The organism is Acinetobacter sp. Tol 5 (genome assembly GCF_019702905.1).
Lineage (GTDB): Bacteria > Pseudomonadota > Gammaproteobacteria > Pseudomonadales > Moraxellaceae > Acinetobacter > Acinetobacter bereziniae.
Genome location: NZ_AP024708.1, coordinates 1,326,445 through 1,383,922 on the forward strand (window position 1 = coordinate 1,326,445; position 57,478 = coordinate 1,383,922).

Sequence of the window (57,478 nt, forward strand, 5' to 3'; positions counted from 1 at the left end):
TTAATATGAGTTCAATCAAAAATACTGAACATCCAATGTTTGGTAGAATTTACATTTTCATCGTCTGCCTTTTTGCTTTAGTAATCGGTCTGCCGCTATTTTTTAAGATGCAACATTCGATGTGGATGCAAGGTTTACTGGCATATGGGTTTCTGTTGATCTTAATTGGATTTGTTCTCTATCATTTAGCATTTATTTATCGTGCCGATGATGCTGATGTGCAAATGTGGATGGATCAATATGTTTTAAATGAGCCGACTTATTTACATCATGTGATTTTTCATTTTGTATTTTTTATGAGTTTATTGGTCATTACACATTTTGTTTTTGTATTTTATAAATTATTTAGAACTACAGATTAACAAAAAAATGTTATAAATCAGGTCAAATTTTACCTCAATTTATTTGAAAATGCTTTGAAATAGACATGCATACTCGATGATTTTCGCTGTTATTGATTTGATCTTAATACAGCAAATCTAAGTTGGATAAGTGATTTAAATATCGACGTGTTGATCAGTTTGAGTTTTGTTGTTCTACTGCTAATTTTACAGGCATTTTTAATCTCAAAAAAATCTTAAATTTGCTTAAAAATACTACAAAAAATCATGATTATAGTGGGGATGGATTGGCACAAAAGCAATAGAATTTATGCTATACTGTATGACTGAATTTTACATTTTGGCTCAACTTTTTTTGAGCTAAATTTTGACTAGCTAGATGATATAAATGAACAGCCGCAACGAGTGCTGTTTGTAATAAGGAGTATGCATGAGCGTATCGGAAACTAGACCGATTGCCATTGAGGATGAACTAAAAAGCTCATATCTCGATTATGCCATGAGTGTTATTGTATCTCGTGCATTACCAGACGTGAGAGATGGCTTAAAGCCCGTTCATCGTCGTGTGCTATTCGCTATGCACGAGTTAGGCAATGATTATAACAAAGCTTATAAAAAATCGGCACGTGTTGTTGGTGACGTAATCGGTAAATATCACCCACATGGTGACTCAGCTGTTTATGAAACCATTGTTCGTATGGCGCAAGACTTTAGCTTACGTTATCAATTGGTTGATGGTCAGGGAAACTTTGGTTCTGTCGATGGTGACAGTGCCGCAGCGATGCGTTATACCGAAGTTCGTATGCGCAAATTGACCCACGAAATACTGGCTGACCTAGAGAAAGATACAGTCGAATGGGAAGATAACTATGATGGATCTGAGCGTATCCCTCAAGTTATGCCAACACGTATTCCCAACTTATTGATCAATGGTGTAACGGGTATTGCTGTGGGTATGGCGACCAATATGGCGCCGCATAACCTGACAGAAGTGATCAATGCTTGTTTAGCGTATGCAAATAATCCGAATATCTCTGTTGAAGGATTGATGGAACATGTGACTGGTCCAGACTTCCCTACAGGTGGTATTATTTATGGTAAATCAGGAATTGTAGATGCTTACCGTACAGGTAAAGGTCGTTTGCACATTCGTGGTAAATATCATTTTGAAGAAGACCAGAAAACAGGTCGCACGACAATCGTATTTACAGAAATTCCATATCAAGTCAATAAAGCAAAAACCATTGAGCGAATTGCTGAATTGGTTAAAGAAAAGAAACTTGAAGGTATTTCAGAGCTACGTGATGAATCTGATAAAGATGGGATGCGCATTGCGATTGACTTAAAGCGTGGAGAAAATGCTGAAGTTATCGTCAATAATTTATTCCTCAATACCCAATTAGAAAACTCTTTCAGCATTAATATGGTCTGTCTTGATAATGGTCAGCCTAAATTAATGAATTTAAAAGATATTGTTGCGGCATTTATTCGTCATCGTCAAGAAGTTGTGACTCGCCGCACCATGTTCGAATTACGTAAAGCGCGTGAACGTGGACATATCTTGGAAGGTTTGACTGTTGCTTTAGCCAATATTGATGAAATTATTGAGACCATCAAAACCTCGGCAAATCCAACAGAAGCGCGTGAACGTCTACTTGCGGGTGAATGGGCAGGTGGCAATGTTGTTGCATTGCTCGAAAAAGCAGGTGCAATTTCAGTTCGCCCAGATGAGATCGAAGGTGAAGATCCAAATCGTCCATTTGGTTTAGATGGTATGGTTTACCGTTTGTCTCCAGCGCAAGTCGGCGCAATTTTAGAATTACGTTTGCATCGTTTAACAGGTCTTGAACAAGACAAGTTACAAGCAGAATATTCTGAAATTTTGGCTCAAATTGCTGAACTCACTGCAATTTTAAATGATTTTAATTTGTTGATGGGCGTGATCAAAGATGAGTTAGCGTTGATTCTTCAGCAATATGGTGATGGTCGTCGTACCGAGATTGTTGAATCTCGTATTGACTTCTCACGTGAAGATTTAATCCCTGAAGAGCAAGTGGTATTGACCGTTTCTAAGTCAGGTTATGCCAAAACTCAGCCATTGTCAGACTACGCTGCTCAACGCCGTGGTGGACGTGGTAAGTCGGCTACGACGATGAAAGAAGACGATTATATTCAGCACTTAATTGTGACTTCAAACCATGCAACAGTGTTGTGCTTTACCAATGTGGGTAAAGTATATCGCTTAAAAGTATTTGAAGTACCACAAGCATCTCGTGGCGCAAAAGGACGCCCAATGGTGAACTTGTTGCCATTAGATGCGGATGAAACAATTACAGCGATTCTTCCTGTGATTGATGCACCGAAGAAATTCACAGAACGTTTAACTGAGTTTAGAAGTTTTGTGCGTACAAATGTCGCAAAACTTCGTGAAAATGCCATTATCGATTCGCACTATGAAGCATTAAAAGCTGCATTTGCTGAATTAGGCGAAAACCCAGATGATTTATCAGATGCTTTACGTAAGCAGTTGAAAGAAATTGGATTGGAATTATCTGCTTCAGATCTTGATGATGAATTGATTGCAGAATTTGCAGAACGTGTAGAAAGTGTTCGCAAAAACTTCTATGTATTTATGGCAACAGCATCAGGTACTGTTAAACGTGTTGAATTAGAACAATTCAGTAATGTACGTTCAAATGGTTTACGTGCGATTGAGTTAAAAGAAGAAGATACGCTGATTGGTGTGGCAATTACCGATGGTGAACAGCAAATCATGTTGTTCTCAAATGAAGGTAAGGCAATCCGCTTCTCTGAAACTGACGCGCGTGTGATGGGACGTACAGCGAAAGGTGTTCGTGGTATGCGTGTGAGCTTGGCTGCTGCTCAAGCTGAAGAAGACTCAGAAACCGATGTAGATTCAGATGATGAAGATTCTTCAGATTTGAATATCGTGAGTCGTATTGTCTCATTGGTTGTTGTGCCTGAAACTGGAGAGGTACTTTGTGCATCTGCAAATGGTTATGGTAAACGTACACCTGTAGATGATTTCCCAACCAAGAAACGTGGCGGTAAGGGTGTGATTGCAATCAAAACATCTGAACGTAATGGTGAATTGGTCGGCGCGGTTGCAATTGATGCGTCCAAAGAGTTAATGCTGATTTCTGACGGTGGTACTTTAGTTCGTACCCGAGCTTCGGAAGTTGCAAGAACGGGTCGTAATGCTCAAGGTGTTCGTTTGATTCGCTTAGGTAATGAAGAAGTCTTGGTCGGTGTGGTTGCGGTTGAAGCAGTTGAAGAAGAATTAGCTGCACTTGTTGATGAAGATCATGCTGATAGTTCAGAGCAGTTGATTGATGCTGAAAAATTAGTAGATGAGGAAACTATCATGGACGAGGGTAAAACTGAGTCTGATGAAGGTGCCTCAGAAGAATAATTCTATTCGGCATAGAAGGACGCTTAGGCGTCCTTTTTATCATTTAAAAATCAATAAAAAAGATCGTTGAGTCAATTAAACAATGAAAAAATTATATAAACTTTCTTTGATAAGTAGTGCTTTTATATTGGGTGCTTGTGATCAGGTGAAAAATTTTAGTGATCAAAAAAAGCAAGAACTCGTCGCAAAGCTTGAGCAGAAAATGAATGAAAAAATGCGAGAATTGACTGAGCAAGAGGAGCAAAATGCAGAGGCACTCTATATTGCGATTCGAGACAAAGATGTTGCAACCATAGAAAAATTACTCGAACCTAAAGCTTATCAAGAGATGCAGGATGATGAAACAGCGCTTTTAGAGTTATCCAGTTATATTCCTTACTATGATCCTTTATTGAAAAAAGAGCGAATTTCATTTGGCAATCAATATTATGTCGGAGAAGGGCATTTTGTTATAGCCACTTATCTTTATGATTATGGTAAATCACAAAATCGTTATACGGTTACGTTTCGAGCAGATCAGACTCATAAAAATATTGCAGGTATCAATATACATAGGACTATTTACTGATCGCAAATGAAATTCAACTGACTATTTTTAATTATATTTTTTTATCAAACTTCTAGAAATTTAACAATAAAGGTAACACGTTTGGAAAACTTAACGATGCGATGTGTCGAAGGTACGATAGCAACAACGTCATATGATAAAAATACTGAACAATTTCGCTTAGTGATTGATCAAATTAATTATACATTCCCATTAAAAAGTGATTTCTATTTTAAGGTGGGTGATCGCGTCAAAATTATTTTCCATGGAAAACATGATGAAATAGACGCAGTGTTTAAACTAGATGATGGATTGCTATATTTGAATGATGCAATCTATCAGGTGAACGCTAAAAAACTATCTAATCAATTATATAAAACATGGTTTTCTACATTTTGGATCATTTTAATTTTAGTTTTAGAATTGGTGATTTATCAATTGGTCATGGACAGCACGGTTTATTATTTTGATATTGTTCAATACGTTTTCGGTATTTTATGTTTATCTGTACTGTTGACTTGCTTTTTTTTAGTTCATCGTCTGATCAACCCTCAATATCAATATGCAGATCAAGTATTTAAATTACTGCAACTACCTAGTTTAGAACAACAGCAACTCCAATATTTAAGGATGACAAACTCGTATTTTGAAGTCATTCCAGATCTTTATTTTATGGAGCATGTACTGAATATTTCTAAAAAGCATAATTTGATTCAATCTCAAGCATTGGTTGAAAGAATGTGCAATCAGCGGAACAGAGAAAATTTAACTGAGTTTCAAGAGCTTAAATTTAAGCTGCAAGCACAAAAAGGCGAAATTAACAATATTCGATTGCAAAAGATTCCCTTGTCAGCAAAAGACACAGACCCTTTTTTTGAGGTTACAGCAACATTAAATGGCTTACCGATTTATGGTTATTTTGATGAGTTTTATGTCAAGAATGGACGAAATGTTGATGTTGTTTTAACAGAATTTCCAGATGAGAAGGGCTACTATATTTGGTATTTATACGACCGAGAGCGGTATTTATACTTAGATGAAGATCAACCCACCACCCTGAGTCAACATCATGGATGGGCTGAATGTGTAATCATGATCATTGTGATGGCTGCAATCTTATTTTTTATTTGGTTGTTTTTTGCTTTGGTTGCTGACTTTGTATTTTTTACCTATCTATATTTTGCAATCATGTTAATGGTCATCTTGTATCAAGTGGCTTTAGTTTTTTACAAACGCAAATTTGATACTGAAGCTAAAATGGGGTTTTATATTTATAATCAGATCACAGCACTGATCAAACTTCCAAGAAGTATTTATTTATCAGACTTAATTTTATATAAGATCGATCGAGATGAGGCATTTGAAACCAAAAGTAGAACTGGATATGACCTTAAACTTAAACCGTAGTCTCATGGTCGTTTAAAGATAAGCGAATTGGTTTTGATATGGAGTGTGTCTATGCTTAAACTTATTTATTATGTTCCTGAATCCCATTTGGAAATCACTAAGCAAGCCATTTTTGATGCGGGTGCTGGAGGAATTGGGGACTACGAGCATTGTGCATGGCAAGTTTTAGGTATGGGACAATTTAAACCGATAAAAGGAGCGAAGCCTTTTATAGGGGAGTTAGGTCATTTAGAACAACTGCCTGAATGGCGTGTAGAAACCATTGTTCCAGAGCCAAAAGCAAGGTCTGTGGCAAAAGCTTTAAAAGCAAGTCATCCTTATGAAGAACCAGCTTTTGAATTTATTCAAATGATTGATATCAACATATAGCTAAAATATACCCGCCCTTTAGAGAGCGGGTTAGCTTGTGCTTTAAAATTAAACTTTTTGAATGAATAATTTACGATCAAAGCGATATTGTGGGAAAAACACACCGTCCTCAGCACGCTCACCAGCACTGATGACCATGATTGGAAATTCTTTATGACCTAAGTTGAGAATTTTACGGACTAAAGGCTCATCAAAACCTTCCATCATACAACTATCAAAACCATAAGCACGTAAAGCAAGAACCAGATTTTCACAAGCCAAAGCTGTGGTTTTACTTGCCCAAAGTTGAGCATCCGCAGGATTAAATGCAGTAACAGGAAGCTGTTTATCTAAAGTTCGTGCAACTTTAAAAGCCACTTTTTTAAAGTTACCGAGAGCATTGAGATAACCTGTCTTATAGTTATAGGCGATAAACTTATAATATTGCTTGACCGCTCTTGGTGCTTCTGGAAATGGAAAATCACTTAGATTCATTTTTGCCATTTCATCAATACGGTCTATTCGAGCTACACAGACGATTAATTCTGCCGCAGTTTTGGCTGATAATTGATTGAGACACGCTTTAATCAGTTGTTTCTTTTTAGATTCAGATTGAACTACATAGAACGTCCACGGTTGTAAATTAGATGAGTTAGGTGCAAGCAATGCCAAATCTAAACATGCATCTAACACTTCCGCAGGAATTTGTTTTTCAGTGAATTTACGAACCGAACGACGGCTTTCAATGACTTTTCGAAAATTTTCAATATCGATATCTTGCGGAGCCGGTTCGTAATAACGTTTTTTAGTGCTTGATGAATCTTGAGACATAATATTTGTACTGAATGTTGAATCGTTCAATTTTAGAGAATCAGAAATAAAAAAAACCACTGAATATTTGTAATACAGTGGTTTTTCGGATGAAATGAATTAATTAAACTGTGAAAAGTTTGGCTTGCGCTTTTGCATAAATGCGGCGACGGCTTCTGCCATTTCTGGTGATTTTACTCGTTGCATAAAGATGACTGCTTCATCATCTACACATTGAATAATTTCTTCGAGATTGTGCTTCATTAATGCTTTGGTTTGTTTGATTGATGCCAATGGAAGCGCGGCAAGCGTTTGAGCTTTATGAAGTGCATGACCATAAACATCGTCTTCAATACTATTAATTAGCCCAGCATTTAAAGCTTTTTCACTGTTAAATTTTTGTGCTGTTAACAACAGTTCAGCTGCTTTGTGATAGCCTGCCTGTTGAATTAGAAGTTTGCTTGAAGCGCCTTCAGGTGATAATCCTAAGCTTACAAATGGAATCTGGAACAGTGCAGTATTGTCTGCATAAACCAAATCCGCATGTAAAAGAATCGTTACACCGATCCCGATTGCAACGCCACGTACTGCGCATATTAAAGGTTTAGATAAACGTGCAGCAGCTTTGAGTAAGACAAAAGGAGGACCGTCTCCTTCCTTGCCTTCAAGCGGTTGTTGAATGAAAGCCATAAAGTCTTTCATATCATTTCCCGCACTAAAATCAGCTTCGGCACCACGTAAAATGACCACACGTACATCATTGTCTTGATCCGCTTCGTCTAACGCTTTTGCAATCCAAAGATAGAGTTCTCCGTACAGTGCATTTTTAGCTTCTGGTCGATTAATTGCTAAAGTCAGTACACCATTTTCTAAATTTGCGTTTAAATGTTGATGAGGTTGTTGAATACAACTGAGTGTCATCGTACTATCCTTGCTTTAAAATTTAATTGGATTTTATGCCCTCATTATGTCGCATATTTGAATTTATGTTGCAACTGATGAGTTCATAAAAAATTTGCTTTATGACTTATAAATTTGATTATCTGGTTTATATTGGACGTTTCCAGCCTTTTCATTTAGCGCACATGCAAACCATCAAAATTGCATTACAACAGAGTCACTTCGTGATTTTGGCGTTAGGGTCGGCACAGAATGAGCGGAATACCAAAAATCCTTTTCTGGCTTCAGAAAGGGAACAGATGATTTTATCAAATTTCTCAGCAGCAGATCAAAAGCGAATTAAATTTGTTCATGTGATTGATGTTTATAATGATGCCAAATGGGTTGAATTGGTTAAATCATTGGTCAATGGAGTTGTATTAGACCATGATAAAATTGGTTTAATTGGACATTTTAAAGATGATTCTTCTTATTATTTAAAGCTTTTTCCAGAATGGGAAATGGTTGAGCTGGACAGCTTGGTAGGTTCTATTTCTGCTACGCCGTTACGTGAGGCGTATTATCGTGGTGAAATTTATCAAGCTGAATTTCCACTAGGCACAGCAGAGTTTTTAGCGAAATTTCAAAAAACTGAAATTTACCAACAATTAAAATATAAATACCAAACTGAAGACAAATCAAATCTTTAGGGGTTGTGGGCATTTCATAAATGGCTTGCGTTGTAGGTTAAAATTGAGCAGGCAAGGCATGAAATGAAGAGAATAGCGAGACTATTTTTAAGTTTCATAACGTAGCCTGAGATAATTTTAGCCACAACCCTTCGGGACTAGCGTGTTTTTTGTCGCTTCGTCGTTACGAACTACTTATTTAGAATGACTAAATTTCGTATTTCGCGCCTAGAATCGCCTAAAAAACACACCTAGTCGCAAACATAGACGAATTGTCCACAGACCCTAATCTATTTTGATGCTGATGCAATACACTGTAGAGCAGGACAAAAAATAGCAAAACAAGATTTGGAGCGGTCTATGAATTTTAAATCAGTTGCAACAAAGAGTATTGCTCTATGTAGTTGTTCGATTTTCGCACTTTCCACTTATGCAGCAACTTGGTCTTTGACAGCAAATAGTCAGGTAGGTTTTCACATTGACTCATTGGGAGTCAATATTGTTAAAGGGCAGTTTCAAAAGGTTCAGTCGCAACTAGATTTTGATATAAACATTCCTCAATCTGCATCGACTCAATTTGTGATGGATGTAAATAGCCTAAGTATCAGTAAATCATCATTAAAAAATATGATTATGGGGCAAGATTTGTTCTATGCAGAAAAATATCCAACTGCAAGTTTTAAAAGCACTTCTTTTAAACCATTAGCCAATCATCAATATTTAATTTTAGGTCAGTTAACGTTACGAAATGTAGTTAAACCGGTAACATTTAAGGCGACGATTAAACCTCATTCCAATGATCCAAAATTATTGGATTTTACCTCGTCAACAACCATTAAACGTAGTGATTTTGGCATGAAAAAGGCAATAGGTGGCGTCGGGGAGAAAGTCAATATTCAGGTTTCTGGGCAATGGAAAGCAAAATAAAAATGCCAAGTTGGGCACTAATGTAATTGAGTATCCGTATTCGATTTAATCTAGACTGAAGTGCTTAAATGTTCGATCAGAAAATCAATAAACAAACGGATATGTCGTTGTTCATATTTAATTTTAGGATATAACAACGAAAAAGGTCGCTGCGCCCCAGCATATTGTTGTAGGACTTCAATCAGCCGTCCCTGCTTTAAATCATCTTCAATCGCAAATCGACATGTTTGCAATAGACCAGCCCCATACCGAGCAAGCGTAATGGTCGCTAAAATATCCTCATTACAACTTAAATACCCTTGTGTTTGAATATCGATGATTTCTTGATTGAGTAAAATAGACCAAGGCAGTGCTTTTCCCGTACTCGGTAATAAGTATTGAATACATTGATGATGCTGTAAGTCAGTAATATTCGAGGGAATGCCATTTTTCTTTAAGTATTCTGGTGATGCGACTATAAGTAGATCAGCATTTTCTAAACGACGAGCAATGAGATTTGAGTCAGGAATATTTCGACCGCGAATGGCAAGATCAAATCCTTCTGTAATAAAGTCAACATTTTTATTGGTGAGTTGTATTTCAAATTTAATTTCAGGATAAAGCCTTTGGAATTTAGGTAAAAGTGGAAGTACTCTAAAATGCCCAAACGGTGTAGGTAAACTTATCCGAATAATTCCTGATAGTTGTGCTGAATCATTCTTTAATCTCTGTTCAACTGCAATAATCTGTTTCAGTACCTGTTTACATTCAAAAAAATATTCTTCACCTGCTTGAGTTAAGCGCACTTTACGAGTGGTTCTGCTAAATAGTTGCAGACCTAGCCGTTGTTCCAGCCGAGCAATGGATCTACTCACGGCTGCTGGTGTCAAACCTGCTTGATGAGCAGCATTGGAAAAACTTTGTTGTTCAGCAACTAAACAGAATATTTCAATATTGCTGAACATTGTTCGATTTAATGCTGTATCCATTATATACACCATGTAATAAGTGAATTGATATTATGCGTATTTATTGTTCATGATGTTAAGGATAGCATGAGCTTAAATCAATTCAGGGAACTAATCGATGAGACTTTTTTATACTGCAGGTGCATGTTCACTTGCCCCGCATATTGTGCTACAAGAAATTGGAAAAGATTTTAAATTAGTCAATGTTTCATTTAAAAACCACCAAACGGAAGATGGACAAGATTTTTTGAAAATCAATCCGAAAGGACAGGTCCCATTTTTGATCACAGATGAGGGATTGCATCTCAGTGAGGGGGCAATTATCAGTCAGTATTTGGCTGAAATAATGCAAAATACTGATTTATTACCAGCATTTGGCGATTTGAAGCGCTATAAGGTATTAGAATGGATGAATTATATAAGTTCAGAATTGCATAAATCCTATGCACCTTTTTTCCAAAAAGGTTTTGATGAGGCGAGTAAAGATATTTTCAGAGAAAAATTATTAAAGCAATATGCATGGGTAGATCAGCAATTTGCTGATTCAGAAAATGTATTGGGGCAGGGTTTTACAATTGCAGATATTTATCTATTTGTGGTTACTCGTTGGGCATCGTTTATCAATTTGGATCTTAGTCATCTCAAGGCATTACAAAGATTTATGCATCGTATGCAACAACATCCCTCGGTACAAAAAGCAATGAAGAATGAAGGAATTATCTAACTCAAATAATCTTCAAAAGCTATACTTTTAATGATTTGTACAGCTTTATAAATTGTGTAAATCTTAAAGCTTTCAATGTCATGCTTTAATTCTAAAGTTGCAATAGATTTGCTTAGGCGATGCTTTACTTAGCAAGAATTATCATATCTGCTCATCAATAAGCCGACTTGTTTCTAAATCGGCTTTTGGGCGTTTTTTAGGGTGTTGATAAGATATTAAAAAGGTTTTTATTTTTATAGAATTATTCCAATGTGTCATTTGGCTCCAAGGATACCAAAAGCATAAGAAACTTAAAGTACTTAAAATTTTAGCTAGAGTAAAAGTTTCGAACAACTCTATTAAACTTATTCCAACAGAAATTGCACCCACAGAAAATCCAAACCAAGATTTAATCAAGGGTCTGTTGAAAGAACTTATTGATAAATTATTCATAGTATTATCAAAGATAATAAATTAAGTGTTCTTAAAATTAACATAATTCATTAAGGTCTTTATTTCTTAACTTTAAAATAATGTATCTTTGCCAAAAAAGTAGCATATCTGCAAAAACACATATTTAAGTTTTATTCTCAATAGAAAGAGCGACTCCTATAAAAAATTAGAGCAAATAAAAAAGAGAAGATTAAATTAGCCTTCTGACTTAATGACGAACCAATTGCTAATTCAAGGCTAATGAGTTTATCTAATATTTTTATCAAATAACTATAAGTAATAATAATTAGCAATAATATGTATTTAAGCTTTCCTAAAATTGACATAATGACCGTTATACGAATAAGAAAATGGGAGCCTATCGCTCCCACCTTTAGTTTTGCTCATGTTCTTTGTAGTACTGATGTGATCTTTTAGAATTATGCTTCCAACTTTTAGCCACTTTGTAGATATAAGTTGGAAACTCATCCCATACATGAGGTAAACCAGCACCACGTGCTACTCGAATTTTAAGAGAATAGTCTTTATATTCAATATAATGAAGAAAATAAAAGCTTCTCTCTTGTTTATTACTAAAATGTTTAAAATAAAAGCTTTTGATATTTGGATAACGTTTCCAAAAATAGAAGCAATCATTACCATTTTCTTCTATAGTTTGATGATACTGATATTTCAGTTTTTTCATTTTTCCTCCTAGGTAACATTACCTAGAAGGGATCCTCTGCGAAGTAGTACATTTCCTTAACCCTATAAGATTATTAATGATTTTTTAAATCTTTTAACATAGCTTCACGCAGAATTTTATTTATGCGTGTCTGATAGCCTTTACCTTGTTCTTTTAACCATGCAAGTACATCAGCATCAAGGCGAACAGAAGTCTGTTGCTTCACTGGGCGATAGAATTGCCCATGACGAACAGCATGACTCCACTCAGTAATTTCAGGAATATCCGATAAGTCTAATTGCTCATCAGGAGTTGATCCTTTCTCAAGCAAGCGTTTAATTTCAGCATCTTGCTTGTCACTGAAATTATCATTCAGTTCTTTGCGTGTATATCTAACCATGCTCATATTTATCCCGCTCTGCTTTGGTTACTTGTCTTGCACTAATGATTCGTATGATTTCACAGTCATCTTCATCAAAGATGGTGTGAGCAACTAAAAGCATTAGTACGCCTTTAACCATACCAATGGATTGCCAACGTTCTTCGCCATCAGTATGTCTATCTTGGATTGATATCCGTAATGGATCTTCAAAAATGAGGCTTGCTGTTTCAAAAGAGACATCATGTTTTTTCTGATTCTTTTGGTTCTTTTCCTCATCCCATTCGAAATACAGTTCCATAAAAAACATTCAATTTTGTATATACAATAATATATCACATATTTATCTTATATAAGATAAAAAGAATAATTTTTGATCAAATTTATTGGCTAAAGATATGGTAATACTCCATTTTTAAATGATTTTTGACTTTTGATATTAGATTAAAATCGCTTGCGTATGTGAAATCAAAGTTGAAGTTAACTGATCCAATTGTTTTGATTGCTGTTTCCAATGATGCCAATAGAGATGTAAATCTGTTCTAGCTTTAGGTAAAATTTCTACCAATTGCCCTGTAGATAATTCTTTCTGAATTTGCATTTCAGGCACCATGCCATAGCCAAGATCAAGCAAAATAGCATCGACAAATGAATTGGTGGAGGGAATAAAGTGGCAAGGATAGCTGTTTGGCATTAAGCCAAAAAGCTGTTGTAAAACCTCGCCATGAACATGATCTTTGTCATTAAAAATCACAGCTGGCGTATGTCTAAGCACTTCCCGATGTAGACCTTGAGCTAAATACTTTTGCACAAATGATGGGGTTGCCACCATTTGATAATTCATTTTGCCTAAATGAATGGCTTCACAACCTTTCATCGCTTGCGCCTCGGTAGATATACAGGCATTGACCAGTCCCGCCTCAAGCAAATGATGGGTTTGGGTTTGATCATCAATCTTAAAATCAATCACAATTTTTTCTTTGATTAAGGTTTGTTGAAAAAGGGGAAGCAGCCAAGTGGTAAGTGAGTCGGCATTTGAGGCAATATTTAATTTAAAAAATTGGGATTGTGCAGATTGTCCTTGTAGACTCTGAATTAAATTTTGCTCCATTAAGCGATGATGCTGTAGAAAAAGTAAAACGTCTTGTCCTGCTTGTGTAACTTTGCAAGGTCTTTCTCGAATAATCAGCACTTGTCCAAGTTGCTTCTCTAAAGTTTGTACTCGAAGTGTGACAGCTGAAGCAGTGATATTTAGTCGTATTGCAGCTTGTTCAAAACTTCCAGTCTCCGCAACAGCCAGAAAAGCTTCACTGTGTTTGCTTTGTAGCATGATTATCCTATTAATTCGTAGCTGTTATTTTGCAGTGTTATATCGTCGTTCAATTATAACGATAAACATAAAATAAGAAAAATTTAGTTAAGTTGAAATTTATTTAGAAATACTCATTTTATCAACTAAATTTGGATAATAGCACCATTTATTAATATGTTAAAAGTGTAGTTTGAGATGTTGCAAAGCTATATGCAGGGTTTGGCAGTTGGATTTAGTTTGATTATTGCAATTGGCGCACAAAATGCATTTGTACTTAAACAAGGTTTAAAAAAACAAAATGTATTTTGGATTTGCGTGGTTTGCGCTGCATCAGATTCGATTTTGATTTTATTGGGCGTGTTAGGCTTTGCAAAAATTATCCAAACTCATCCTGAATTTGTCGATTGGGCAAAATATTTTGGTGCGATTTTTTTATTGGTCTATGGGGTACAACATTTTATTCAAGCTTTTAGAGCGTCCAGCGGTCTGGCTCCAAGTGAAAACAATGAGTCTCAGCTGTTTAAAATGGTCATGATTTGTCTTGCCTTAACTTGGCTTAATCCACATGTATATCTGGATACTGTGGTGTTGATTGGTTCGATCTCAACCAAGTTTGAATCTACTGCTGTGTATTTTGCAATGGGTGCGGTGACTGCATCGTGGTTATTCTTTTTTAGCTTGGGTTTTGGCGCACGTTTTTTATTGCCAATTTTTCAAAATCAAAGATCATGGCAAATTTTAGATTTCATTATTGCGTTAGTGATGTGGGCAATTGCTTTATCGCTGGTGCTTTGATCCATATGCGCTAACAGATTCAGAATGAATTTGGATTGAAAACACTCATGATTGTTGAGTATTTAAAATATCCATGCTTGAGAATATTTTAAATCCCCCTGCAAGCCTAAAAATATTTCAACTTTAGCGCGAGTAGGGGGATAACCATCATTAAGCTTTTTGCAAGGTTTTTAAATCTTCTAAAACTTGTTCAGCGTGTCCCGCAGCTTTTACTTTGCGATATTCTTTGACCAACTTGCCTTGATGATAAATAAATGTTGAGCGTTCTATTCCCATCACTATTTTACCATACATATTTTTTTCTTTGATCACGTCAAAGTGTTTGCATAACGTTTCATCTTTGTCGCTGATGAGATTAATGGTCAATGATTGCTTGTCAGTGAAGTTCTGATGTGCTTTGACTGAATCACGAGAAACACCAATAATCGTTGTGTTCAATGCGTCAAATTGATCTTTGATGCATGAAAAACCAACCGCTTGAGTTGTACAACCCGGTGTGGAGTCCTTCGGATAAAAATATAGAACCAACCAATCTGTACTGAGTTCAGAAAGGTTAATTTCACCAGTTGTTGTTGGAAACTTTTGATTTGGAAGTTTGATTTGTTCAGTCATAGGTTATCCTTCAAGATGATTTTGTTTAAGTTGTAGTGTTAAAAAAGCATAATTTTCATGATAGAGAATATCACCTTTATCAAGCAAAAGTGGTGCTTTAAAAATAGGACCATCAATAAGGGTCGTATGAAATTCACCCGCCTCACCACAAGGATCAATTCCACGCTCAATCAATTCTTTTACAAACTCAACGGTTAGTGTTTGACCAAGATCTTCAACTCGCATACCTAGATTTAAGTTGATCGTGACAATTATGCTGACAAAACCTAATTCAATAAATTCGCTAACAATATCAAGCCGCGGTTTCTGCCATAAAGGCATGACCAAATTTAATTGGCTTTGATCACACATGGATTGATTCCATTGTGCATGTTGAATCAGATCAATATCTCCAGTTACAAGCGTTTCAGCACCTAATCGTTTGGCTTGCTTTAGCAGGCTTAAAAACTGTTGTTCGTAGTCATTCCAAGTTGCTGATGCTTTTAATATCGGTAAACCAATCAACTCAGCCTGTGCATCTATAATATCAAGTGGCATTGCGTGAGAACGAGATTTAAGTCCTTGTTCTTCAAGCATGACAATCAGAACAATAGCTTCTCCCGTTTGCAATGCGTGATATAAGGCGAGACTACTATCTTTACCACCACTATAGGATGCAACAAACTTTTGCTGTTGTATTACAGTTCTGTTCCATGAAGTATGCATCGTATTTATACCATTTACATATAAAAAGAGCCTGCATAGGCAGGCTCTTGAACACAACAAGAATTATTTCTTCGCTTGTGCAGCTTTCATTGCTTCTTCAGTTAAGGTTTTTAATTTACCTGTTAACTGAGGACCAAAACACGTTTGAAGGTCTTGGTTATTTTTTTGAACGAAAGCTAAAGTTGCTGGGCTTTTCTTTTGGTTAATGGCACTTTGAATTTGCCATTTTTGATCATTGGTCAATTTACCGTCAGATTCAACAGCACATGTACAGTATTTGCTAACTTCAGCGGCAGTGAGTTTCCCACCTTTCGCAGTTTCTGTTTTACAAACACCAATCAGTGCAGATTTAACATTGGCACTTTTATAGGCTTGTTGAATTGCATTTGACTCAGCAGCGAAAGCCGTAGATCCCATTAAAGCCGAAGCTGAAAATAAAGCAGAAAGAATAAGACTTGATTTTAAATTTTTCATAAACAGTACCTTGTTATTGCGGTATATAACGTGTTGGGTCTGCAACACCTGCATCTTTAAAGCCTTCTTTACGAAGTCGGCAGCTATCACATTTGCCACAAGCACGTCCTTGGTCATCTGCTTGGTAGCATGAAACCGTTTGACTATAGTCTACGCCATGTTCGATCCCTAAGCGTATTATATTCGCTTTGGATAAATGTAACAGAGGTGTTTCAAATTTAAGAGGTTTTCCTTCTACTCCAACTTTAGTGGCAAGTCGAGCCATATTGGCGAAAGCTTCGATAAATTCAGGACGACAGTCAGGATATCCTGAATAATCAACAGCATTGATGCCGATAACAATGGCTTGGGCATCAAAAACTTCCGCTGCTGCGAGTGCATAAGACAAGAAAATAGTGTTACGTGCTGGAACATAAGTTACAGGAATACCATCAGTTTCATGATCAGGCACATCAATGTTATGGTCTGTAAGTGCAGAACCACCTAAATTACCCAAGTCAATATTGATGACACGATGTTCTACACCAGCATTTTTGGTTAAAGCACGTGCCGCATCAAGTTCCGTGGTTGAGCGTTGACCATACATAAAACTTAATGCGATACAGTCATAATTGGCTTGAGCCCATGCTAAGCAAGTTGTTGAGTCTAAGCCACCAGATAGCAAAACTATGGCACGAGGGCGCATATCCAATTCTCCAAATATTAATAAATAACGGTAGATTAACGACCAGTTTCATCATTCCAAAGCAATTTATGTAACTGCAATTGGAAACGAACAGGGAGATGGTCTTCTAAAATCCATTGGGCTAAATCACGTGCCAGTTGTGGTAAACGTGTTGCACCTTTTTCAACAGCAAAAGCAGGTGAGAACCATACAGTGCTGACTTTTTGATTTAAAGCATAGTGTTCTACTTGCTGTTTTGACCATTCATAGTCTTCACGATTACAAATCACAAATTTGATTTGGTCGTGTGGGGTCAAATGTTCAAAGTTAGTGATTAAATTTCGAGTTACTTCACCTGAAGTAGGTGTTTTTAAATCTAAAACTTTGGAAACACGAGAGTCAACTTTGGAAACATCCAGTGCACCACTGGTTTCTAAAGAAACCTCACAGCCCAAATCAGCAAGACGTTGCATTAATGGCAGTGCATTAGGTTGAGCAAGTGGCTCTCCACCTGTAACACAAATATAGGGAGTTTTATAATCTAAAGCAGTTTGAATAATTTGATCAAGTGATTGACGTTCGCCACCTTCAAAAGAATAAGTGGTATCACAATAGGTGCAACGTAGTGGGCAACCTGTTAATCGAATAAAAACAGTAGGTAAACCTAAAGTATTGGCTTCACCTTGTAATGAATAGAAAATCTCCGTGATACGCAACCCCGCAGATGGATCAGAAACAGGAATAGTTGAAGAACGAAGAGAACTCATGAGATTTACCACAGATTACAAAATGAAAAATCTCTACGATCATTGTTGACCGTAGAGATGGGAGTATTGATGACTCCGCTTGGTGCTTTAGATCGATAATAAATCTAAAATGCAACCAAGAATGAATAAAGCTTAGTCTTCGCGAAGTAATTCGTTCAAGCTAGTTTTTGCACGAGTTTTCGCATCTACTTTCTTGACAATAATTGCTGCATATAAGCTATATGTACCACATTTAGATGGTAGGCTGCCTGAAACAACAACAGAACCTGCTGGTACACGTCCATAATGGATTTCACCAGTTTCACGATCATAAATCTTGGTTGATTGACCGATGAAAACGCCCATTGAAATCACAGAACCTTCTTCAACAATCACACCTTCAACGATTTCAGAACGTGCACCGATAAAGCAATTGTCTTCAATGATTGTTGGGTTCGCTTGAAGTGGCTCAAGTACACCACCAATACCTACACCACCTGAAAGGTGAACATTTTTACCAATTTGAGCACATGAACCTACAGTCGCCCAAGTGTCAACCATCGTACCTTCATCTACATAAGCACCAATGTTGACATATGATGGCATCAATACAACATTTTTAGCTTGGAATGAACCTTTACGCGCTACAGCAGGAGGTACAACACGTACACCTGAAGCTTTAAATTGCTCTTCTGTCCAACCTTTAAACTTAGTATCTACTTTGTCATAGAAACGAAGGTCACAAGATTCGATTGGTTTGTTATCATTTAATTTAAAAGATAATAAAACAGCTTTTTTCAACCATTGGTGAACCACCCATTCACCGTCAATTTTTTCAGCTACGCGAAGTGTGCCGTTATCTAAACCAGCAATAGCTTCTTCAACAGCTTGACGTACTTCAGCAGGGCAATCTACTGCTGTAAAGTTGGCACGGTTTTCAAACGCTTGTTCAATGATCGTTGAAAGCTGAGACATAATCATCCTTCCCAAAAAAATTTTAAAGATTCTACACCAAATTGGACTCAAATTAGAGATAAAATCTAGTTTCAATCGAAAAAACTCATCCCATAATTTAAAATAAAACAATCAAATAAGTGAATTATTAAGTTTTAATTTAATTTATTTCTTTTAAAAACAACAATTAATATCTAATTGTATCAAAAAATAACAAAAAGTAATCAATTTCTCTATTAATTGTGTAGATCGAATCACATATTATCATTTCGAACCAAACACATTAATGATTAAAGAACAAACTCTATTTTTTGAGGAGACATAAATGAAAGTGTTAAAACTATTAGCGGTAACAGCTGCATTATCTGCTTCTGGTCTAGCAATGGCTGATGGGTCTGTTGTTGATCAAGGTTATGCTTTTGAAGCTAATCAATTAATCCCGACAGGTGCTCGTCTTGAAGTAGGTACAACTGGTTACGGCGGTGCTTTACTTTGGACTGCTAACCCATATGTTGGTTTAGCATTGGGTTATAATGGTGGTGATATTTCTTGGTCTGATGATTTGTCTATTGATGGCACTAAATATGACATGGATTTAGACAACAACCTGACTTACTTAAATGCTGAAATTCGTCCTTGGGGTGCAAGTGAAAATGCATTGGCTCAAGGTCTTTATGTAGCAGCTGGTGTGGGGTATGTTGACAGTAAATATGATTTGAAGAAATCATTACATAACTCAAATGATACTTTGAAAATTGATGGTAAAAACTATTATGCGCCAACAGGTAATGGTAGTATCAATGGTAAAGTAGATTATGATAACCAAATTGCACCATACATCGGCTTTGGTTGGGCTCCAAAAATCACCAAAAATATTGGTGTATTTGGTGAAGTTGGTGCTTATTACACAGGTAATCCATCAGCTAACTTAAAAGCTGTTGGTTTACAAGAGGTGGGTAGTTTAGATCCAACTTCTGGCGCAGATGCAGCTGATCGTTTAGAAAATAAAATCCGTAACGATGACAAATATCAATGGCTTCCAGTAGGTAAAGTAGGTGTAAGCTACCACTGGTAATTCATTCGGGATTTGTATAGAAAAAACGAGCTTCGGCTCGTTTTTTTATGTATAGAATAAATGATCAAACTAAGCTAAAAACGGTACCCAATACGAATTCCATGTGCAAATGCAGTATTTCGACCTACTTCGGATAAAGTAGAATTTTGAGTGATTGGGCTATTGGCATCCAAATCTGCAATTTTTGCTTTATTAAATCGAAAATACTTGATGCCATAGGAAATAAAACTGCTTTTATTGATGTTATATAAGCTACCTAAGCCTAATGCATAAAAGCCGTCAGAAGGATTGAGCGTTCCAGCAGGATTATCACTGCCCGAATCCCATGATATATCAGCTGTGGTAAGCCATTGATCTGAAAGCATATGGGCAATACCGAGTTTTGCAGACCATTGATTGTTTTTATAGTCAATCAGATTGAATGGTTTGATTAATTCAGGATATTGTTGAACTGCATAATCAACCACAGCACCAAATTGTCTAGGCTGAATTTCAAAGTCTTTCCAATTGACCCAACGAAGCTGACTATAGACAATATTGTTTTCTGTTAAACCAGACTGAATTTCTAAATTGACAGATTGTGGTGTAGAAATTCGCGTTTTTTCAAACGGAATTACTGTTAAATTTTGCCCAGAAATATACTCTGTCACTGCTGATTGATGATTGATTTTAGATCGATAAGTCAGTGAGCTTTTTAAGGCATATTCTGGAATTTGATAACTTAAACCTGCTAACCATCCATGACCAGCACTTTGCTTAAATTTTGCCTGATAGCCACTCAGTGCTGAATAGTTTGCACCAAAAATATTTAATTCGCCTTCAAATTGTTGATAAACCGCTCCAGTATAGATATTCCAATGAGTAGTAGGTTGATAACCCACCAACATGGTGAGATTTTGACTATCAAAATTAAATTGACCAGACTCTAAAAGTTGTTTTTCATGATTAGTCTGAGGGCGGTATTGATAAGCAATGTCAACACCATAAGGTTGGTCGTAGATTAAACCAAATGACCACTGTGGTGCGATTTGTAATTTTGCTGCTGCATTGACGAAATGATAAGTATTGACCAAGTTGCCTGTAGAAAAATCATCAATACCTTGTTGTTTTAATTGTTCGTGTTGAGGTAATTGTCCAGATACATCAGCATAAAGCTCAGCATAAGATAGTTCTAGGTAATGATTCGGTTCAAGAAAAGTGCGGACGGATTGATCAGATTTTTCCATACCTGCGGCATGACTAAATAGAGGAATAACGCCCCCGATGGCTAAACCCCAGATCTGATAATTCATCCTTGTCCCCAAAATGACAATATTAAAATATGATTTAGACTAAATTTTATACTAAAAAGATTCTCTTTTGATAAATAATAAATAAAATCAATAGTTTTAGTTTTTCTTAAGAATATGCGTTGTGCTTTTGGATATTTTAATTTAATGAAGAGAGAGCGCAAAAATGCGCTCTTTCTTATCTGTTTGGCTGATTAAGTTTCTTGTATAAACTTAATCTTCAGGGTAGGCGATTTTCTTTAAGGCTTTAATATCCGCCTCTGGTGAGCAGAGTGAAATAAACTCATAACCATAACCACGCAGTAAATGACCTTTACGTACTGCAATCCAAGTGGTATTTAAACCAAAAATATCAGTATCAATTTGTTTTAAACGATGATCACGTTCTGTATCGTAAGCCACATCATTGACAATACCAACACCCATGCCAAGCTCAACATAGGTTTTTATCACATCGGCATCCAGTGCAGACATCACGATATCAACATCAAGATTGGCATCTTCAAAGGCTTTATCAATTTTTGAACGACCTGTGAAACCACCGTGATAAGTAATGATTGGATATTCAGCCAATTTTTCTAAAGTAATGTCTTTAGGATTAAGTTTAGTCAGTGGATGGTCTTGAGGGGTAATAATGCTGTGTTTCCAATTATAGAATGACACGCTTCCCAAGTTTTCTTCGGTTGTCAGTGATTCAGTCGCAATACCAATATCTGCCAAACCTAAAAGTAACATTTCTGAAATTTCAACAGGACTGGCTTGTTGTAAAATCAAATGCACTTTCGGAAATGCTTTTTTAAATAAATTCACGATTGGGGGTAACACATAACGTGCTTGGGTATGTGTTGTTGCAATCGTCAATGTCCCTTCATCGACTTTATTAAAGTCATCTGCAAGACGTTTAATGTTGTCAGCATCAATCAACATACGTTCAACAATACTGAGCAAGGCTTGTCCTGGTTCTGTTAAGCCTAATAGGCGTTTGCCTTTACGAACAAACAGTTGCACACCTAATTCATCTTCTAAATCTTTGATGTGTTTACTGACACCTGATTGAGATGTGTAAAGTGCAGCTGAAGCTTCAGTTAAATTGTAGTTTTGACGAACCGTTTCTCGGATAATTCGTAATTGTTGAAAGTTCATGATGTTCCATACCTCAAATGTGGATGAGTAGGTGGGGAGTACTCATCCTGTCGACGATTACGCGACTTGATTTTCAAATAGGTGAAGTGTAGATGCACTTACCCAAACTGTTTGATTTGGTCTGTATTGATGTAATTTTGCTTCTTCTGGATTTAAAGCAATTTCAATCAGTTGTCCTTGGCGATCTTGTAACTCTGCCATGACTTTACCGGCAATCCATAATTCACGTAAGAAGGTTGCTTGAATTGCATTTTCAGTCGGTTGTGCGTGAATTCTCAATTCATTTGGTCGAGCAAAAGCAATCACTTTACCATCAGCCGTATTTTGCGTTGAAGGCAGTTGGATTCGATCATCACCAATTTGAATAATACCTTGATGGTTCTCACCTTCAAATCGATTCGCTTGACCTAAAAAGTCAAAGACAAATGGTGTTGCTGGTTTCTCATAAACTTCTCGTGGCGAGCCAATCTGTTCGATATCACCTTTATTCATCACCACGATTTGATCGGCGACTTCCAATGCTTCTTCTTGGTCATGGGTCACAAAAATAGAGGTGATATGCAATTCATCATGCAGGGTTCTGAGCCAACGACGCAATTCTTTACGGACCTTGGCATCAAGTGCACCGAATGGTTCATCCAGTAACAACACACGAGGTTCAACGGCTAAGGCACGTGCCAAAGCAATACGTTGACGTTGACCACCAGACAGTTGCGCAGGATAGCGATCTGCCAAGAAACCCAATTGAACCAGATCCAGCAAACGTGTAACACGTTTTTTAATTTCAGTTTCATTCGGGCGTGTTGATTTAGGACGAACACGTAAACCAAATGCGATATTGTCATACACAGTCATATGGCGAAATAAAGCATAGTGCTGAAATACAAAGCCCACCTGACGTTCACGTACGTGAATATTGGTTGCGTCTGTACCCTCAAGAATCACTTGACCTCGATCTGCTGATTCTAGACCGGCGATAATACGAAGTAGTGTGGTTTTACCACAACCTGAAGGTCCAAGTAAGGCAACCAGTTGACCTTCTGGAAAATCCAGAGAGATGTTTTTAAGTGCATGGAATGCACCAAAGTTTTTTTCAATATTTTTAACTTGAATACTCATGTGCAATTCCTTAAGAAACAGTAGATTCTTTACTTTCACGGTCTTGTTTTTCTTGGCGATATTCAACCCAGGTTTTTAAAATAAGGGTAATAATTGCCAAAAATGCTAACAAGGTCGAAACCGCAAAAGCAGCACTAATCGAATTTGGTTCGTTATATAAAATTTCAATATGTAAGGGTAAAGTATTGGTTTCACCACGGATATGCCCAGATACGACCGACACTGCACCAAACTCACCCATTGCACGGGCATTACACAAAATTACGCCGTAGATCAGCCCCCATTTAATGTTGGGAATGGTGATTTTCCAAAAGGTTTGCCAACCTGATGCGCCGAGTACAATTGCCGCTTCTTCTTCCTCTGTACCTTGAGCTTCCATGAGTGGAATTAATTCACGGGCAACAAATGGAACGGTAATAAATACGGTGGCAATGATGATTGCAGGTGTGGCATATAGAATTTTAATGTCATGTTCAATTAACCATGACCCAATCCAACCTTGCGAACCAAAGATCAATACCAGCATCATACCCGCAATCACTGGTGATACAGAAAATGGAGCATCAATAATCGTGGTGAGGATAGACTTGCCACGGAAATTAAATTTAGCGACACACCATGCGGCAGTAACACCAAAAATAACATTCAGTGGAACGGCAATTGCTGCGGTGAGTAAGGTGAGTTTCACGGCAGATAAAGTGTATGGATCGATCAATGATGCGAAATAAACCTGAACTCCTTGTTTCAATGCCTCAACAAAAATCAGCACTAAAGGAAGAACTAAGCAACTCAGGAAGAAGATTAACCCAATAATAAGTAGGGTATAACGCACCCATATTGGTTCACGGGTTGCATCACGAGATTGTAGCTTTTCAGCCAAGGCATTGCTGTTGGTATTTAAGCTCATCGAGCAGTTCTCCCTGTACGGCGACTTGCCCAAGCCTGAATCAAGTTAATCAGTAGTAAAATAAAGAAAGAAATAATAAGCATTACCACAGCAATGGTGGTTGCTCCAGCATAGTCATATTCTTCTAAACGGGTAATAATCATCAATGGTGCAATTTCAGTTTCGTAAGGAATATTCCCTGCGATGAAAATAACTGAACCATATTCACCAACGCCCCGTGCAAATGCTAAGGCAAAACCGGTTAACAATGCTGGGAAGAGAATAGGTAAAATGATTTTAGTCACGATTTGAAAACGATTAGCACCGAGTGCAGAAGCGGCTTCTTCCAGTTCTGTTTCAAGGTCGCTCAATACAGGTTGCACTGTGCGTACAACGAAAGGGATTCCGATAAAAATCAGGGCTAAGGTAATACCCAGAGATGTATAGGCGATTTTAATCCCTAATGGTTCAAGCAATTGTCCAATCCAGCCGGTTGAGGCATATAAAGAGGTCAGAGCAATACCTGCAACAGCGGTAGGTAGAGCAAAAGGTAAGTCGACTAGAGCATCGACTATACGTTTGCCTGGAAATGAATAACGGACTAAGCACCACGCCAATAAAAAACCAAAAATCACATTGATCAAGGCTGCAATGAGAGCGGTGGTAAAACTGAGCTGTAATGATTTTAAAATACGTTCAGAGCTCAAGATTTCCCATAAACCATCCCAACCTACGCCTAATGATTTTATGAATACGGCAGAAAGTGGTATCAGTACGATTAAAGATAGATACGCTAGGGTGAAGCCTAGTGAAAGACCAAAACCTGGCAGCACTCGGGATCGCTGCGACATGATGACTCCTCAAAAGAGAGAAAGCTTATTGAAATCAATAAGCAAATTTAAAACGATTTTTGCAAGCTTAAAAGGCAATGGTTAAATTGCAAATTTAAAAAACAACTTGGTATCATCAGTATTACTCATAAAGATTTTTTGTTGCTCTATGATTAAGTGATCATATATTTCTGGAAAATGTCCAAAACCTGAAGCAACATTGATATGACCGACTTGACCTAAATTTCTTGGCTTGATTTTCCAAGCACGCGCCAATTTTTGAGCATCTTCAAAGTCTAACCAAGGGTCATTTTCAGAAATAATCATTTCAGCTGGAACAGCAATATTTAAGGTTTGAAAATAATTTTCATAATTGCCAATACTGTTTCGAGCAAAACCAGCTTCACCAAAACGTGTAGGATTAGCTGGTGCAACTAAAATAACTTTTCTCACTTTAGTGGTAATTTCAGGATGTTGTGCCAAAGCTGCAACAGTCGTCAAGCAACCAAAACTATGTGCAACAATTTGAACAGGCTGAGGCGCATTCAATACAGTTCTGACAAATTCAGCAACCCAGTCTTTTAATATAGGTAAGTTCCAATCCTGTTGCTGTACACGAGAGCATGACATGAGTTCACGTTGTAATTTAGACTGCCAGTGATCGTAATCGCTTCCACCAACGCCCGGAACAATAATGGTGTGAATCATGTCGGTGCTCCTGTTTTTTAGTTTAAGTTGATTGAGATCAGTTATTTACTACTCGCATTGGCTTTAACAATTTGATCAAATACACCATTGTTGTCAAAGTGTTGTTTTTGAACTTTTGTCCAGCCACCAAACTCTTTATCAATTGTTACCAATTTCAATGGCTTGAATGTGGTTGAATATTTTTGCAATGTCGCAGCATTACGAGGACGATAGAAGTTTTTAGCGGCAATTTCCTGACCGGCAGGTGAATACAAATAGTTTAAATAAGCTTTCGCTAGATTTAAATTACCGTCTTTTTCAGCATTCTTTTCTACGATCGCCACTGGTGGTTCAGCCAAGATCGATAATGATGGGGTGATGATCTCAAACTTACCTGGCTGCTCACGGGTAGACAGATAAGCTTCGTTTTCCCAAGCCAATAACACATCACCGATGCCACGTTCGGCAAATGTGGTTGTTGCACCGCGCGCACCTGAGTCAAGCACTTTGGTTTGTTTATAAATTTGACGAACAAAATCTTGCGCTTTTGCATCTGAACCATATTTATGCTTTGCCCAAGCCCAAGCTGCTAAATAGTTCCAACGTGCACCACCCGATGTTTTCGGGTTTGGTGTAACGATTTCTACGCCCGGCTTAACCAAATCACCCCAGTCTTTGATTCCTTTTGGATTACCTTTACGCACCAAGAATACGATGGTAGATGTATATGGTGTTGAGTTCTGAGGAAATTTCTTTTGCCAGTCTTTTGGCAATAAATTGGTACTTTGTGCAATCGCATCAATATCTGCTGCTAAAGCAAGGGTAACCACATCAGCCTGTAAACCATCAATCACTGCTCGTGCTTGTTTGCCTGAACCACCATGAGATTGTTTAAACTGAATGTCTTGCCCTGTTTTAGACTTCCAGAATGTCGCGAATTGTTTGTTGAAGTTATCGTACAATTCTCGTGTTGGATCATAAGATACGTTTAAAAAATCTTTTGCTGCCACGCTGAAAGATGTGGTTGAAATCAGTGCTGCTGCTACAGCAAATTTAAGTTTAGAGAACTGCATTTTTTGCCCCATTTATTTCTGAAGTTCGGTAAGATGGTGTAAGCATAATGCGAGTCTTTATTCATAAAAAATAATAAAAAACGAATTTTATATGAATAAAAGAGAAATAGATGTTATGTATGTTTCAAAATGTAATTGGGTAAAGCCACAGGAAATTGTGTAATGATCTGTTTTAAAAATGCTCAACAAATTGATTCTATTCCACTTTTGGATCGAGCATTTCATTATGGTGATGGTTGCTTTACCACAGCCAGATTTCATCAAGGAAATTTTGAACTGGAGTCTTTGCATCGTGCACGAATAAAATTGGCGGCAGAACGACTTTATCTAAATTTTGATTTTGAGCTTTTGGATCAAAGCTTGGCGTTACTCAAGCAACAATTTAGTATTTTAAACGGGACGCTCAAACTTGTTTTGAGTCGAGGTGAGGGGGATCGTGGTTATGCGATGCCTGATCATGATGCTGATTTTTATTTGATGTTTTACCCAAAAGCGACCAGTCATTTTCAACCTGAATTTATTCAAAGTGGTGTTTTAAATCAGGCGATTGGTTTATTAATGCCCAATTTAGTGGGTTTGAAAACATTGAATCGTTTAGAACAGGTCATGCTAAAAAAAGAAGCACAACAAAATGGCTGGATAGAAGCACTGGTGACCGATGTGCAAGGTTCAATTGTCGAAGGGATCAGCAGTAATTGTTTTTTTCAAATAAACAATACATGGATTACCCCTGAACTTCGCTATAATGGTGTGCATGGGGTGATGCGTGCTGAAATATTGTCACGAATGCAACATGATGGTGTTTCCTGTGAACAACGTTTTATTGATATGGATGAAATTAAGTATATTCAGAGTTTATTTTTCTGTAATGCATTAAGTCCAATGAAAGCGGTGACAACATTGAATCATCTGAATTTAGACACTCAACCTTGTGTTGAGTTATTTAACACTTTAAATTTAAGTCAGTTTAATTCTCATGCCTAAAGCGAAATCTAAGCCCAAATCTAAAAAGAAGACTCAAGCCAAAGCAGGCACGAACATCTATAAAGGCATTGCAATTTTTGTGGTGGTTTTTTTAGTCATCATTGGCATTATTTTAAAAATGAGTCTTTTTAAAAGCTACCCAGTTTCTGGAGCGAAACAAAAGCTTTCCATTACAAACGGAGAAACCTATACAGGTTTTATTGATGATTTAGCCAAAGAAGATAAAGTCAATTTTCCAATTATTTTAAAGTTGTATCGTAAGATTTTCATTCACGATACCATGAAAGCTGGAGTCTATGAAGTCAGCAAAGGCATGAGTGTACGCCAAGTTTTAGAAATGGTGTCAAATATTGAAAATGCTCAAATGAGTCGACTTTTGGTCATTGAAGGTACAACGGCAAAGCAACTGATTCAATCTTTAAATAAAGATCCATTGATTGAAAAATCGGTGATTCAGCTTCCTCGTGGCGAGATGCTAAAAGTATTGGGTATTCCTTATGAGCATCCAGAAGGATTGTTTGCGCCAGACACCTATTTTTTTGATAAAGGGGCTACCGATAAGCAGATTTTGACAGATTTGTATCAGCGTCAAATGAAAATCTTAGATGATGCTTGGGAAAAACGCGCACCAAACTTACCTTATAAAACAAAATATGAAGCCTTGATTATGGCGTCGATCATAGAGAAAGAAACCAGTGTCGACAGTGAGCTTAGGCAAGTTTCTGGTGTATTTTGTCGCCGTTTGAAATTGGGAATGCGTTTACAAACGGATCCAACCGTAATTTATGGTATGGGGGATAAATATACAGGTAAGATTTCAAAACAAGATTTGCGTACGCCAACCGCCTATAATACCTACACGATAAATGGTTTACCGCCTACGCCGATTGCGCTACCAAGTAAAAAAGCGATTGAAGCGACAATGCATCCAGATGATTCTGAAAATATTTATTTTGTTGCAACTGGAAATGGTGGTCATAAATTTAGCTCAAATTTAAATGACCATAATCGTGCGGTACAACAATATATTGAAGTTATGCGATCTAAAGTTAAGGAATGAGTATGTTTATAAGTTTTGAAGGAACTGAAGGGGTAGGAAAAACCACACTCATCCAAAAATTGTATGAACATTTTCAACAGCAAGGTAAACAAGTTGTTTTAACGCGTGAACCTGGTGGCACACCTTTAGCTGAGCAAATCCGTTCATTGTTGCTGTCTGTAAATCATGAAGAGCAAATGAGCCATGATACTGAGTTATTGTTGATGTATGCAGCACGCGCGCAACATTTGGCAGCTGTGATATTACCTGCATTGGCACAAGGCAAAATTGTATTATGCGACCGTTTTGTCGATTCAAGTTTTGCCTATCAATGCGCTGGTCGTGGTTTAAGTCGGGAAAAGTTACAACTGTTAAATCAAAATTTTGTTTCTAAAATGCCAGATATTACTTTTTGGTTAGATGCACCGATTGAACTTGGGATGAATCGTGCACGAGCTCGAGGCGCTTTAGATCGTTTTGAACAAGAAAAAGTGGTGTTCTTTGAGTCTGTACGTAGTGGCTTTTCTGAAATTCACTTACGTGATGCGCAAAGAATGAAACGTTTAGATGCTACTCAAACACCAGAGCAAGTCTTTGCAGAAGCTTTGCGCTACCTAAAATAACTGTAATTGATTCATTTATTCTGATGTTTTCAATCTCAAAAGTCTTTATATTGTTTTAGGTCAAGGATATAAAGACGTGAATGATGAAAAGTACAAAAACTGAAATCGTTGAATTTTTACAGCAATTTTTTTCACCAAGCTTAGCGCGTTGTGAAATCGAAGAAGTGACTGAAAAAGGTGCTTCTTTGGTTTGGCATGTCAGTGATCAAGACATTCGCCCAGGTGGAACAGTATCAGGTCCAACCATGATGGCATTGGCTGATTTTGCCTTATATGTGGCGATTTTAGGAGAAATCGGATTAATTGGCTTGGCTGTAACGACCAATATGAATATCAATTTTCTACGTAAGCCTACTGGCGGTGTAGATATTCGTGGTGTTTGTAAATTAATGAAGGTCGGTAAAGCTCTAGTTGTCGGTGAGGTATGGATTTACTCTTTAGATTCAGATGATCCTGTTGCTCATGTCACTGGAACATATTCAATTCCTCCACAAAAATAAGCAACGTGTATAAAAAGCACAAATACTTCATTTATTAGGTGAAATATATCATTTAATCTAGCTGGAATTCGCTTTGAGATGCTATATTGAGTTATCTCGGGGATAATGCTAATTTATTCATAATAAATAGTTTATTTTTAAAAATTAAATCATTTTATAAAACGGAATAGAGAATATGTCATCAGATCATGAAGTCGTTCGTTTGTTTAAGGAAAATGTTTTTCCCTTATCAAATAAATTGACAGAGATGTTAAATGAACACTATTCGCATCAGACGGAACGCCGAGGTTGTGGATACACACAAGCAACTCGAGTCTTGGCTGAGTATATTAATTTTCCTCGTGACAACGTTGAAGCGACGGATTTAAAAATATTTCAAGACTATGACTTTAAAAGATTAAAGAAAATTATTGATCAAAAAAATATCTATGGTTTTGATATTGAGGATTGGCATAATCTAGATCAAAACCGCTCAATTGAAAACTTTCTCGCTGACCCGCAGCAACAAAAAAATGATGATTTTAGAGTTCTTGTTGAGCAAGAGGTTACGACCCAAGCAAGTTTAAGAAAATTATTTCAGCAGGCTGAACTTGAAGAAAGCCAAATCATTTGTTGTATGTTGGAAGATGTGATTTTACCGAAGACAGCCGAAAAAACCGGTTATGTTGAAATCCAAACATTAGCGGGAAAACCTAAAGTAGGTTCTTGCCCAATGGCTGAAAATTTTTTCCTGAAAATCGCGCACCGTTCAATGCTGAGACAAGGTTCAATCAATATTTTTATCGATGAACAAAACCGCCCATTATTGATTGAAAAAATGAATATGGGGGATGATCATTCCTGTATCAACTTACAACCTTTAATCATGAATGGTATTCGCATTCCAGTTGGTTCTTTATTTTCGGTAGAATATGATATTGAACAAATTGACAATAAAGTGCCTAATCAAGAATTCAAAGGTTATATCATTCCATATAAAGAAATTCAGGGTTTTTGGTTTTTACGATTGACCACTTTAGCGATCTCACCTGAGAATCGGAAAAGAGCGTTCACTACCCATTTTGAACAACAAGTGAATAATGGATTATTTAGTCCTGATACAACCTTAATTAAACAGCTGAATGACGTTGCATTATCACAATTGAGAGTCGCTAGTCTCGGATAACTTTATGTTAAATGTTTGTTTTTCATCGCGCTATTTTGCTCAAACACATACCAATAGCATGGAAAAACTTGTTGCAGTTGCCGAGCAATTACAACAATTCAATCATTATAAATTTCACGAACCCCAACCTATAGATCCAGAAATTTTAAAAGCCTTGCATTCTCCAAGATATGTGGAGGCATTTTTAACAGGACAACCGACTAAACTTGCAACTTTTGCTGGTTTTAAACCATGGAATGAACAATTACGTGACGCAGTTTTGTCCATCAATGGTGGGCAAATACTGGCGACGGAGCTGGCTTTTCAACATGGTATTGCAGCCAATATTGCACAAGGTTTTCATCACGCCAATTATGACTATGGCGGTTCATATTGTACCTTCAATGGCTTGGCACTGATTGCGCAGCATTTTGCGAATAAACGAATCTTTATTTTGGATTGTGATCAGCATGGTGGCGATGGAACTGCTGAATTTACCCGAAGATTAGAGAATTTATATAATTTTAGCATTTATGGTTTGGCATTTGGCTATCCAACGTATGAACGTGCCGAAAGTCGCCATGTACATACGAAGCATGGGAGTTTTGCGCAGTATACCATGGCGATACATGAGGCTTTTCAACGAGCCAATGAGTGGAAGGCTGATATAATTATTTACCAAGCAGGCATGGATTGCCATCAAGCAGATCCTTACGGTTCAGCGTGGTTGAGTACAGAGTTAATTCAAAAACGCGATGAAATGGTATTTAATCTTGCGAAGCGGGAAGGAATTCCACTGATGTTTGTGCTGGCAGGTGGATATCAGAAGCTTGAGGATTTGGTCAATTTACATGCTCAAACTTTTCATACAGCACATCAGATTTATTATAAAAAACCATAAAGATAAAATTCATAAAAATTTGGCTGGATTACCCTATTTTTTGGCTCAATTGGGTAATGTGTATTCATGTGAGCACAATAAAATGATAATTATTCTTATTTGAGGAGCCATGCCATGTTTATCCAAAATTTAGAAAATTTTCCAATCATCCCTGTGAGCTTCCGACCCGATGATGCCGTTTCAGTCAGTGAAACCATTGCCATATATGAATCATTACTTAGCCGAAAAGAAACATTTGTCTTTCTCAGTGAAGGCGCATTTCCTGCACAAAAGGCGGATCACGAGGCACGTAAACAGGTTGCTGCTTGGGTAAAGTCAAAACGTGAGATTTTGGCACAATACGTTAAAGCATTTATCCATATTGAGCCAGATGCAGATATTCGCTTGGAAACTCAAAAGTTTGCCAATAATTTTATTAAGTTCTCAGGTTATCCGATGTTTATTGTCGATAATCATCAACAAGCGAATAAAATAATTGATGCTGTGCTCAGGAGAAAAATGGGCGAATAATGATGCAAAATGAAACCTTCCATTCACAATTGGATCAGCATAATTTGCCCTTATTTGTATTAAAAATCGATCGGCAAGTTCCAGACTGGGAATTTGCTTCTCACCAACATGAGCAAAGTCAGTTATTGGCAACTACAAGCGGATTAATTACGGTTGAAACACCATCAGGAATTTGGGTAGTTCCAGCGCAGCATGCCTTATGGATTCCATCAAATACCTTACATAAAGTCAGTAGTTACGGTATTTCAACAGGTTATGTAGCATTTGTTAATACTGTGTTGCAGCATTTTTCAGCACACACATGTACCATGTTACAAATGACCCATTTAATGAATGCAATGTTAGAACGGGTTGAAACATTTTCTGAAACATCATTTGTAGAAAACAATCGACGTTTAATGGACTGTTTGCTAGATGAAATACAGTCTACTGCTCACCCAATATTTTATTTACCGATGCCAAAAGATTCGCGTATGTTACAGATCGCGCATGATTTATTAAAACAACCAGATCAAAATCTAAATTTGGCTGAATGGGCGAGTCGTTGCTGTATGAGCGAACGCAGTTTGACACGGATTTTTCATCACAATACTGGAATGAGTATTAATCAATGGCGGCGAAAATTACATGTGGTCATGGCACTGCAATGGTTGACTGATGGGGATTCAGTCCATCAAGTTGCAATGAAATTGGGCTATGACAGTGATAGTTCTTTTATCGTCATGTTTAAGAAAATTATGCATCTATCGCCAAAAAGCTATATGCGACAATCATGAGAAATAATCAATAAAACCCAAGTGCGTTATTATGCAAAAAATGAATAATAGCCAGAATTATCTGGCTATTTAACTGTCCTTTTTAAACTTCAGCATTCACTAAAGGGGTTTCGACCGTAAAGTTAGGAGGGGTCAAAACGGTTTTTCTTAACTCGTTAGAAAGCTCAGGATAGTCTAGTGTGTAATGTAGACCCCGTGACTCTTTACGTTGCATCGCACAGCGCACGATCATTTCTGAAACCATGACCAGATTCCGTAATTCAATCAAGTTCTTACTGACATGGTAGTCTTGATAATACTCAGTAATCTCTTTTTTAAGCATTTCAATACGGTGTAAGGCACGTTGCAAACGTTTCGTGGTACGAACAATACCAACATAGTTCCACATGGTTTGGCGTAGCTCATCCCAGTTTTGTAAGATGACCACATCCTCATCTGGATTTGTCGACTGTGATGCATCCCATTCAGGAACATTCGGGCTTTCAAATTGGTGGTCAAATTTGGCTTCAATATCTTTTGCCGCACTCATGCCATATACGAAACACTCCAGCAGAGAATTACTTGCCATACGGTTTGCACCATGTAAACCTGTATAGGATGTCTCGCCAATCGCATATAAACCTGCAATGTCTGTTTGGCTGTTTTCATCCACAACGACACCACCACAGGTATAGTGTGCAGCTGGTACGACTGGAATCATATCCTGAGTAATATCAATTCCCAACTCCAAGAGACGAGCATACAGGGTAGGGAAGTGCTCTTTGACAAATTCTTTAGGTTTATGACTAATGTCCAACCAGACATGCCGAATACCTAGACGTTTGATTTCATAGTCAATTGCACGGGCGACAATATCTCGTGGAGCAAGCTCAGCACGTTCGTCAAAGCGTAACATGAAACGTTCGCCATCAGGGAGACGTAAATACGCACCTTCGCCTCGCATCGCTTCAGTGATTAAGAAAGAGCGTGCTTGAGGGTGATATAAACAGGTTGGATGAAATTGATTAAATTCCATATTTGCAACACGACAACCTGCTCGATATGCCATGGCAATTCCATCACCAGTCGCAATATCAGGGTTCGAGGTGTACAAATAAGCTTTCATAGCGCCCCCACAAGCAAGTGCGGTAAATGGGGCTAAAAACGTATGTACTTTTTCGTTGCTTTCATCTAAGGCATAAAGACCCACTGCTCGGTTCTGTTGTTGTTTGTGCCCCAGCTTATGTGTAGTGATTAAATCAATCGCAATGTAGTTTTCAAAAATTTCGATATTTTTCTTTTCACGGGCTCTTTCAACTAAGGTGGTTGAAATCGCTTTTCCAGTGGCATCAGCTGAATGGATAATACGCCTTTGAGAATGTCCACCTTCACGGGTCAAGTGTAGTTGCTCATCTTCATCTAAGGTAAACTGAACACCGTGGTTTAACAGGAAATCGACTGAAGGTCGTCCACCTTCAACAGTATGCTTCACTGCATCAAGCTCACATAAATGCGCGCCTGCAATCATAGTGTCATCAATATGCTGTTGAATAGAATCAGTTTCATCAAGCACAGCAGCAACACCACCTTGAGCATAATAAGTGCTTGCATCTGTCAATGTAGATTTTGCTAAAACAGCAATATTGAAATGTTCAGGTAAGGATAAGGCTAAACTTAAGCCTGCACCGCCACTACCCACAATAATCACATCGAATTGATGAGTTGTGTTTAAATTAGGCATGTCCATCAGCTAATTTGAAAAATGTTTGCTAATAACACTCTTTTTTTTAACAAATTACAATAGTTAGATGCGTCAGATTTTAGTATAAATAGGCTATTCTCAGTCTCTTAATATGATTTTAAGTAAAGTATTGTTTTATAAAAAAATGTAAACATATTATTACGCAAAGACATCAAATAATATGTTACAAATATTTTTTAAGCACAATCATCAGATGTAGGTTCGTGATAAATGAGTAATGGTCTAATGCAAAAAGGAATGTATGCAGCAGTATTCACTGTCGCTGCGGCTACATCACAAGTACAAGCTTCAACACCTGTCGATTTCTCTAATTTGGTTGAACAGGTGAGTCCGGCAGTTGTTAGTGTAAACGTTGTGAAAAAACTGTCTCAGGAAGAATTGCTACAGCAGCAAGTGCCTGAAATTCTGAAACGTTTCTTTGGTAATCAGATCATTATTCCGCAACAGCGAGCGCCACAAGAAAAAACAGCTTATGGCAGTGCATTCTTTATCAGTAAAGATGGTTATCTACTCACCAACCATCACGTGGTTGAAGATGCTTCTAAAGTGACCATCATGCTCAATGACCGTCGCGAAATTGATGCTAAAGTGGTGGGGAGTGATGAACGTACAGATGTGGCTTTGCTTAAAGTTGAAGGAAATAATTTCCCATCATTGTCGGTAGGCAATGTCGATCAACTTAAAGTGGGGCAGCCTGTACTTGCGATTGGTTCACCATTTGGTTTTGACTATTCTGCATCAGCAGGTATTGTCAGTGCGAAATCGCGAAATATGATGGGCGAAACTTCTGTTCCATTTATTCAAACTGATGTTGCCTTAAACCCTGGTAACTCAGGTGGTCCATTGTTTAACCAACAAGGTCAAGTGGTTGGAGTAAATTCACGTATCTTTAGTGGTACAGGTGGATATATGGGCTTGTCATTCTCTATTCCGATAGATGTCGCGATGGATGTCGTGGACCAACTGAAGAAGAATGGTAAGGTGACACGCTCATATCTTGGTGTAATGTTACAAGATATCGATCGAAATCTTGCGGAAGCGTATAAGTTGGATAAACCCGAAGGTTCATTGATTACTCAAGTGGCACCAAATTCGCCAGCAGAAAAAGCGGGCTTTAAATCAGGCGATGTGATCCTAAAATATAATGGTTCACCAATTTCACGTACTTCAGAATTATTGAATTATTTGAATCGTACTCAACCAAATCAATCTGTGAAACTTGAAGTATTGCGTGATGATAAGCCGAGAGTGATTACAGCAACATTAACTGTTGCTCCTGATGATACTCCTGCAAAAGTTGATAATACGACAACGTCAGCTAAGCCTCACAAAGGCCCTGTGATTGGTGTTTCGATTCGTGCTTTGACTGAGCAAGAAAAGAATCGTTTAAATGTGAAAGGTGGTGTGTTAATTCAAGATGTAACACGAGGCGGTTTGGCTGCTCAATCTCGAATCTTGCCAGGTGATGTGATTACGCAAGTGAACAATAAGAAAATCAACACACCGAATGATTTCGTGGATGCTGTAGCAGAGTTGCAGAAAAATACCGTTGCACGTGTGGCAATTGTGCGTGAAGGGCAACATGCGATGATTGGATTACGTATTCAATAAATCGAATTGATGTGAATCAGCCACTCTAAGAGTGGCTTTTTTATGTCAAAATGCAGCAGATTTTTTAAATAGTGATCAAGAGAGAAGGAACGTTTACATGAGCTCAGTATTTGATTTGGTTCTTCAAGTTAAACCAGAACATATCGATGTTTTAGGTCATGTGAATAATGTTGTCTATGTGCAATGGATGCAGGATGTGGCTTCAGCACATATTGAAACCTTAGGTGTGGGCTTAGATCAATATTTAGAAATGAAGCATGCTATGGTAGCCGTGGAGCATCATGTGCAGTACCGTAAAGCAGCGATGTTAGATGATAAGATCATTTTACGGACATGGCTCTATGATATTAACGCCTTGTATTCTTTCCGTCAGTATGCGTTTTTTAATGCCAAAGATCAGACTTTACTATTTACAGGCAATACCAAATGGGCGTGCATTGAAATTGCCACAGGTCGCCCAAAGCGCATGTCACCAACCTTTATACAGGCTTATCAACCGATAAATACAGACATAGATCCTTATGATTTAAACTCAATCGTAACAGTTTGAATCAAGACTCATGATTTGTTTTGAGTTTGATCATTAAAATAGTTTGGATTAATTCATCCAATAAAATATTACAGGTTGAATATTGCTTTATAAGTTAAAGAAAAAGGTAAAACTCAAGTGCGAGTGAAAACTTTAAATTTAAGATTTATTTTTCTCAAAAGCAACAGTCTGTAGTTGAATTGACGTTGAACGTAATCGTGGGCGGTAGCTGTGATCAAAGACCAATTTAACCCGAAAATTTAGCTCGATTAGAATAAGGGTAATGTAGGTCAAAGCACAGACAGATAATAATTTTGCCAAACCTAAAGCAAGTGGATAACCACCATCAAAACGCCATAGAAAACCTGCACTGATTGCGGCTAAAGCATATAAAATATTGGCACTAAAACGAGTTCGACCAATTTGTTTGGTTTTTGAGGACAGTTTTAGGATGATTGTTGCGCTATACCATCCCCACAGCGCACCAATCACAATATCTAATGGCCAGTGAACACCAACCACCACACGGCTTAATGCGATCAACGTTGCCAATGAAATTACACAGAAAGTAAATGCTCTGTGATATCTAAAACTATTGAGCTTAATATATTTACTCAATACACCCGCCAGTACAAATGCTGTTGCGGCATGACCGGAAGGGAAGCTATGATATTTTAGTGTCTTTCCGATGATCTCAACATTGTCTATGCCTAGATAAGTAATCGGACGAACAATTTCAAGGAATTGTTTAACGACATGTACACCTAAGCCAGTAATGAGTACGGCAAGAAGACCTAACCAAAGTAGATGAGCGTTGTGACGACAGAAAAATATCAACAGGACATAAGCCGTTAAACCATCTCCCATAAAGGTTATATTTTGCCAAAACCAATCTGAGTGTGGTGGCATTCCATTGATCATTAAGAAAAGCGGCGTATTGATTGCATAATAGTGATGAATAAGTTCCCAAGCTAAAACGCAAAATATTGGAACAATAAAGAATAGAATCATCATGAACTTCCTTTCATTTTTGGAAGTTTGACTAAAACAACACCTCCTTTGTTGAATAGAACTTCTGCATTAGGAAAGGCTTGAAGATTTTCTAAACCTGTAAAAACCACCTCGCCAGGTCTAGGTTCTCGTATAGGAACAACTTTTTGTAAGTAGATACTGAAACTGGGCATGTCATGACGCCACATCACAATGGGTTGCGTAATCTTCTGCGCAAATATTCCAGCTTGTTTGACAGGCTGCTGCTGGATAGATGCATAGGCAGGTATCACTACATGAATGATGGTTAAACTGAAAATGATGCTGGCTAAAACCTGACGTAGCCAAAGCACGTATTGACTACGGAATAAAATGATGAGTATGAGGAGGAGTGCGAAAAAAATAGAAAGCCGATATTGCAAATCCAAAAATGGTAATCCATCCCGGACCATTGCCACCACTTCAATTTTCTTTTCATGCGCAATAACGTACTGTCCAATTTCTGGAAGAAAAATCAGCAGCAGCATCAATAAAATGATGGGTAATGCGACTAAGTAGCGTGATCGCAGTTGATCGCGATATTTTGCCATCAGGATAAAAATTGGTGTTACACCATATAAAAGATAATGTGGAAGCTGGGTTTTAGAAAAGCTGAAGAATATCAGCACAAATAAAAACCAGCTCCAGCAAAAAATATCGAGCGAATCAAGACGCTTTAAAGCAGAAGAAGAAAGAAACAGCCGCAGATGACTTAATAACTGAAGAAAGAAACCTGTGACAGGCATAAAAACCAATAAACTTACAGGCAGGTAGTAAAGTAAATTCCCACCATGATTTTCCATCGTATTGGAAAATCGACAAAGATTGTGCTTTAAGAAAAAGCCGTCAATAAATGCTTGCCCTTGTGCGAGATATTCAGCAATGTACCAAGGTAAGAAAACTGTAAGGCAGATTAACCATCCAAGTGGATTGATTAGTAAACGTTGCCAAGCTTTAATTTTTTTACTTAATAAGGCGTAAATTGTGATGCTGGCAATGGGGATTAAAATAGCAATCGGACCTTTGGTTAGCACACCTAAACCGACCCATAAATAAGCGCGTAAGGCATATTTTGCCGAGCTTTGTTGAGTGTCTTGCTGATTAAAATGACGATAAGCATCAAATAACGCAAGACAGATCCATAAATTAAGCAAAGCATCAGCTGTGGCTGCGCGTGCGATAATTGAAATGATCAAGGAGCTGGCGAGTAAAATACATGCTGTAGTCGCTTTCGATGTGTTTAAAAAATGCCTGCAAAACTCATAAACAGCCCAACACCAAAGCGTCGCACAGATTGCAGAAGGAAGGCGTAGTGAAAATTCATTTAATCCAAACAGCGACACTGAAAGCGCTTGAAGCCAGTAAATCAAAATGGGTTTATCAAATCGTAATTCACCTCCCATATAGGTGGTGATATAATCGCCTCGAATTAACATTTCCATGGTCGCAGAACTAAAAGCACCTTCATCAAGATCAAATAATGGTGAGCTTCCCAAACCCATTAAAAAATTCAAAGCGAGCAATAAAATTAACCAACGCGATTGAAAAAGTTTTTGGGTTGATTGAAAAAGCGGGGAGATCAATATTGCTGTCTGACCTGTCATTGCCCCCTCCGATGCTGGTAAACACGACGGATCAGATAACTTTTATGATTTTTACTGTCTAGATAAGTTCGAGTAATCAGTTCAGCGATAATACCAGTCATCAAAAATTGTAGTGACATCAACACGCACATCACGCCAATGAGCAGCATGGGACGTGTCCCGATGGAGTGACCCAGAATATATTTATCAATTGCCAGATAGGTCAGCATCACACTACCGATACAGCCTAAGAGCAGTCCGATTGAACCAAATAAATGACCGGGACGCATGAGATAACGTTGAAAGAACATCACTGACATTAAATCTAATATCACGCGAATCGTTCGAGAAATACCATATTTGGATTGCCCGAATTGTCTGGCATGGTGACGTACTGGTACCTCTCCAATACGTGATACGGGAACGACACTGGCAACCCACAGAGGAATAAAACGATGCATTTCGCCGACTAAACGGATTTGTTTGATAATTTCGGCACGGTATATTTTTAGGCTGCATCCATAATCATGTAAGCGTAGACCTGATATTCGACCAATCAACCGATTGGCGAGTAAGGAAGGAATTTTTCTTAACAATAAGGCGTCTTGTCGGTTTTTACGCCACCCCACCAAGAGATCAAGATCCTGATCGATCAGTTGTTGCAACATGGCTGGAATATCATGTGGATCGTTCTGTAAGTCACCATCCATCGTCACAATATACTGCCCTTGAGACTCGTCAATTCCAGCCTGCATGGCTGCTGTTTGCCCATAGTTGCGGCTTAATTGAATCAGTCGTGCATTTAAAGGGCTTTGAAGTAATTTTTGCTGAATGGTGTTTACAGTAGCATCACAACTACCATCATCAACCACGATTAATTCCCAAGGTTGCTGTTGAGTGCCCAAAGCCCGTTGTATGGTGTCGATTAAAGCGACAACGGTTTCCTCTTCATTGTAAAGAGGAATAATCAGTGAGAAAAAAATAGATGAGTAAGAGGGCTTAAGTAGATATAGCTCTTCCTCAGGTTGTAATAAAAATGCGTTATGCATAGCTGATGTAATTGTTATTGATTCGTGTTTGAATTATATATTGTTAAATTTAACTGAAAGATTACGATTCCATGATTTTTTAATGACAATAACAAAAGGTAGCGCCTGTGTCTGAACAGAGAGATCCAAATATAAATAATCAAGTTGGCAGGCGACCCAAATATTTGCCACAACTGTTACTGATGATTGCCATCGTTTTGTATGGTGTGGTGATTGAATGGTGGTTTGGTTGGTTACAAGTTTTTCAGGCTTGGGCACATGTGCCTATCCAATATTTGATTATGGCTTTGATCTTGATGCAGATGACTTATCTGATACGAGGTTGGCGAATTTATGATTTCTTTTTACCTATTACCCGTGGGCAGGGGATGACATGTTGCCGAATCATGCTGATTCATAATCTACTCAATAACTTATTGCCTTTTCGTTCTGGAGAAATCAGTTTTCCTTTACTGATGCGACGTTATTTTACTGTAAGTCTTAGCTATGCGACCGCGGGATTATTATTGCTTAGAATACTTGATTTACAAGTGCTGCTTGGATTGGGTTTTTTCGCCCTTTTATTGTTAAAACACTCTAATAATGTAGGGTTGTGGGGGGGGATGGTTTTATGGTTCACGTCTCCATTAATAATATTACTTTTTACGCCGTGGCTAAAACGTTATTCAGAAAAGCTCAATACTCAGGGGCGATTGAAAAATTTACTTGAACAAGTTTTATTGGCAATGCCATTACATTTGAACAGTTTACTGCGGAGTTGGTTATTCACGCTCATCTGCTGGGGAAGCAAGATTATGGTTTTTGCAGCTGTTTTAGGCTGGTTCATTCCATTGCAATGGTGGGAAGCAGTGGGTGTGAATATTGGAGGCGAGTTGAGTTCTGTATTGCCTATTCATGCCCCAGCAGGACTTGGGACCTATGAAGCCGCAATTTTGGCAACTGGAAAACTGTTTAATCTCTCAGAAGCTAAAGCATTATTATTTGCCGCTGTACAATTGCATTTGCTGATACTCATCAGCACACTATTCGGTGGTTTAATCGCGTTATTTATCCCTGCTCATGTTCGGTTTGCAATTAAAACTAAGGCAAATAAAAAGCAGGAAAAAGATGAAATAGATTGAAAGGGAAACTTACATACAGCCTATCGGAGAGATAGTTTTTCTCAAAGCCTTACTATATTTTTAACATTGATCTGCTTATACTGTGCAGCAATTGGGAAATTTCATTTTTTGCACGCCATAGGTACTTTTGATATTGAGTACATGATGGTGTACATATTTTTAGAGTAGTTTATGGCAGTAGCTAAGAAGTCTGTTAATATCAATAACATACGCAATTTTTCTATTATCGCTCACATCGACCACGGAAAGTCGACTCTTGCTGACCGATTTATCCAAATGTGTGGTGGATTACAAGATCGTGAAATGCAGGCTCAGGTTTTAGACTCTATGGAGCTTGAGCGTGAGCGTGGAATTACCATTAAAGCGGCTTCGGTAACATTGTATTACACACACCCAAATGGTCAAGAATACCAGTTAAACTTTATTGATACTCCGGGACACGTTGACTTCTCTTATGAAGTTTCTCGCTCATTGGCTGCCTGTGAGGGTGCTTTATTGGTGGTCGATGCTGCACAAGGTGTAGAAGCACAATCAGTTGCCAACTGTTATACCGCCATTGAACAAGGTTTGGAAGTACTGCCAATTTTGAATAAAATTGACTTGCCTCAAGCTGAACCTGAACGTGTAATCCATGAAATTGAAGAAATTATTGGAATTGAAGCAACACATGCACCGACTTGTTCAGCAAAAACAGGTTTAGGTGTTGAGTCAGTTTTAGAAACTTTGGTTGATATTATTCCTGCACCTCAAGGTGATCGTGATGCACCGCTCCAAGCACTGATTATTGACTCATGGTTTGATAACTATTTGGGCGTGGTTTCTTTGGTTCGAATCAAACAAGGTCGTGTGCGTAAAGGCGATAAGATGTTGATGAAATCAACAGGTCAGTCGCATATCATTACCTCAGTGGGTATTTTCAATCCAAAACATACAGAAACAGGCATTTTAGAGGCTGGTGAAGTTGGTTTTGTGATTGCGGGGATCAAAGATATTTTTGGTGCGCCAGTGGGTGATACGATTACACTTGCAACAACACCAGAAGTTGAAACTTTACCGGGCTTTAAAAAGGTCAAACCACAGGTCTATGCGGGCTTGTTCCCAATTGATGCCAGCGATTTTGAACCATTCCGTGAAGCCTTACACAAACTGCAAATCAATGACTCTGCATTATTCTTTGAACCTGAAAGTTCAGATGCGCTTGGTTTTGGTTTCCGCTGTGGCTTCTTAGGCATGTTGCACATGGAAATCGTACAGGAACGTTTAGAACGTGAGTATGATTTAGATCTGATCAGTTCTGCACCAACAGTGATCTATGAAGCATTGATGAAAAATGGTCAAACGATTTATATCGACAGCCCATCTAAAATGCCAGACGGTTCAACTGTAGAAGATTTACGTGAACCCATTGCAGAATGTCATATCCTTGTTCCTCAAGAATATTTGGGCAATGTAATGACGCTGTGCATTGAGCGTCGTGGTGTACAAAAAGATATGAAGTTCTTGGGTAATCAAGTATCGATTAGCTTTGAAATTCCGATGGCTGAAGTGGTCATGGATTTCTTTGATAAATTGAAATCATGCTCACGTGGGTTTGCCTCTTTAGATTATAACTTTGTCCGTTTTGAAAGTTCATCTCTGGTTAAGGTTGATGTATTAATTAATGGTGATAAGGTTGATGCTTTAGCAATGATTTGTCATCGTAATGATGCACGTCACCGCGGTATTGCTTTAGTTGAAAAAATGAAGGATTTGATTCCACGTCAAATGTTTGATGTTGCGATTCAAGCCGCAATTGGTGCGCAAATCATTGCGCGTTCAACGGTAAAAGCGATGCGTAAAAACGTATTGGCTAAATGTTATGGTGGTGACGTTTCTCGTAAGAAGAAATTGTTATCTAAACAAAAAGAAGGTAAGAAACGTATGAAGCAGGTGGGTAGTGTTGAAATCCCACAAGAAGCGTTCCTTGCTGTGTTAAAAGTAGAAAGATAAAAACTAGAGGTCTGATTGGTCATGGATTTTGATTTTAATTTAATTCTCGTTCCTGTAACGCTGGTATTTTTTGCGCTGTGGTTACTTGATAAGTTTGTACTGAAACAACGTGCAACAAAAGGAAAGGGGAATGAAAATGTCGTTATTTCATGGGCATATGATTTCTGGCCTGTTCTAGCGGTTGTTCTTGTTTTACGCTCTTTCTTCTTTGAGCCATTCAATATTCCTTCTGACTCTATGGTTCCGACCCTAGAGACAGGAGATTATATTTTGGTCAATAAGTTTCAGTATGGCGTACGTTTACCAATTACCAATACCAAGATTCTGGATATTGGTGAACCACAACGTGGTGATGTTGCTGTATTCCGTTATCCAGAAAATCCAAAAATTAGCTATATCAAGCGTATTATTGGATTACCGGGTGACCATATTGAATTTAATCAAGGTCAGTTGACGATTAATGGCAAAAATGTAGAGCAAGTTCCAGCTGAATTTAGTCGTGAAAAAGATATTTTAGATACACCAAAATCGATTTACTACTATGAAACAATGGGTACCCATAAGCATTTAGTTCGTTTATTGGAAGGTCAAAACCCGCTTGTTGCTGCATTCAATTATGCACAGAACAAACAAGACTTACCTTATGTAGCGACTGCAAATGATCGCTTTGTGAAGTCAAATGGTCAAAGTTGGGAAGTGACTGTGCCTAAAGGTCAATATTTTGCGATGGGTGATAACCGTGACCAAAGTGCCGACAGTCGTTTTTGGGGATTTGTACCTGAAGAGAATTTAACAGGACATGCAATTTATGTTTGGATGCATAAAGAGCCAGGTCTAAAAATTCCATCATTTAGCCGTAATGGAGCAATTCAATAAAACCTAGTTGCAGCAAGTGTTAGAAATAAAGAAAGGTCAATGTTTATTGACCTTTCTTTTTTATCTGTTAAAACTATGAAGTTATATTGATTTATAAGAAAAATAAAACAGAACAAATGATTTGAACTAGCAACTTGACGTCGTTTAAAGGATAATAGTGGCGATAAATTTTTTATCACAGTATTGTTTTCCAGTGTATAAGAAGTTTATAGCCAATTGAAAATGATGAATCTGCCTAAATCAAATGGTTTGATCTTGGCGTTTGCTGATTTTTTAATTGTCATTAGGGATTATTTATTCTTACCTGTTGGATAAAAAAATGCGTAAAAATCAACAAGGCGCTTCATATATTGGAATTTTATTGGGGATAATTGCTTTAGCTTTTATGTTGAAAATCATAGTAGCTGTATGGCCATTATACTGGGATGATCGTGTGATTAACGGTCAAATTGTAGAGCAAATCAAAAATAGCTCTGCTGAAATCACACCATTGAAATTTGCAACAGAAGTTGACAAAAGGTTAGAAATGAACAATATCCGAGACACTAAATTCGAAGATATTGCGACTGTTTCAACTAAAGATGGTTTACAAGTGACTAAAAAATATGAAGTACGGAAAAATTTCATGCTGAATATTGATTTAGTCCTCACTTTCGAGAAGAGTTTTGATCAAAGGTCAGTTGAAAGTAAGTGATCTTCGCTTACAAAGTAGAATCGGTTACCAGTTTAAACAACCCGAGTTATTACAACTCGCGCTGACTCATCGTTCGGTGAGTCACAAACACAACTATGAGCGTCTAGAGTTTCTGGGTGACTCATTGTTGGGGATGATCATCGCAAATTACTTATATAATGCCTATCCGCATGAAAATGAAGGGCGTTTAACCCGTATGCGTGCAACTTTAGTGCGTCAAGAAGCGTTGGGTAAGATTGCCAATGACTTAAAATTAAGTCAAAGTTTAATTTTAAGTACAGGTGAATTGAAATCTGGCGGTCATCATCGTGAGTCAATATTGGCAGATACTGTTGAAGCGATCATTGGGGCGATTTATACAGAAAGTCAAGATTTACCTTTGTTGGAATCCATTGTTCTGAAATGGTATGAACCTTATTTGGATCATATCGAACCTACAGATCAGTTAAAAGACCCGAAATCACGCTTACAAGAGTATTTACAAGCCCGTAAAAAACATCTCCCTGTTTATGAGGTGGTTGATATTCAAGGTGATGCACCCAATCAACATTTTAAAGTAGAATGTACTATAGATGGCTTACCTAAAATGATGGGTGAGGGATCGAGTCGCCGTTTTGCAGAACAGGCAGTCGCGGCGGATTTTTTAAAGCTATTGGAGCAGTAAACTGCATGAATACACATTCCGATCACAATGATGCTGATCACGAGTCGTCTGAAAACGGCAATGATTTAATTAATCAATTTTTTAGCTCACAAGGCACTGAAATTCCTTCGGATTATCGCAGTGGTTTTGTGGCAATCGTGGGACGTCCAAATGTGGGTAAATCCACTTTGATGAACCATTTATTAGGTCAAAAGTTATCGATTACTTCACGTAAACCGCAAACCACTCGCCATAAAATCATTGGTATTGATAGCCGTGAAAAGTCGCAGGCAGTTTTTGTGGATACTCCGGGTATGCATAAAAAAGAAGTGCGTGCCATCAATAAAATGATGAACAAAGCTGCACACTCTGCTTTACGTGATGTCAATCTGGTTTTATTTGTGCTTGATGCCCAAAAATGGACCCAAAACGATGAGTTGGTTTTAGAGAAACTTAAAAACGCAGAAATGCCAGTGGTTCTCATCATCAACAAGATTGATACCTTAGAAAATAAGCGTATGGTGTTGCCGTTGATTCAAGAACGTGCAAAGTTAATGAATTTTGCTGAAATTGTTCCAGTGTCTGCATTGCGCGGTGCAAACTTGGATCATTTGCGTGATGCGATTGAAAAATATCTACCTTTCCAACCGCCATTGTACTCATTGGATCAGTTGACTGACCGTTCTGAACGCTTTCTTGCGAGCGAAATTATTCGTGAGAAAATTATGCGTCAGTTAGGTGAAGAACTTCCTTATGATTTAACAGTTCAAATTGAATCCTTTAAAACAGAAGAAGCAACGATCAATGAAAAGACTGGTCGTCCTAAAGCTGCATGTACATACATTGATGCTACAATTTTTGTTGATCGCCCTGGTCAGAAAGCCATCGTGATTGGTGAAAAAGGTGCTAAGCTGAAAAAAATTGGTATGGATGCTCGTATCGACATGGAAAAAATGTTTGAGCAAAAAATCATGTTAACGCTTTGGGTCAAAGTTAAAGGTGGTTGGTCTGATGACGAACGTGCTTTAAAAAGTCTAGGCTATAGCGATATTTAAGTCATTTTGTTGGGAACTGTCATGATCCGAGTTATTTCCATTCTTGCATGCGTCATAATGCTACAAGGCTGTATTACTAAAATTGTGACGGTTCCAGTCAAAGTTGCTTATAAAACTACAAAAGGCGTAGTCAAAGGGACTGCGGCTGTTGTGGGAGCTGTTATTCCTGATGGGGATGACGATGAAGACAAGAAAAAAGAAAAGGATGATTAAGATAAAGCAAGATGCGCAATGAAATCTTGCATGGTTATTTAATCCATCATCGAAAATACCGCGAACGCAGTCATATTGTACACTTGTTTACGCAAGAGCATGGTCGCGTCGATGGTATTCTTCGACAAAGTCCACCTCCTCAATATCAACCGATTACCTTGCAAGCTTCAGGAAAATCTGAGCTTAAAAACTTTTCTAAACTGGAAATTTTAAATCAGCCGATTTTCTTTTATGGAGATGCCTTTTTTTCAGGTTTCTACCTCAATGAGATCATTCTTAGGCTTTGTCCACTTGAAGAAATGATGCCTGAAACTTTTCAGCAATATCATATGACATTGCAACATTTGCAGAAATTAGCTGAACATACACAGGCAGATTTATTTCTTCGACAAATTTTACGTCTGTTTGAACATGCGCTTCTTGAAGAGTTAGGCTTTCCATTGGATTATGAACATGATTCAAATCAACAGATGATTATTCCCGCACAACGTTATCAGTTCCAATTATCAGAAGGCTTTACTCCTGTATCACATACTTCTTCAGCCACTTTGCTCGGACAACAAATTTTGAGTATGGCAAGCTATGAAAAAGGTAGGGATTTTAGTCCAGAACAGTTACAATTATTGTCCAAGCTCTACCGACAAATGATTACATCGCTTTTGGGTGATCGACCATTAAAAAGTCGTCAGCTTTGGGTTCAAAACGCTCAATCTAAATCTTTGAGCCGTTAATTTCACTTTATTGGTTAATTAGGAAAATGTTATGGCTGCATTGCTAGGTGTAAACATTGATCATGTTGCAACACTAAGACAAGCACGTGGAACAACTTATCCTGATCCTGTGAAAGCAGCATTGATCTGTGAACAAGCAGGGGCGGAAGGCATTACTTTACACTTGCGTGAAGATCGTCGTCATATTCAAGATGATGATGTACGCCGTATGCGACCAGTATTGAAAACCAGAATGAATTTAGAGATTGCTGTAACTGATGAAATGGTTGCATTTGCAACAGAGATCAAACCGCATCATGTTTGTTTTGTGCCTGAAAAGCGCCAAGAAGTGACCACTGAAGGTGGTTTGGATGTTGTTGGGCATTTTGCAGATGTAAAAGCGGCAACTCAAACACTCACCGCAATTGGCTGTGATGTTTCATTATTTATTGATCCTGACTTTGCGCAAATTGATGCAGCCATTGCCTGTGGTGCGCCTACGATTGAGTTGCACACAGGTGCATATGCTGATGCTGAATCTGGTGCAGAACAACAAGCGGAGCTTGAGCGTATTGTGAAAGGTGCGGAATACGCAGCAGCTCAAGGTTTGGTGGTGAATGCGGGTCATGGTTTGAATTTGGACAATGTTGCTGCAATTGCTGCTATTCCACAGATTCATGAATTGAATATTGGGCATTCTATTATTGCCGAAAGTGTATTTGTCGGTTTGGCGCAAGCTGTAAAAGACATGAAAGCCGCTATTCAAGCTGCAGCTTAAGTTACCTTTTGATTTACCTTATTGAATTTTGATCATGTCGAATATGAATTATGATGAACTCATGCAACCTGTGATTGCTTTTTTGGGCTGTGAAACGCCAAAAGCTTGGTTGGATGAAGCATTAAACAATCTCCCATTGCTGATGCAAGATCATGCGAATTGTGAAAAAAAAGCAGCAGGAACAGCAATGAACTTGATGTTTCGCTACAGTTTTTTTACCGATTTACAAGTGAAACTGGCACAGCTTGTTCGTGAAGAAATGTTGCACTATGAGCAAGTCTTAGAATTTATGCAAAAACGTGGTCAAGCGTGGCAGGGATTAAGTGCAGGCCGTTATGCTGGTGGATTGCGTAAGGAAATCCGAACTTACGAACCTGAAGCTTTAATTGATATTTTAGTCATCGGTGCTTTTGTTGAAGCTCGGTCGTGTGAGCGTTTTTACGCATTGGCACCGTTGGTGGATGATGAGCTTGGGCGTTATTACCGTTATTTGCTAAAATCAGAGTCACGCCACTATGAAGACTATTTGGCATTGGCTTTAGATGTTGCTCAAACTGCAAAATTAAAAGATCCTGAAGAAGATATTCAACAACGTATTGAATTGATTCGTGAAGTGGAAAAAGAGTTGATTTTAACTCCAGACAAAACTTTTCGCTTCCATAGTGGAGTACCCCTCAAGGGACGTGCTTAAGTCGAGATCTGTAGAAAAGACCAAAGTACTATTTTGGTCTTTTCGATTTTATAATCAAAAAAACGATAAAAACACTGATTTAAAATTTTTCTATTCCAGCCCAACCTGCTTGAGGATAGCGATCTCCTTGTATGTACTCAGGGCTAAAGAGTTGATCTAGTTGCTGAATCTGTATATCACTCAGCATGACTTCATTGGCTTTTAAGTTATCGTGTAGATAACGTGATTGCCGAGTTCCAAAAATAGGTGTGACATGAGTAAATTTACTCATTAACCATGCTAAAGCAATTTGGGCATTACTGTGTTTCCATGAGGCGCATATTTGACTAAATTTTTCTAGCAAATGTTGGTTTTTTTGAAATGCGTTACCTTGTAATCGAGGGAGGTTTTTTCTGAAATCTTGTGCATCCATTGTTGCTGGGTTTAATTCAGCCGTTAAAAATGCACGTCCTAATGGACTATAGGCAACAAACTCAACATTGAGTTCTAGGCAGGTTTGGAGTAATTCTTGCTCAGGCTCTCTTGACCAAAGTGAATATTCGCTCTGTACTGCTGTAACAGGTGCAACCGCATTTGCTCTTTTGAGCGATTGAGCAGAAATTTCGGAAAAACCAAAACTTTTGATTTTGCCTTGTCGAATTAAGTCTGATAGTGTCCCTGTCACATCCTCAATCGGGACTTCAGTTTGTCGACGATGACAATAATATAGATCAATCTGCTCAATGCCTAAACGTGTTAAAGATGCTTCACAAGCTTGGCGAATATAGTTTGGCGTGTTGTCGATACGTCGTTCATAGTGATTTTGATCACGTACAATTCCAAATTTAGTTGCAATCACTATCGCATCTCGTTGATTTCGATAATGTGCGATAAACTGTGCTAATAATTTTTCGTTGTGTCCATGTCCGTAAGTATCTGCGGTATCAAAAAAATTAATCCCAGAATCAAATGCTTCCTCTAAAATTCTAAGTGAATTTTGATCATCTGTTTGACCATAAAATTCACTCATTCCCATACATCCTAAGCCCATTGCTGAAATTTCAAGTGATGTCTGATTTAAATTCTTCATTTTGCTTGACCTATATAAGAGGGTTCATCTTTCAACCATGAGTCGTGTAGCCATTTTTCTGTTTTGCGATGTCCAGGAAAGTTAATCCAAACAATATCTCTTTCAAAAATAATTGGATGTTGATTTTTTCCAACTATGACCCAAAACCAACGACCATCATTTAAATTGCGCATTTTGACTTTCATGCCTGAAATTTTTTGATTATTTCCATAGAGCTGTATAATTTCATCATGCTGATCAACCCATTGAATTTTTCTATGTTGCAGTAAATCAGGTGCATAACGTTGTAAAAAATCATCAGCAATTTTTTGTGCCTGTACTTTGCTGGGTAAATTTCCATGAACCAGACTTGCATCTAAATAAGAAAATCCTTTCAAATTATGTGCAGCGTCTGATAAATAGCTAAAGTTTTCTTCACCTAATCTAAATGATGGTGATTTTTGAAAGCGTATCCATTGCACTTGTTGAGCATCAATCGGGACAGGTTGCTCATGTACTTTTTGATAATGTGTGGGCATAAATTCAGCCAAAAATTGAGATATTTTACTTTCCTGACTGGGGGTATTTATCGGTGCTGTAACATTTGCAGAACATGAAGCAGTAAATAAGGCACTGCCAAAAATTAAGGCGTATTTCATAGGGTGACTCCTAAATTGTTAAGTTAAGATTTGCGGGAATAACAGCAACAGCTTCTACTTCAACTAAAACATCAGGGTGAAATAATTGTGCAACTCCGATCAGACTACTTGCAGGTGGCAATTGTGGATCAATAAATTTGTCTCTAACTTTACGAATCATGAGCAACTGATCAGGCTTTAGATCACGGATATAAATAGTCAGTTTTACTAAGTGTGGAGTGCCGATACCTGCCTGATGTAGTGTTTTTTCAATATTTTGAAAGGCTAAATGAAGTTGTTTCTCCAGATCAGCCTGTAAAATTTCTCCTTGTTCTGTTATTGGCACATGCCCTGACAAGTACATGAGTTGTCCTTGTTGCACGACGATTGCTTGTGAAACATTAGGAATATTCAACTGGATCGGATTGATTGCATGGAGGATTGGATTGGTTGATGGTGTTGTTTGTTGATACATATTGACCTCATGTGAATTGTTATTGTGTGCGTAGCTTAAATTGCTGATAAAGAGCAAAACGAAGAAAAATGGAAAAGCAAAGAAGCAGTTACGCATATTGAAGAACCTATTTAAAAAGCTCATTTGATTGTGCTTCGATTTCATTTTTTATAGAATGATGATTATTAGTAGTTATAAATTCCAAAAATGAAATGTTAGATGATTTGAGTTTATTTATAGCGATTGTCAGAGCTGGAAGCTTGAATATGGCATCTGAACAACAAAATATTCCCGCTGCTACATTGACCCGTCGTTTAAAAAAATTAGAAGAAAGCTTGGGCTGTAAGTTATTACATCGAAACAGCCGAGGAATACAGCTAACTCAAGAAGGGCAACGTTATTACGAGCGTTGTCAGCCTTTACTGAGCGCGTTATTGCAAAATACACATGAAATAAAAGAAGAAACAACTCAAGTTAAGGGTCGTATTAAAATTTTGGCTCCGATGAATCTTGCGATTTTTCCTTTGCAAGAATTTTGGAATACTTTTCTAAAACGCTATCCAGAGATTGAACTTGAATTGCAATTAGACAATGTACTTGATGATTTAATGACTCAAGGCGCAGATTTAGCTTTGCGTGTCGGTAAAATGCCCAATAGTGTATATATTCAAAAACGATTAGCCAGTATTAAAACCTGTATCGTGGCTTCTCAAGACTATTTAAATCAGCATGATATTCAGACGCCAGAAGATTTAGCGCAACAAGACTGGTTATTGGCTTATCCTTTAGAACAAATTGAACTACGGTACCAACAACAAAATTATAAATTTAAAATTCAAACTAGTCGCTTAAAAGTGAATGAAATCAGTCTATGTGTCAGTCTTGCAGAACGTGGCTTGGGCTTATGCTATGTTCCATTTACCCAATGTGAAGATGCTTTGAAGGCTGGAAGACTCAAACAGGTTTTACCTGAATGGCAATTGCCAATCAGAGATGTCTATGCTGTTTGGCATGCTCAAAAAGTCATACCTGCAAGAGTCAAAGTTATCATTGAAGAGTTAGCTATTTTTTTCCAGAAACAGACTTGGAATCATACATAATTCAAAATTTTATTCTTATAAAAACAATAAGCACTATTTTTGATGAAATTTACGTTATAGCACAAGTTTTATTGAACTTTAACATCATATAAAAATAATCTTTTTTAGCAGTTTATTGAGTTGCAAAGGAAGTATGTATTATCGTTTGCAAGATAAATTAAATTTTAAATATTTGATTGATAAATAAATTATTTTATATGAGGTATGTCGTATGATTCTAAGGAGTGAATCTATTAGAGTTTGTATTATATACTGCTATAACTTGTTGCTGATGAGGCAAAAGGGAACAATTTTGGGAAATATGCTTTTAATAGAATTACGATTATTCAAATATTTTAACCCAATATTTTTTTACTCTTTAACAACTGAATAAAATCAATAAGTTATATTGGTAAGTAAAAACTTGGGTCATTTGATGATTTTTAGATTTAACTTACTGTTATCACTTTATTTTTTGATCTAAAATTATAGTTCACTACCGCATAGGTAGCTTAGAAATAAAGATCGTATCTCAACATATAAGATTAAGTGTTCACTACCGCATAGGTAGCTTAGAAATAACTCATTCATGGTTGCTAATGCATTCGTAGGTTCACTACCGCATAGGTAGCTTAGAAATTTGCCACCGGATTGCGATTGGCGAACAACTCGTTCACTACCGCATAGGTAGCTTAGAAATGCGACCAATGCTGGCTGTAAATCAGTCGTAAGTTCACTACCGCATAGGTAGCTTAGAAATGCGGGATTGTTCGGGTTGTACACAGTAGGTAGTTCACTACCGCATAGGTAGCTTAGAAAAAAAGCCTACGGCAAATTTGAAGAAGTAAAAAGTTCACTACCGCATAGGTAGCTTAGAAAAAAAAAACAGGTGTTAATTTCAAAGGTAAACTGTTCACTACCGCATAGGTAGCTTAGAAAAATACACGATCATTCAGAGGCTATCCTCAATGGTTCACTACCGCATAGGTAGCTTAGAAATCTAAAACCTCATAATATAAAATTATTATCACGTTCACTACCGCATAGGTAGCTTAGAAACATGATTTGAAATTGTCCCCAAGAACAAGACAGTTCACTACCGCATAGGTAGCTTAGAAAAATAAGATTGGTAAGTATCCTTCAGGTGCGACGTTCACTACCGCATAGGTAGCTTAGAAAGCCATTATTAGGGTCATTTGGATTAGGTTTAGGTTCACTACCGCATAGGTAGCTTAGAAAAGTAACCAAAATAGGATTAAATTTATGATTATGTTCACTACCGCATAGGTAGCTTAGAAATGTCGGGTCTGTTTCAGGCGTTGGGAGTGCATGTTCACTACCGCATAGGTAGCTTAGAAAAAACAAAAGCGTTTTATATGTCAGAGCTTCAAGTTCACTACCGCATAGGTAGCTTAGAAAGATCTATTTTTAAATAAGTAGTCTGAAGATTTGTTCACTACCGCATAGGTAGCTTAGAAATACGAAAGTACGTAACTTGTTCGCAATGTATTGTTCACTACCGCATAGGTAGCTTAGAAATCGGTGTACTTGCGTTAGTACGTGCTGCTTTTGTTCACTACCGCATAGGTAGCTTAGAAATAAGACCAGATGACTATTTTAAAAAAACAACTGTTCACTACCGCATAGGTAGCTTAGAAAATTCACCGCCATAAAGGATATGACTTTTTATTGTTCACTACCGCATAGGTAGCTTAGAAAACGTACAGGAAAATCACTAAAATCAGTTGAATGTTCACTACCGCATAGGTAGCTTAGAAAATTTTGTTAGAAATGCTCTTAATGATTAGGACGTTCACTACCGCATAGGTAGCTTAGAAATTTCCAATCCCTCTGAATACAAATTTCCAAAAGTTCACTACCGCATAGGTAGCTTAGAAAATTAAGCCATTTTTGACAGTCGGATTGCTTGAGTTCACTACCGCATAGGTAGCTTAGAAAATCTAACGAATTGTAATAACCATCAAATATAAGTTCACTACCGCATAGGTAGCTTAGAAATCATTGATGTTAAAGAGGGTTACAGTCCAACAGTCCACTACAGCATAGGTAGCCTAGAAAAATTGTTAAACCTCTCTGATGATTTTAAAAATTTATAGTTGTATAAATTGTTTATTTTATAGCAATAAAAAAAGCCCACTCGAATGAAGTGGGCTTTTAGAATTTGGCTCTCCAACCTGGGCTCGAACCAGGGACCTGCGGATTAACAGTCCGTCGCTCTACCGACTGAGCTATTGGAGAATCTGCATGCGATTATAAGGATATATCACGAGTGGTCAAGCCTTTGATGTCATCTTTTCTTCATTTTTGACTTGTATGCTTTTTATTTAAACAAATAAGATCAAAATTAAAAAAATGGATTTGAGTGGTTGCAAAGCGAGAGCTGACTTGTTAGATTAAAAACATAAAGAGCGTTTAAGTTTGACTTAAACCGTGTGGATTTAACCAACTTGCCAGCACTAAAATGGCTAAATAGGAGACAGCGCGATGACGACGCTAACTATTTCTCAAATTTTTGAAAAATTTTCTTTTTATCAAGAAAACTACCTTTCTATCCTGCAAAATCCTGAACAATATCATATTGAAGTTGAGCAAGCATATTTAGATGTTTGGCCTTTTTCTGAGAAAAAACTGTACTTAGGCGATTTGTTACAACTGTGGTTTAGTGAAAAGTGGCTGATTAATTCAACATGCAGATTATTACTGAATTCATCGACATTAGATTCATCTGATTTAACTGCTGAACCCACTCAAAAACAGATCCAAAGAACACAGGATTTATATTTATTTCAATTAAGTGGCAGTACTTTATCAGGTTCAAACCATGCACAAGTCTGGTCTGTTTCTGAACAGAAAGTACTGTATGTCTCTTTAAACAGTATTTTTAAATATTACTGCTATTTTGAATCGATTGAACGTCCAAAAAATTATCCAAACCATCAATTTAAAACTTTTGGTCAAGCCATCTAATCCACAATTTGAGAAGCTTTTAAGTTGAGTATTTTAAATCTGCTTAAAAGCTTCAATTGCGCGGATGCGACTTTGTTTTAAATCAACAATAGGTTGAGGATAATTCAGTTGTATTTCTGAATTTTTGGCATAAGGTTCGTGAATGGTTTTTGCATCCAAATCAGCAAGTTCGGGTACCCATTTTCGGATATATTCACCTTCAGCATCAAACTTTTGTGATTGGCTGACTGGATTGAAAATACGGAAATAGGGAACTGAATCTGTGCCTGTTGAAGCGCACCATTGCCAACCGCCGTTATTTGCAGCCAAGTCGCCATCAATCAAATGTTGCATAAACCATTGTTCCCCTAATCGCCAATCAATCAAAAGATTTTTGCTCAGGAACATGGCAACAATCATTCGTACACGGTTATGCATCCAACCTGTCTGTAGTAATTGGCGCATCCCAGCATCAACAATCGGAATGCCTGTCTGACCCATTTGCCAAGCGATTAGATCCTCAGGTGCATCACGCCATGCTAATTTTTGCGTTGTTTGTTTAAATGGTAAGTGCTTTGATACACGAGGAAAATCAAACAGTATATGTTGATAAAACTCTCGCCAAAGCAACTCGTCCATCCAAGTTTGTTGACCTATATTTTCAATCGTAAATTGACCGTGTTGCGCTCTAAATAAAGCATTTAAACACTGTCGAATCGAAATGATGCCAATATTTAAATATGCGGAGAGTTGACTGGTGGCTTCAAGATTTGGAAAATCTCGATGTACTTGATAATTTTCAATATGATTGTCTAAAAATTCATCTAAAAGATGCCATGCATGTGCTTCGCCTACTTGCCATTGCTTTTTGGTATTTTTCTCTACACATTCAAATCCGAGAGTTTTTATTGTTGGAAGCGGATTTAAATCATCTTTGTAAATACTCATATCCAAAGATTGAATTTCAGGGACAGGATAACACTGAGGTACTGAAATACTCAGTTGTTCATAACAATATTTTTTAAATGCACCAAACACTTGATAGGGTTGATTTGATTTATTACGGATCGAGCCTACAGGAAACAATGTACGATCATGATATAAAATTAGATCATGTCCATTTTTATTCAAACGCTTTTGAACGTCAAAGTCTCTATTTAACTCATTGACGCCACACTCAATATTGGCATGAATATTTTCAATATTTAATTTTTGACAGAGTTGAGTGACTTCTGTTGCTATATTTTCCCACAATGGAATGGTTTGAATGATCAGCGGAATATTTAGCTTCGTTAGGGCGTGTTGCAGCACCTCTATTTGACGTAGATAGAAGTCGATTTTAATCGGTGCATCATCATGTTTTTGCCATTGTTGAGGTGAAAGTACAACCAGTGCGATCACCGTGCCTGACTGGCGAGCATGCCAAAGGGCGGCGTGGTCATGGATACGTAAATCTTGTCTAAACCAAATGAGTTGTTTTTGCATAAAATTTTCACAAATCGTTTTATTGATACATGATGCAAATCACTTTAACGCGATACATATAAAAAAGGCAAAGTAAAAACTTTGCCTTTTCAGATCAGATGAAACAGATCTTAGTGGTGATGACCAC

General features: G+C 37.6%; 62 protein-coding genes, 1 tRNA gene and 1 CRISPR repeat array (1 of these 64 cut by a window edge). Of the genes, 32 read left to right on the forward strand and 31 right to left on the reverse strand.

What is annotated here, in order from left to right:
- The first annotated feature begins 5 nt into the window (after positions 1–5).
- The 5 genes from TOL5_RS06125 (at position 6) to TOL5_RS06145 (ending at position 6,097) form a co-directional block, all read left to right on the forward strand.
- Positions 6–362: a hypothetical protein gene (locus TOL5_RS06125; RefSeq protein WP_004829372.1), complete on the forward strand. Its 357-nt coding sequence runs from the start codon at positions 6–8 to the stop codon at positions 360–362.
- Between the two features lie 409 nt (positions 363–771).
- Positions 772–3,774 carry a DNA gyrase subunit A gene (gyrA, locus tag TOL5_RS06130; RefSeq protein ID WP_199934868.1) on the forward strand — a complete coding sequence of 1,001 codons (3,003 nt, stop codon included), beginning with the start codon at positions 772–774 and terminating at the stop codon, positions 3,772–3,774.
- An 82-nt stretch (positions 3,775–3,856) separates the two neighbouring features.
- Positions 3,857–4,342 carry a hypothetical protein gene (locus tag TOL5_RS06135; RefSeq protein ID WP_121774727.1) on the forward strand — a complete coding sequence of 162 codons (486 nt, stop codon included), beginning with the start codon at positions 3,857–3,859 and terminating at the stop codon, positions 4,340–4,342.
- An 81-nt stretch (positions 4,343–4,423) separates the two neighbouring features.
- The gene (locus tag TOL5_RS06140) at positions 4,424–5,728 is read left to right on the forward strand and encodes a hypothetical protein (RefSeq protein WP_227543996.1); all 1,305 of its coding nucleotides are present in this window, start codon (positions 4,424–4,426) and stop codon (positions 5,726–5,728) included.
- Positions 5,729–5,779: 51 nt separating this feature from the next.
- Positions 5,780–6,097, forward strand: coding sequence for an NGG1p interacting factor 3 protein, NIF3 (locus TOL5_RS06145; protein WP_042087520.1), 318 nt, complete (start codon positions 5,780–5,782; stop codon positions 6,095–6,097).
- Between the two features lie 48 nt (positions 6,098–6,145).
- On the opposite strand, the gene TOL5_RS06150 is transcribed toward TOL5_RS06145, so the two are convergent.
- On the reverse strand, positions 6,146–6,907 hold the full coding sequence (locus tag TOL5_RS06150) for a nitroreductase family protein (protein ID WP_009584121.1): 762 nt from the start codon (positions 6,905–6,907) through the stop codon (positions 6,146–6,148).
- 99 nt (positions 6,908–7,006) lie between these two features.
- Entirely contained in the window at positions 7,007–7,807 is an 801-nt protein-coding gene (locus TOL5_RS06155) for an enoyl-CoA hydratase (protein ID WP_009584198.1), read from the reverse strand.
- A gap of 101 nt (positions 7,808–7,908) precedes the next feature.
- On the opposite strand from TOL5_RS06155, the gene TOL5_RS06160 reads away from it, so the two are divergent.
- Both TOL5_RS06160 and TOL5_RS06165 read left to right on the forward strand, forming a co-directional pair.
- On the forward strand, positions 7,909–8,475 hold the full coding sequence (locus tag TOL5_RS06160; protein WP_009584124.1) for a nicotinate-nicotinamide nucleotide adenylyltransferase: 567 nt from the start codon (positions 7,909–7,911) through the stop codon (positions 8,473–8,475).
- Between the two features lie 339 nt (positions 8,476–8,814).
- Positions 8,815–9,381 (forward strand): YceI family protein, encoded by a 567-nt coding sequence (locus tag TOL5_RS06165; protein ID WP_009584200.1) that lies wholly within the window; start codon positions 8,815–8,817, stop codon positions 9,379–9,381.
- A gap of 50 nt (positions 9,382–9,431) precedes the next feature.
- Here the strand turns inward: TOL5_RS06165 and TOL5_RS06170 are convergent, their stop codons facing one another.
- Positions 9,432–10,349, reverse strand: coding sequence for a LysR family transcriptional regulator (locus tag TOL5_RS06170; protein ID WP_009584154.1), 918 nt, complete (start codon positions 10,347–10,349; stop codon positions 9,432–9,434).
- Positions 10,350–10,446: 97 nt separating this feature from the next.
- Here TOL5_RS06170 and gstA point away from each other — a divergent pair, with 97 nt between their 5' ends.
- Entirely contained in the window at positions 10,447–11,052 is a 606-nt protein-coding gene (gstA, locus tag TOL5_RS06175) for a glutathione transferase GstA (RefSeq protein WP_009584189.1), read from the forward strand.
- Positions 11,053–11,193: 141 nt separating this feature from the next.
- Here gstA and TOL5_RS06180 read toward each other — a convergent pair whose 3' ends face one another.
- From TOL5_RS06180 to TOL5_RS06200, 5 genes are all read right to left on the reverse strand, one after another.
- Positions 11,194–11,484 carry a hypothetical protein gene (locus TOL5_RS06180; protein ID WP_227510907.1) on the reverse strand — a complete coding sequence of 97 codons (291 nt, stop codon included), beginning with the start codon at positions 11,482–11,484 and terminating at the stop codon, positions 11,194–11,196.
- 373 nt (positions 11,485–11,857) lie between these two features.
- Positions 11,858–12,169 (reverse strand): hypothetical protein, encoded by a 312-nt coding sequence (locus TOL5_RS06185; protein ID WP_004829346.1) that lies wholly within the window; start codon positions 12,167–12,169, stop codon positions 11,858–11,860.
- A 73-nt stretch (positions 12,170–12,242) separates the two neighbouring features.
- Positions 12,243–12,554, reverse strand: coding sequence for a BrnA antitoxin family protein (locus tag TOL5_RS06190; protein WP_035300040.1), 312 nt, complete (start codon positions 12,552–12,554; stop codon positions 12,243–12,245).
- Positions 12,541–12,828: a BrnT family toxin gene (locus TOL5_RS06195; RefSeq protein ID WP_004829342.1), complete on the reverse strand. Its 288-nt coding sequence runs from the start codon at positions 12,826–12,828 to the stop codon at positions 12,541–12,543. Before TOL5_RS06195 ends, TOL5_RS06190 begins: the two co-directional genes overlap by 14 nt.
- Positions 12,829–12,966: 138 nt before the next feature.
- Complete coding sequence (locus TOL5_RS06200) at positions 12,967–13,857, reverse strand: LysR family transcriptional regulator ArgP (protein WP_121774730.1); 891 nt, start codon at positions 13,855–13,857, stop codon at positions 12,967–12,969.
- Between the two features lie 177 nt (positions 13,858–14,034).
- Between TOL5_RS06200 and TOL5_RS06205 the strand changes: the two genes are divergently transcribed.
- Positions 14,035–14,634: a LysE/ArgO family amino acid transporter gene (locus TOL5_RS06205; protein ID WP_121774731.1), complete on the forward strand. Its 600-nt coding sequence runs from the start codon at positions 14,035–14,037 to the stop codon at positions 14,632–14,634.
- Positions 14,635–14,784: 150 nt separating this feature from the next.
- Here the strand turns inward: TOL5_RS06205 and TOL5_RS06210 are convergent, their stop codons facing one another.
- The 6 genes from TOL5_RS06210 to dapD form a co-directional block, all read right to left on the reverse strand.
- A complete protein-coding gene (locus TOL5_RS06210) occupies positions 14,785–15,246 on the reverse strand; it encodes a peroxiredoxin (RefSeq protein ID WP_121774732.1) in 462 nt (153 codons plus the stop codon).
- Between the two features lie 3 nt (positions 15,247–15,249).
- Positions 15,250–15,951, reverse strand: coding sequence for a diphthine--ammonia ligase (locus TOL5_RS06215; protein ID WP_009584142.1), 702 nt, complete (start codon positions 15,949–15,951; stop codon positions 15,250–15,252).
- A gap of 63 nt (positions 15,952–16,014) precedes the next feature.
- The gene (locus TOL5_RS06220; protein WP_004829333.1) at positions 16,015–16,425 is read right to left on the reverse strand and encodes a hypothetical protein; all 411 of its coding nucleotides are present in this window, start codon (positions 16,423–16,425) and stop codon (positions 16,015–16,017) included.
- A gap of 13 nt (positions 16,426–16,438) precedes the next feature.
- Complete coding sequence (gene queC / locus TOL5_RS06225; protein ID WP_009584190.1) at positions 16,439–17,110, reverse strand: 7-cyano-7-deazaguanine synthase QueC; 672 nt, start codon at positions 17,108–17,110, stop codon at positions 16,439–16,441.
- Positions 17,111–17,145: 35 nt separating this feature from the next.
- On the reverse strand, positions 17,146–17,856 hold the full coding sequence (queE, locus tag TOL5_RS06230; protein WP_009584223.1) for a 7-carboxy-7-deazaguanine synthase QueE: 711 nt from the start codon (positions 17,854–17,856) through the stop codon (positions 17,146–17,148).
- Between the two features lie 132 nt (positions 17,857–17,988).
- Positions 17,989–18,810, reverse strand: a complete 822-nt coding sequence (dapD, locus tag TOL5_RS06235; RefSeq protein ID WP_004829328.1) for a 2,3,4,5-tetrahydropyridine-2,6-dicarboxylate N-succinyltransferase — start codon at positions 18,808–18,810, stop codon at positions 17,989–17,991.
- A gap of 304 nt (positions 18,811–19,114) precedes the next feature.
- Between dapD and carO the strand changes: the two genes are divergently transcribed.
- Positions 19,115–19,864, forward strand: coding sequence for an ornithine uptake porin CarO (gene carO / locus TOL5_RS06240; RefSeq protein ID WP_009584129.1), 750 nt, complete (start codon positions 19,115–19,117; stop codon positions 19,862–19,864).
- A gap of 74 nt (positions 19,865–19,938) precedes the next feature.
- Here carO and TOL5_RS06245 read toward each other — a convergent pair whose 3' ends face one another.
- The 7 genes from TOL5_RS06245 to TOL5_RS06275 all read right to left on the reverse strand — a co-directional run bounded on the left by TOL5_RS06245 (position 19,939) and on the right by TOL5_RS06275 (position 26,891).
- Positions 19,939–21,156 carry an outer membrane protein transport protein gene (locus tag TOL5_RS06245; RefSeq protein WP_009584117.1) on the reverse strand — a complete coding sequence of 406 codons (1,218 nt, stop codon included), beginning with the start codon at positions 21,154–21,156 and terminating at the stop codon, positions 19,939–19,941.
- 210 nt (positions 21,157–21,366) lie between these two features.
- Positions 21,367–22,296: a CysB family HTH-type transcriptional regulator gene (locus TOL5_RS06250; protein ID WP_004829323.1), complete on the reverse strand. Its 930-nt coding sequence runs from the start codon at positions 22,294–22,296 to the stop codon at positions 21,367–21,369.
- A 57-nt stretch (positions 22,297–22,353) separates the two neighbouring features.
- Entirely contained in the window at positions 22,354–23,415 is a 1,062-nt protein-coding gene (locus TOL5_RS06255; RefSeq protein WP_004829320.1) for a sulfate/molybdate ABC transporter ATP-binding protein, read from the reverse strand.
- A gap of 10 nt (positions 23,416–23,425) precedes the next feature.
- On the reverse strand, positions 23,426–24,322 hold the full coding sequence (cysW, locus tag TOL5_RS06260) for a sulfate ABC transporter permease subunit CysW (protein WP_009584164.1): 897 nt from the start codon (positions 24,320–24,322) through the stop codon (positions 23,426–23,428).
- Positions 24,319–25,152 carry a sulfate ABC transporter permease subunit CysT gene (cysT, locus tag TOL5_RS06265; RefSeq protein WP_035300041.1) on the reverse strand — a complete coding sequence of 278 codons (834 nt, stop codon included), beginning with the start codon at positions 25,150–25,152 and terminating at the stop codon, positions 24,319–24,321. The genes cysW and cysT overlap by 4 nt, the downstream gene beginning before the upstream one ends.
- A gap of 81 nt (positions 25,153–25,233) precedes the next feature.
- Positions 25,234–25,839 carry an RBBP9/YdeN family alpha/beta hydrolase gene (locus TOL5_RS06270; protein WP_009584152.1) on the reverse strand — a complete coding sequence of 202 codons (606 nt, stop codon included), beginning with the start codon at positions 25,837–25,839 and terminating at the stop codon, positions 25,234–25,236.
- Between the two features lie 41 nt (positions 25,840–25,880).
- Complete coding sequence (locus tag TOL5_RS06275) at positions 25,881–26,891, reverse strand: sulfate ABC transporter substrate-binding protein (protein WP_035300052.1); 1,011 nt, start codon at positions 26,889–26,891, stop codon at positions 25,881–25,883.
- Between the two features lie 162 nt (positions 26,892–27,053).
- Here TOL5_RS06275 and pabC point away from each other — a divergent pair, with 162 nt between their 5' ends.
- From pabC to TOL5_RS06315, 8 genes are all read left to right on the forward strand, one after another.
- Positions 27,054–27,875: an aminodeoxychorismate lyase gene (gene pabC / locus TOL5_RS06280; RefSeq protein WP_009584155.1), complete on the forward strand. Its 822-nt coding sequence runs from the start codon at positions 27,054–27,056 to the stop codon at positions 27,873–27,875.
- Positions 27,868–28,935 carry an endolytic transglycosylase MltG gene (mltG, locus tag TOL5_RS06285; RefSeq protein ID WP_009584171.1) on the forward strand — a complete coding sequence of 356 codons (1,068 nt, stop codon included), beginning with the start codon at positions 27,868–27,870 and terminating at the stop codon, positions 28,933–28,935. The genes pabC and mltG overlap by 8 nt, the downstream gene beginning before the upstream one ends.
- Before the next feature lie 2 nt (positions 28,936–28,937).
- Positions 28,938–29,537, forward strand: coding sequence for a dTMP kinase (gene tmk / locus TOL5_RS06290; RefSeq protein ID WP_004829305.1), 600 nt, complete (start codon positions 28,938–28,940; stop codon positions 29,535–29,537).
- Between the two features lie 83 nt (positions 29,538–29,620).
- Positions 29,621–30,037: a PaaI family thioesterase gene (locus tag TOL5_RS06295; protein WP_010591279.1), complete on the forward strand. Its 417-nt coding sequence runs from the start codon at positions 29,621–29,623 to the stop codon at positions 30,035–30,037.
- Positions 30,038–30,212: 175 nt separating this feature from the next.
- Positions 30,213–31,202, forward strand: coding sequence for a hypothetical protein (locus tag TOL5_RS06300; RefSeq protein ID WP_009584197.1), 990 nt, complete (start codon positions 30,213–30,215; stop codon positions 31,200–31,202).
- A 4-nt stretch (positions 31,203–31,206) separates the two neighbouring features.
- On the forward strand, positions 31,207–32,082 hold the full coding sequence (locus TOL5_RS06305; RefSeq protein WP_100885663.1) for a histone deacetylase: 876 nt from the start codon (positions 31,207–31,209) through the stop codon (positions 32,080–32,082).
- Positions 32,083–32,196: 114 nt separating this feature from the next.
- Positions 32,197–32,592: a hypothetical protein gene (locus TOL5_RS06310; RefSeq protein WP_009584173.1), complete on the forward strand. Its 396-nt coding sequence runs from the start codon at positions 32,197–32,199 to the stop codon at positions 32,590–32,592.
- Positions 32,592–33,368 (forward strand): helix-turn-helix domain-containing protein, encoded by a 777-nt coding sequence (locus TOL5_RS06315; RefSeq protein ID WP_221260679.1) that lies wholly within the window; start codon positions 32,592–32,594, stop codon positions 33,366–33,368. The genes TOL5_RS06310 and TOL5_RS06315 overlap by 1 nt, the downstream gene beginning before the upstream one ends.
- An 82-nt stretch (positions 33,369–33,450) precedes the next feature.
- Here TOL5_RS06315 and nadB read toward each other — a convergent pair whose 3' ends face one another.
- The gene (gene nadB, locus TOL5_RS06320) at positions 33,451–35,094 is read right to left on the reverse strand and encodes an L-aspartate oxidase (protein WP_009584216.1); all 1,644 of its coding nucleotides are present in this window, start codon (positions 35,092–35,094) and stop codon (positions 33,451–33,453) included.
- Between the two features lie 225 nt (positions 35,095–35,319).
- On the opposite strand from nadB, the gene TOL5_RS06325 reads away from it, so the two are divergent.
- Both TOL5_RS06325 and TOL5_RS06330 read left to right on the forward strand, forming a co-directional pair.
- Positions 35,320–36,720, forward strand: coding sequence for a Do family serine endopeptidase (locus TOL5_RS06325; protein WP_121774733.1), 1,401 nt, complete (start codon positions 35,320–35,322; stop codon positions 36,718–36,720).
- A gap of 97 nt (positions 36,721–36,817) precedes the next feature.
- A complete protein-coding gene (locus tag TOL5_RS06330; protein WP_004829286.1) occupies positions 36,818–37,270 on the forward strand; it encodes an acyl-CoA thioesterase in 453 nt (150 codons plus the stop codon).
- Between the two features lie 138 nt (positions 37,271–37,408).
- Here the strand turns inward: TOL5_RS06330 and TOL5_RS06335 are convergent, their stop codons facing one another.
- Genes TOL5_RS06335 through TOL5_RS06345 form a run of 3 tightly spaced genes read right to left on the reverse strand, consistent with a single transcriptional unit; the run spans position 37,409 to position 40,910 of the window.
- Positions 37,409–38,263: a phosphatase PAP2 family protein gene (locus tag TOL5_RS06335; protein WP_035300042.1), complete on the reverse strand. Its 855-nt coding sequence runs from the start codon at positions 38,261–38,263 to the stop codon at positions 37,409–37,411.
- Positions 38,260–39,882 carry an ArnT family glycosyltransferase gene (locus TOL5_RS06340; RefSeq protein WP_121774734.1) on the reverse strand — a complete coding sequence of 541 codons (1,623 nt, stop codon included), beginning with the start codon at positions 39,880–39,882 and terminating at the stop codon, positions 38,260–38,262. The genes TOL5_RS06335 and TOL5_RS06340 overlap by 4 nt, the downstream gene beginning before the upstream one ends.
- A complete protein-coding gene (locus tag TOL5_RS06345; protein ID WP_046761563.1) occupies positions 39,879–40,910 on the reverse strand; it encodes a glycosyltransferase family 2 protein in 1,032 nt (343 codons plus the stop codon). The genes TOL5_RS06340 and TOL5_RS06345 overlap by 4 nt, the downstream gene beginning before the upstream one ends.
- 107 nt (positions 40,911–41,017) lie before the next feature.
- On the opposite strand from TOL5_RS06345, the gene TOL5_RS06350 reads away from it, so the two are divergent.
- From TOL5_RS06350 to TOL5_RS06395, 10 genes are all read left to right on the forward strand, one after another.
- The gene (locus TOL5_RS06350) at positions 41,018–42,031 is read left to right on the forward strand and encodes a lysylphosphatidylglycerol synthase domain-containing protein (protein ID WP_227543997.1); all 1,014 of its coding nucleotides are present in this window, start codon (positions 41,018–41,020) and stop codon (positions 42,029–42,031) included.
- A gap of 171 nt (positions 42,032–42,202) precedes the next feature.
- The gene (gene lepA / locus TOL5_RS06355; protein WP_004829275.1) at positions 42,203–44,020 is read left to right on the forward strand and encodes a translation elongation factor 4; all 1,818 of its coding nucleotides are present in this window, start codon (positions 42,203–42,205) and stop codon (positions 44,018–44,020) included.
- Between the two features lie 21 nt (positions 44,021–44,041).
- Positions 44,042–44,896, forward strand: a complete 855-nt coding sequence (gene lepB, locus TOL5_RS06360) for a signal peptidase I (protein WP_009584153.1) — start codon at positions 44,042–44,044, stop codon at positions 44,894–44,896.
- Between the two features lie 319 nt (positions 44,897–45,215).
- The gene (locus TOL5_RS06365) at positions 45,216–45,590 is read left to right on the forward strand and encodes a DUF4845 domain-containing protein (RefSeq protein WP_004829270.1); all 375 of its coding nucleotides are present in this window, start codon (positions 45,216–45,218) and stop codon (positions 45,588–45,590) included.
- A complete protein-coding gene (gene rnc / locus TOL5_RS06370; protein WP_004829269.1) occupies positions 45,562–46,254 on the forward strand; it encodes a ribonuclease III in 693 nt (230 codons plus the stop codon). The genes TOL5_RS06365 and rnc overlap by 29 nt, the downstream gene beginning before the upstream one ends.
- Before the next feature lie 5 nt (positions 46,255–46,259).
- Positions 46,260–47,288, forward strand: a complete 1,029-nt coding sequence (gene era / locus TOL5_RS06375; protein ID WP_004829267.1) for a GTPase Era — start codon at positions 46,260–46,262, stop codon at positions 47,286–47,288.
- A gap of 21 nt (positions 47,289–47,309) precedes the next feature.
- Complete coding sequence (locus tag TOL5_RS06380) at positions 47,310–47,501, forward strand: NF038104 family lipoprotein (RefSeq protein WP_004829266.1); 192 nt, start codon at positions 47,310–47,312, stop codon at positions 47,499–47,501.
- An 11-nt stretch (positions 47,502–47,512) separates the two neighbouring features.
- Positions 47,513–48,232, forward strand: coding sequence for a DNA repair protein RecO (gene recO, locus TOL5_RS06385; RefSeq protein ID WP_121774735.1), 720 nt, complete (start codon positions 47,513–47,515; stop codon positions 48,230–48,232).
- A 31-nt stretch (positions 48,233–48,263) separates the two neighbouring features.
- Positions 48,264–48,989 (forward strand): pyridoxine 5'-phosphate synthase, encoded by a 726-nt coding sequence (gene pdxJ, locus TOL5_RS06390; RefSeq protein ID WP_042087669.1) that lies wholly within the window; start codon positions 48,264–48,266, stop codon positions 48,987–48,989.
- 34 nt (positions 48,990–49,023) lie between these two features.
- Entirely contained in the window at positions 49,024–49,680 is a 657-nt protein-coding gene (locus TOL5_RS06395; RefSeq protein ID WP_009584207.1) for a tRNA-(ms[2]io[6]A)-hydroxylase, read from the forward strand.
- 79 nt (positions 49,681–49,759) lie between these two features.
- On the opposite strand, the gene TOL5_RS06400 is transcribed toward TOL5_RS06395, so the two are convergent.
- From TOL5_RS06400 to TOL5_RS06410, 3 genes are read right to left on the reverse strand one after another with little or no spacing between them, the layout of a single operon-like run.
- Positions 49,760–50,749 (reverse strand): aldo/keto reductase, encoded by a 990-nt coding sequence (locus tag TOL5_RS06400; protein ID WP_121774736.1) that lies wholly within the window; start codon positions 50,747–50,749, stop codon positions 49,760–49,762.
- Positions 50,746–51,387 carry a hypothetical protein gene (locus TOL5_RS06405; protein WP_121774737.1) on the reverse strand — a complete coding sequence of 214 codons (642 nt, stop codon included), beginning with the start codon at positions 51,385–51,387 and terminating at the stop codon, positions 50,746–50,748. Before TOL5_RS06405 ends, TOL5_RS06400 begins: the two co-directional genes overlap by 4 nt.
- 10 nt (positions 51,388–51,397) lie before the next feature.
- Entirely contained in the window at positions 51,398–51,841 is a 444-nt protein-coding gene (locus tag TOL5_RS06410; RefSeq protein WP_121774738.1) for a RidA family protein, read from the reverse strand.
- A gap of 191 nt (positions 51,842–52,032) precedes the next feature.
- On the opposite strand from TOL5_RS06410, the gene TOL5_RS06415 reads away from it, so the two are divergent.
- Entirely contained in the window at positions 52,033–52,920 is an 888-nt protein-coding gene (locus TOL5_RS06415; RefSeq protein ID WP_221260680.1) for a LysR family transcriptional regulator, read from the forward strand.
- Between the two features lie 470 nt (positions 52,921–53,390).
- Positions 53,391–54,978: a CRISPR direct-repeat array (repeat unit 28 nt; unit sequence GTTCACTACCGCATAGGTAGCTTAGAAA).
- A 104-nt stretch (positions 54,979–55,082) separates the two neighbouring features.
- On the opposite strand, the gene TOL5_RS06420 is transcribed toward TOL5_RS06415, so the two are convergent.
- A tRNA-Asn gene (locus TOL5_RS06420) sits at positions 55,083–55,158 on the reverse strand.
- A gap of 246 nt (positions 55,159–55,404) precedes the next feature.
- On the opposite strand from TOL5_RS06420, the gene TOL5_RS06425 reads away from it, so the two are divergent.
- Positions 55,405–55,887 carry a hypothetical protein gene (locus tag TOL5_RS06425; RefSeq protein WP_058968788.1) on the forward strand — a complete coding sequence of 161 codons (483 nt, stop codon included), beginning with the start codon at positions 55,405–55,407 and terminating at the stop codon, positions 55,885–55,887.
- Positions 55,888–55,920: 33 nt separating this feature from the next.
- On the opposite strand, the gene TOL5_RS06430 is transcribed toward TOL5_RS06425, so the two are convergent.
- The gene (locus TOL5_RS06430) at positions 55,921–57,351 is read right to left on the reverse strand and encodes a cryptochrome/photolyase family protein (RefSeq protein WP_121774740.1); all 1,431 of its coding nucleotides are present in this window, start codon (positions 57,349–57,351) and stop codon (positions 55,921–55,923) included.
- Between the two features lie 110 nt (positions 57,352–57,461).
- Positions 57,462–57,478 carry the end of an FKBP-type peptidyl-prolyl cis-trans isomerase gene (locus tag TOL5_RS06435; protein ID WP_004829245.1) on the reverse strand. Its footprint extends 466 nt past the window's final position, so the window shows 17 of its 483 coding nt (coding positions 467–483); its start codon lies off the right edge, out of view; it ends in the stop codon at positions 57,462–57,464.

Coding starts and splice junctions, on each gene's coding strand:
- cysW (WP_009584164.1), bottom strand. CDS start 24,322: ATGAGCTTAAATACCAACAGCAATGCCTTGGCTGAAAAGCTACAATCT.
- era (WP_004829267.1), top strand. CDS start 46,260: ATGAATACACATTCCGATCACAATGATGCTGATCACGAGTCGTCTGAA.
- TOL5_RS06155 (WP_009584198.1), bottom strand. CDS start 7,807: ATGACACTCAGTTGTATTCAACAACCTCATCAACATTTAAACGCAAAT.
- TOL5_RS06340 (WP_121774734.1), bottom strand. CDS start 39,882: ATGACAGGTCAGACAGCAATATTGATCTCCCCGCTTTTTCAATCAACC.
- dapD (WP_004829328.1), bottom strand. CDS start 18,810: ATGTCTCAGCTTTCAACGATCATTGAACAAGCGTTTGAAAACCGTGCC.
- TOL5_RS06200 (WP_121774730.1), bottom strand. CDS start 13,857: ATGCTACAAAGCAAACACAGTGAAGCTTTTCTGGCTGTTGCGGAGACT.
- TOL5_RS06410 (WP_121774738.1), bottom strand. CDS start 51,841: ATGTATCAACAAACAACACCATCAACCAATCCAATCCTCCATGCAATC.
- TOL5_RS06270 (WP_009584152.1), bottom strand. CDS start 25,839: ATGATTCACACCATTATTGTTCCGGGCGTTGGTGGAAGCGATTACGAT.
- cysT (WP_035300041.1), bottom strand. CDS start 25,152: ATGTCGCAGCGATCCCGAGTGCTGCCAGGTTTTGGTCTTTCACTAGGC.
- TOL5_RS06220 (WP_004829333.1), bottom strand. CDS start 16,425: ATGAAAAATTTAAAATCAAGTCTTATTCTTTCTGCTTTATTTTCAGCT.
- TOL5_RS06160 (WP_009584124.1), top strand. CDS start 7,909: ATGACTTATAAATTTGATTATCTGGTTTATATTGGACGTTTCCAGCCT.
- mltG (WP_009584171.1), top strand. CDS start 27,868: ATGCCTAAAGCGAAATCTAAGCCCAAATCTAAAAAGAAGACTCAAGCC.
- TOL5_RS06305 (WP_100885663.1), top strand. CDS start 31,207: ATGTTAAATGTTTGTTTTTCATCGCGCTATTTTGCTCAAACACATACC.
- TOL5_RS06380 (WP_004829266.1), top strand. CDS start 47,310: ATGATCCGAGTTATTTCCATTCTTGCATGCGTCATAATGCTACAAGGC.
- TOL5_RS06165 (WP_009584200.1), top strand. CDS start 8,815: ATGAATTTTAAATCAGTTGCAACAAAGAGTATTGCTCTATGTAGTTGT.
- TOL5_RS06145 (WP_042087520.1), top strand. CDS start 5,780: ATGCTTAAACTTATTTATTATGTTCCTGAATCCCATTTGGAAATCACT.
- TOL5_RS06425 (WP_058968788.1), top strand. CDS start 55,405: ATGACGACGCTAACTATTTCTCAAATTTTTGAAAAATTTTCTTTTTAT.
- TOL5_RS06315 (WP_221260679.1), top strand. CDS start 32,592: ATGATGCAAAATGAAACCTTCCATTCACAATTGGATCAGCATAATTTG.
- TOL5_RS06185 (WP_004829346.1), bottom strand. CDS start 12,169: ATGAAAAAACTGAAATATCAGTATCATCAAACTATAGAAGAAAATGGT.
- nadB (WP_009584216.1), bottom strand. CDS start 35,094: ATGGACATGCCTAATTTAAACACAACTCATCAATTCGATGTGATTATT.
- TOL5_RS06255 (WP_004829320.1), bottom strand. CDS start 23,415: ATGAGTATTCAAGTTAAAAATATTGAAAAAAACTTTGGTGCATTCCAT.
- TOL5_RS06210 (WP_121774732.1), bottom strand. CDS start 15,246: ATGACTGAACAAATCAAACTTCCAAATCAAAAGTTTCCAACAACAACT.
- recO (WP_121774735.1), top strand. CDS start 47,513: ATGCGCAATGAAATCTTGCATGGTTATTTAATCCATCATCGAAAATAC.
- TOL5_RS06150 (WP_009584121.1), bottom strand. CDS start 6,907: ATGTCTCAAGATTCATCAAGCACTAAAAAACGTTATTACGAACCGGCT.
- TOL5_RS06405 (WP_121774737.1), bottom strand. CDS start 51,387: ATGAAATACGCCTTAATTTTTGGCAGTGCCTTATTTACTGCTTCATGT.
- TOL5_RS06245 (WP_009584117.1), bottom strand. CDS start 21,156: ATGAATTATCAGATCTGGGGTTTAGCCATCGGGGGCGTTATTCCTCTA.
- TOL5_RS06275 (WP_035300052.1), bottom strand. CDS start 26,891: ATGCAGTTCTCTAAACTTAAATTTGCTGTAGCAGCAGCACTGATTTCA.
- TOL5_RS06295 (WP_010591279.1), top strand. CDS start 29,621: ATGAAAAGTACAAAAACTGAAATCGTTGAATTTTTACAGCAATTTTTT.
- lepA (WP_004829275.1), top strand. CDS start 42,203: ATGGCAGTAGCTAAGAAGTCTGTTAATATCAATAACATACGCAATTTT.
- TOL5_RS06190 (WP_035300040.1), bottom strand. CDS start 12,554: ATGAGCATGGTTAGATATACACGCAAAGAACTGAATGATAATTTCAGT.
- pdxJ (WP_042087669.1), top strand. CDS start 48,264: ATGGCTGCATTGCTAGGTGTAAACATTGATCATGTTGCAACACTAAGA.
- TOL5_RS06325 (WP_121774733.1), top strand. CDS start 35,320: ATGAGTAATGGTCTAATGCAAAAAGGAATGTATGCAGCAGTATTCACT.
- TOL5_RS06400 (WP_121774736.1), bottom strand. CDS start 50,749: ATGAAGAATTTAAATCAGACATCACTTGAAATTTCAGCAATGGGCTTA.
- TOL5_RS06135 (WP_121774727.1), top strand. CDS start 3,857: ATGAAAAAATTATATAAACTTTCTTTGATAAGTAGTGCTTTTATATTG.
- TOL5_RS06215 (WP_009584142.1), bottom strand. CDS start 15,951: ATGCATACTTCATGGAACAGAACTGTAATACAACAGCAAAAGTTTGTT.
- TOL5_RS06205 (WP_121774731.1), top strand. CDS start 14,035: ATGTTGCAAAGCTATATGCAGGGTTTGGCAGTTGGATTTAGTTTGATT.
- queE (WP_009584223.1), bottom strand. CDS start 17,856: ATGAGTTCTCTTCGTTCTTCAACTATTCCTGTTTCTGATCCATCTGCG.
- TOL5_RS06310 (WP_009584173.1), top strand. CDS start 32,197: ATGTTTATCCAAAATTTAGAAAATTTTCCAATCATCCCTGTGAGCTTC.
- lepB (WP_009584153.1), top strand. CDS start 44,042: ATGGATTTTGATTTTAATTTAATTCTCGTTCCTGTAACGCTGGTATTT.
- pabC (WP_009584155.1), top strand. CDS start 27,054: ATGATCTGTTTTAAAAATGCTCAACAAATTGATTCTATTCCACTTTTG.
- TOL5_RS06170 (WP_009584154.1), bottom strand. CDS start 10,349: ATGGATACAGCATTAAATCGAACAATGTTCAGCAATATTGAAATATTC.
- TOL5_RS06300 (WP_009584197.1), top strand. CDS start 30,213: ATGTCATCAGATCATGAAGTCGTTCGTTTGTTTAAGGAAAATGTTTTT.
- TOL5_RS06250 (WP_004829323.1), bottom strand. CDS start 22,296: ATGAACTTTCAACAATTACGAATTATCCGAGAAACGGTTCGTCAAAAC.
- TOL5_RS06335 (WP_035300042.1), bottom strand. CDS start 38,263: ATGATGATTCTATTCTTTATTGTTCCAATATTTTGCGTTTTAGCTTGG.
- TOL5_RS06180 (WP_227510907.1), bottom strand. CDS start 11,484: ATGAATAATTTATCAATAAGTTCTTTCAACAGACCCTTGATTAAATCT.
- TOL5_RS06345 (WP_046761563.1), bottom strand. CDS start 40,910: ATGCATAACGCATTTTTATTACAACCTGAGGAAGAGCTATATCTACTT.
- TOL5_RS06195 (WP_004829342.1), bottom strand. CDS start 12,828: ATGGAACTGTATTTCGAATGGGATGAGGAAAAGAACCAAAAGAATCAG.
- gstA (WP_009584189.1), top strand. CDS start 10,447: ATGAGACTTTTTTATACTGCAGGTGCATGTTCACTTGCCCCGCATATT.
- TOL5_RS06365 (WP_004829270.1), top strand. CDS start 45,216: ATGCGTAAAAATCAACAAGGCGCTTCATATATTGGAATTTTATTGGGG.
- TOL5_RS06330 (WP_004829286.1), top strand. CDS start 36,818: ATGAGCTCAGTATTTGATTTGGTTCTTCAAGTTAAACCAGAACATATC.
- tmk (WP_004829305.1), top strand. CDS start 28,938: ATGTTTATAAGTTTTGAAGGAACTGAAGGGGTAGGAAAAACCACACTC.
- TOL5_RS06430 (WP_121774740.1), bottom strand. CDS start 57,351: ATGCAAAAACAACTCATTTGGTTTAGACAAGATTTACGTATCCATGAC.
- carO (WP_009584129.1), top strand. CDS start 19,115: ATGAAAGTGTTAAAACTATTAGCGGTAACAGCTGCATTATCTGCTTCT.
- TOL5_RS06125 (WP_004829372.1), top strand. CDS start 6: ATGAGTTCAATCAAAAATACTGAACATCCAATGTTTGGTAGAATTTAC.
- queC (WP_009584190.1), bottom strand. CDS start 17,110: ATGCGCCCTCGTGCCATAGTTTTGCTATCTGGTGGCTTAGACTCAACA.
- TOL5_RS06395 (WP_009584207.1), top strand. CDS start 49,024: ATGTCGAATATGAATTATGATGAACTCATGCAACCTGTGATTGCTTTT.
- TOL5_RS06415 (WP_221260680.1), top strand. CDS start 52,033: ATGTTAGATGATTTGAGTTTATTTATAGCGATTGTCAGAGCTGGAAGC.
- gyrA (WP_199934868.1), top strand. CDS start 772: ATGAGCGTATCGGAAACTAGACCGATTGCCATTGAGGATGAACTAAAA.